The 50655-nt window shown below is 31.4% G+C and carries 54 protein-coding genes, 3 pseudogenes and 1 other annotated feature; of the genes and pseudogenes, 15 read left to right on the top strand and 42 right to left on the bottom strand.

The annotated features are described in order from the left end of the window. The 3 genes and pseudogenes from EP747_RS15090 to EP747_RS15080 all read right to left on the bottom strand — a co-directional run. Nucleotides 1-596: pseudogene (locus EP747_RS15090) on the bottom strand (hypothetical protein); the annotation flags it as partial. 74 nt (nucleotides 597-670) lie between these two features. Continuing rightward, the gene (locus tag EP747_RS15085) at nucleotides 671-1006 is read right to left on the bottom strand and encodes a DUF3992 domain-containing protein (protein WP_129690957.1); all 336 of its coding nucleotides are present in this window, start codon (nucleotides 1004-1006) and stop codon (nucleotides 671-673) included. Between the two features lie 25 nt (nucleotides 1007-1031). Further along, on the bottom strand, nucleotides 1032-1409 hold the full coding sequence (locus EP747_RS15080; RefSeq protein WP_129690956.1) for a DUF3992 domain-containing protein: 378 nt from the start codon (nucleotides 1407-1409) through the stop codon (nucleotides 1032-1034). Nucleotides 1410-1768: 359 nt separating this feature from the next. Here EP747_RS15080 and EP747_RS15075 point away from each other — a divergent pair, with 359 nt between their 5' ends. The 6 genes from EP747_RS15075 to EP747_RS24305 all read left to right on the top strand — a co-directional run bounded on the left by EP747_RS15075 (nucleotide 1769) and on the right by EP747_RS24305 (nucleotide 5955). Next, on the top strand, nucleotides 1769-3364 hold the full coding sequence (locus EP747_RS15075; RefSeq protein WP_129690955.1) for a peptide chain release factor 3: 1596 nt from the start codon (nucleotides 1769-1771) through the stop codon (nucleotides 3362-3364). Nucleotides 3365-3981: 617 nt separating this feature from the next. Then, complete coding sequence (locus EP747_RS15070; protein WP_129690954.1) at nucleotides 3982-4191, top strand: helix-turn-helix transcriptional regulator; 210 nt, start codon at nucleotides 3982-3984, stop codon at nucleotides 4189-4191. Between the two features lie 37 nt (nucleotides 4192-4228). Then, nucleotides 4229-4939, top strand: a complete 711-nt coding sequence (locus EP747_RS15065) for a restriction endonuclease (RefSeq protein WP_129690953.1) — start codon at nucleotides 4229-4231, stop codon at nucleotides 4937-4939. Further along, entirely contained in the window at nucleotides 4936-5397 is a 462-nt protein-coding gene (locus tag EP747_RS15060) for a hypothetical protein (protein ID WP_129690952.1), read from the top strand. Before EP747_RS15065 ends, EP747_RS15060 begins: the two co-directional genes overlap by 4 nt. Before the next feature lie 18 nt (nucleotides 5398-5415). Continuing rightward, complete coding sequence (locus tag EP747_RS25390) at nucleotides 5416-5562, top strand: hypothetical protein (RefSeq protein WP_129690959.1); 147 nt, start codon at nucleotides 5416-5418, stop codon at nucleotides 5560-5562. A 48-nt stretch (nucleotides 5563-5610) separates the two neighbouring features. Beyond that, nucleotides 5611-5955 carry a hypothetical protein gene (locus tag EP747_RS24305; protein WP_235832891.1) on the top strand — a complete coding sequence of 115 codons (345 nt, stop codon included), beginning with the start codon at nucleotides 5611-5613 and terminating at the stop codon, nucleotides 5953-5955. Nucleotides 5956-6211: 256 nt separating this feature from the next. Here the strand turns inward: EP747_RS24305 and EP747_RS15045 are convergent, their stop codons facing one another. The 9 genes from EP747_RS15045 to EP747_RS15005 form a co-directional block, all read right to left on the bottom strand. Continuing rightward, nucleotides 6212-9295, bottom strand: a complete 3084-nt coding sequence (locus EP747_RS15045) for an MMPL family transporter (protein WP_129690950.1) — start codon at nucleotides 9293-9295, stop codon at nucleotides 6212-6214. 21 nt (nucleotides 9296-9316) lie between these two features. After that, nucleotides 9317-9829: a MarR family winged helix-turn-helix transcriptional regulator gene (locus EP747_RS15040; protein WP_129690949.1), complete on the bottom strand. Its 513-nt coding sequence runs from the start codon at nucleotides 9827-9829 to the stop codon at nucleotides 9317-9319. A gap of 205 nt (nucleotides 9830-10034) precedes the next feature. Then, nucleotides 10035-10946, bottom strand: a complete 912-nt coding sequence (locus EP747_RS15035) for a DMT family transporter (protein WP_129690948.1) — start codon at nucleotides 10944-10946, stop codon at nucleotides 10035-10037. A 14-nt stretch (nucleotides 10947-10960) separates the two neighbouring features. Then, nucleotides 10961-11515: a GNAT family N-acetyltransferase gene (locus tag EP747_RS15030; protein WP_129690947.1), complete on the bottom strand. Its 555-nt coding sequence runs from the start codon at nucleotides 11513-11515 to the stop codon at nucleotides 10961-10963. A 336-nt stretch (nucleotides 11516-11851) separates the two neighbouring features. Then, a complete protein-coding gene (locus EP747_RS15025; RefSeq protein WP_129690946.1) occupies nucleotides 11852-12760 on the bottom strand; it encodes an SH3 domain-containing protein in 909 nt (302 codons plus the stop codon). Nucleotides 12761-12974: 214 nt separating this feature from the next. After that, on the bottom strand, nucleotides 12975-14450 hold the full coding sequence (locus EP747_RS15020; RefSeq protein ID WP_129690945.1) for an MDR family MFS transporter: 1476 nt from the start codon (nucleotides 14448-14450) through the stop codon (nucleotides 12975-12977). 372 nt (nucleotides 14451-14822) lie between these two features. Next, nucleotides 14823-15071, bottom strand: a complete 249-nt coding sequence (locus tag EP747_RS15015; RefSeq protein WP_088070344.1) for a DUF3243 domain-containing protein — start codon at nucleotides 15069-15071, stop codon at nucleotides 14823-14825. 155 nt (nucleotides 15072-15226) lie between these two features. Beyond that, nucleotides 15227-16090 carry a DegV family protein gene (locus EP747_RS15010; RefSeq protein ID WP_129690944.1) on the bottom strand — a complete coding sequence of 288 codons (864 nt, stop codon included), beginning with the start codon at nucleotides 16088-16090 and terminating at the stop codon, nucleotides 15227-15229. 176 nt (nucleotides 16091-16266) lie between these two features. Next, complete coding sequence (locus tag EP747_RS15005; RefSeq protein ID WP_129690943.1) at nucleotides 16267-16911, bottom strand: DUF6944 family repetitive protein; 645 nt, start codon at nucleotides 16909-16911, stop codon at nucleotides 16267-16269. Nucleotides 16912-17019: 108 nt separating this feature from the next. Continuing rightward, nucleotides 17020-17283, top strand: a binding site (T-box leader). Between the two features lie 77 nt (nucleotides 17284-17360). Here EP747_RS15005 and lysS point away from each other — a divergent pair. After that, nucleotides 17361-18926, top strand: a pseudogene (gene lysS, locus EP747_RS15000) (lysine--tRNA ligase); the annotation flags it as partial. Between the two features lie 66 nt (nucleotides 18927-18992). Here lysS and EP747_RS24300 read toward each other — a convergent pair. Further along, nucleotides 18993-19145, bottom strand: a complete 153-nt coding sequence (locus EP747_RS24300; RefSeq protein ID WP_165347078.1) for a hypothetical protein — start codon at nucleotides 19143-19145, stop codon at nucleotides 18993-18995. A gap of 150 nt (nucleotides 19146-19295) precedes the next feature. Here EP747_RS24300 and EP747_RS14995 point away from each other — a divergent pair, with 150 nt between their 5' ends. Continuing rightward, on the top strand, nucleotides 19296-19805 hold the full coding sequence (locus EP747_RS14995; RefSeq protein WP_129690941.1) for a hypothetical protein: 510 nt from the start codon (nucleotides 19296-19298) through the stop codon (nucleotides 19803-19805). Between the two features lie 33 nt (nucleotides 19806-19838). Here the strand turns inward: EP747_RS14995 and EP747_RS14990 are convergent, their stop codons facing one another. The 8 genes from EP747_RS14990 to EP747_RS14955 all read right to left on the bottom strand — a co-directional run bounded on the left by EP747_RS14990 (nucleotide 19839) and on the right by EP747_RS14955 (nucleotide 28118). Then, nucleotides 19839-21470: a diguanylate cyclase gene (locus tag EP747_RS14990; RefSeq protein ID WP_129690940.1), complete on the bottom strand. Its 1632-nt coding sequence runs from the start codon at nucleotides 21468-21470 to the stop codon at nucleotides 19839-19841. Beyond that, nucleotides 21467-22666: a putative bifunctional diguanylate cyclase/phosphodiesterase gene (locus tag EP747_RS14985; protein ID WP_235832892.1), complete on the bottom strand. Its 1200-nt coding sequence runs from the start codon at nucleotides 22664-22666 to the stop codon at nucleotides 21467-21469. The genes EP747_RS14990 and EP747_RS14985 overlap by 4 nt, the downstream gene beginning before the upstream one ends. Further along, nucleotides 22579-23628, bottom strand: a complete 1050-nt coding sequence (locus EP747_RS14980) for a PAS domain S-box protein (RefSeq protein WP_165347076.1) — start codon at nucleotides 23626-23628, stop codon at nucleotides 22579-22581. The genes EP747_RS14985 and EP747_RS14980 overlap by 88 nt, the downstream gene beginning before the upstream one ends. 368 nt (nucleotides 23629-23996) lie before the next feature. Beyond that, a complete protein-coding gene (locus EP747_RS14975) occupies nucleotides 23997-24614 on the bottom strand; it encodes a rhomboid family intramembrane serine protease (RefSeq protein WP_129690937.1) in 618 nt (205 codons plus the stop codon). A gap of 237 nt (nucleotides 24615-24851) precedes the next feature. Then, entirely contained in the window at nucleotides 24852-25787 is a 936-nt protein-coding gene (locus EP747_RS14970; RefSeq protein WP_129690936.1) for a serine hydrolase domain-containing protein, read from the bottom strand. A 176-nt stretch (nucleotides 25788-25963) separates the two neighbouring features. Continuing rightward, nucleotides 25964-26581: an NUDIX hydrolase gene (locus EP747_RS14965; RefSeq protein ID WP_129690935.1), complete on the bottom strand. Its 618-nt coding sequence runs from the start codon at nucleotides 26579-26581 to the stop codon at nucleotides 25964-25966. A 155-nt stretch (nucleotides 26582-26736) separates the two neighbouring features. After that, nucleotides 26737-27501 (bottom strand): exodeoxyribonuclease III, encoded by a 765-nt coding sequence (locus tag EP747_RS14960; RefSeq protein WP_129690934.1) that lies wholly within the window; start codon nucleotides 27499-27501, stop codon nucleotides 26737-26739. Next, nucleotides 27498-28118 (bottom strand): 3'-5' exonuclease, encoded by a 621-nt coding sequence (locus EP747_RS14955; RefSeq protein ID WP_129690933.1) that lies wholly within the window; start codon nucleotides 28116-28118, stop codon nucleotides 27498-27500. The genes EP747_RS14960 and EP747_RS14955 overlap by 4 nt, the downstream gene beginning before the upstream one ends. Before the next feature lie 162 nt (nucleotides 28119-28280). Between EP747_RS14955 and EP747_RS14950 the strand changes: the two genes are divergently transcribed. Continuing rightward, complete coding sequence (locus EP747_RS14950; protein WP_165347074.1) at nucleotides 28281-28688, top strand: CidA/LrgA family protein; 408 nt, start codon at nucleotides 28281-28283, stop codon at nucleotides 28686-28688. Continuing rightward, nucleotides 28675-29364 (top strand): LrgB family protein, encoded by a 690-nt coding sequence (locus tag EP747_RS14945; protein ID WP_235832890.1) that lies wholly within the window; start codon nucleotides 28675-28677, stop codon nucleotides 29362-29364. The genes EP747_RS14950 and EP747_RS14945 overlap by 14 nt, the downstream gene beginning before the upstream one ends. A gap of 132 nt (nucleotides 29365-29496) precedes the next feature. Here the strand turns inward: EP747_RS14945 and EP747_RS14940 are convergent, their stop codons facing one another. From EP747_RS14940 to EP747_RS14890, 11 genes are all read right to left on the bottom strand, one after another. After that, nucleotides 29497-29754, bottom strand: a complete 258-nt coding sequence (locus tag EP747_RS14940; protein WP_129690931.1) for a hypothetical protein — start codon at nucleotides 29752-29754, stop codon at nucleotides 29497-29499. 122 nt (nucleotides 29755-29876) lie between these two features. After that, nucleotides 29877-30740: a GNAT family N-acetyltransferase gene (locus EP747_RS14935; RefSeq protein ID WP_129690930.1), complete on the bottom strand. Its 864-nt coding sequence runs from the start codon at nucleotides 30738-30740 to the stop codon at nucleotides 29877-29879. 16 nt (nucleotides 30741-30756) lie between these two features. Then, on the bottom strand, nucleotides 30757-31986 hold the full coding sequence (locus EP747_RS14930) for an MFS transporter (protein WP_129690929.1): 1230 nt from the start codon (nucleotides 31984-31986) through the stop codon (nucleotides 30757-30759). 234 nt (nucleotides 31987-32220) lie between these two features. Beyond that, nucleotides 32221-32838: a TetR/AcrR family transcriptional regulator gene (locus tag EP747_RS14925; protein WP_165347072.1), complete on the bottom strand. Its 618-nt coding sequence runs from the start codon at nucleotides 32836-32838 to the stop codon at nucleotides 32221-32223. Nucleotides 32839-33013: 175 nt separating this feature from the next. Beyond that, on the bottom strand, nucleotides 33014-33325 hold the full coding sequence (locus tag EP747_RS14920; RefSeq protein WP_097978604.1) for an MTH1187 family thiamine-binding protein: 312 nt from the start codon (nucleotides 33323-33325) through the stop codon (nucleotides 33014-33016). 277 nt (nucleotides 33326-33602) lie between these two features. Beyond that, nucleotides 33603-34532: a D-2-hydroxyacid dehydrogenase gene (locus EP747_RS14915; protein ID WP_129690927.1), complete on the bottom strand. Its 930-nt coding sequence runs from the start codon at nucleotides 34530-34532 to the stop codon at nucleotides 33603-33605. A gap of 134 nt (nucleotides 34533-34666) precedes the next feature. Next, complete coding sequence (locus tag EP747_RS14910) at nucleotides 34667-35389, bottom strand: amino acid ABC transporter ATP-binding protein (protein ID WP_129690926.1); 723 nt, start codon at nucleotides 35387-35389, stop codon at nucleotides 34667-34669. After that, nucleotides 35386-36042: an amino acid ABC transporter permease gene (locus EP747_RS14905; RefSeq protein ID WP_129690925.1), complete on the bottom strand. Its 657-nt coding sequence runs from the start codon at nucleotides 36040-36042 to the stop codon at nucleotides 35386-35388. The genes EP747_RS14910 and EP747_RS14905 overlap by 4 nt, the downstream gene beginning before the upstream one ends. Nucleotides 36043-36105: 63 nt before the next feature. Then, entirely contained in the window at nucleotides 36106-36915 is an 810-nt protein-coding gene (locus EP747_RS14900; RefSeq protein ID WP_069032040.1) for a basic amino acid ABC transporter substrate-binding protein, read from the bottom strand. A gap of 452 nt (nucleotides 36916-37367) precedes the next feature. Then, nucleotides 37368-40448 (bottom strand): AAA family ATPase, encoded by a 3081-nt coding sequence (locus EP747_RS14895; protein WP_129690924.1) that lies wholly within the window; start codon nucleotides 40446-40448, stop codon nucleotides 37368-37370. 2 nt (nucleotides 40449-40450) lie between these two features. Beyond that, nucleotides 40451-41605, bottom strand: a complete 1155-nt coding sequence (locus EP747_RS14890) for an exonuclease SbcCD subunit D (RefSeq protein WP_129690923.1) — start codon at nucleotides 41603-41605, stop codon at nucleotides 40451-40453. A gap of 201 nt (nucleotides 41606-41806) precedes the next feature. On the opposite strand from EP747_RS14890, the gene EP747_RS14885 reads away from it, so the two are divergent. Together EP747_RS14885 and EP747_RS14880 are read left to right on the top strand one after the other, a co-directional pair. After that, nucleotides 41807-42124: a thioredoxin family protein gene (locus EP747_RS14885; RefSeq protein ID WP_129690922.1), complete on the top strand. Its 318-nt coding sequence runs from the start codon at nucleotides 41807-41809 to the stop codon at nucleotides 42122-42124. A gap of 216 nt (nucleotides 42125-42340) precedes the next feature. Next, complete coding sequence (locus EP747_RS14880; protein ID WP_129690921.1) at nucleotides 42341-42652, top strand: hypothetical protein; 312 nt, start codon at nucleotides 42341-42343, stop codon at nucleotides 42650-42652. A 71-nt stretch (nucleotides 42653-42723) separates the two neighbouring features. Here EP747_RS14880 and EP747_RS14875 read toward each other — a convergent pair whose 3' ends face one another. Next, on the bottom strand, nucleotides 42724-43347 hold the full coding sequence (locus EP747_RS14875) for a phosphatase PAP2 family protein (RefSeq protein ID WP_129690920.1): 624 nt from the start codon (nucleotides 43345-43347) through the stop codon (nucleotides 42724-42726). A 99-nt stretch (nucleotides 43348-43446) separates the two neighbouring features. Continuing rightward, on the bottom strand, nucleotides 43447-43623 hold the full coding sequence (locus EP747_RS14870) for a YozD family protein (RefSeq protein ID WP_069032035.1): 177 nt from the start codon (nucleotides 43621-43623) through the stop codon (nucleotides 43447-43449). A 153-nt stretch (nucleotides 43624-43776) separates the two neighbouring features. Between EP747_RS14870 and EP747_RS24295 the strand changes: the two genes are divergently transcribed. Beyond that, complete coding sequence (locus EP747_RS24295) at nucleotides 43777-43932, top strand: hypothetical protein (RefSeq protein ID WP_165347071.1); 156 nt, start codon at nucleotides 43777-43779, stop codon at nucleotides 43930-43932. Nucleotides 43933-43945: 13 nt separating this feature from the next. Here EP747_RS24295 and EP747_RS14865 read toward each other — a convergent pair whose 3' ends face one another. The 4 genes from EP747_RS14865 to phaQ all read right to left on the bottom strand — a co-directional run bounded on the left by EP747_RS14865 (nucleotide 43946) and on the right by phaQ (nucleotide 45883). Beyond that, complete coding sequence (locus tag EP747_RS14865; protein ID WP_069032034.1) at nucleotides 43946-44521, bottom strand: hypothetical protein; 576 nt, start codon at nucleotides 44519-44521, stop codon at nucleotides 43946-43948. A gap of 61 nt (nucleotides 44522-44582) precedes the next feature. Then, on the bottom strand, nucleotides 44583-44714 hold the full coding sequence (locus tag EP747_RS25115; protein ID WP_268895651.1) for a hypothetical protein: 132 nt from the start codon (nucleotides 44712-44714) through the stop codon (nucleotides 44583-44585). Between the two features lie 165 nt (nucleotides 44715-44879). After that, a complete protein-coding gene (locus EP747_RS14860) occupies nucleotides 44880-45464 on the bottom strand; it encodes a hypothetical protein (protein ID WP_129690919.1) in 585 nt (194 codons plus the stop codon). After that, on the bottom strand, nucleotides 45461-45883 hold the full coding sequence (gene phaQ, locus EP747_RS14855) for a poly-beta-hydroxybutyrate-responsive repressor (protein ID WP_129690918.1): 423 nt from the start codon (nucleotides 45881-45883) through the stop codon (nucleotides 45461-45463). The genes EP747_RS14860 and phaQ overlap by 4 nt, the downstream gene beginning before the upstream one ends. A gap of 160 nt (nucleotides 45884-46043) precedes the next feature. Between phaQ and EP747_RS14850 the strand changes: the two genes are divergently transcribed. Together EP747_RS14850 and EP747_RS14845 are read left to right on the top strand one after the other, a co-directional pair. Then, nucleotides 46044-46826, top strand: a complete 783-nt coding sequence (locus EP747_RS14850; protein ID WP_129690917.1) for an alpha/beta fold hydrolase — start codon at nucleotides 46044-46046, stop codon at nucleotides 46824-46826. A 161-nt stretch (nucleotides 46827-46987) separates the two neighbouring features. Beyond that, a complete protein-coding gene (locus tag EP747_RS14845) occupies nucleotides 46988-47611 on the top strand; it encodes a hypothetical protein (RefSeq protein ID WP_129690916.1) in 624 nt (207 codons plus the stop codon). A 164-nt stretch (nucleotides 47612-47775) separates the two neighbouring features. Here EP747_RS14845 and EP747_RS14840 read toward each other — a convergent pair whose 3' ends face one another. The 4 genes and pseudogenes from EP747_RS14840 to EP747_RS14825 form a co-directional block, all read right to left on the bottom strand. Further along, nucleotides 47776-49245, bottom strand: a complete 1470-nt coding sequence (locus tag EP747_RS14840) for a recombinase family protein (protein ID WP_129690915.1) — start codon at nucleotides 49243-49245, stop codon at nucleotides 47776-47778. Between the two features lie 382 nt (nucleotides 49246-49627). After that, nucleotides 49628-49846, bottom strand: coding sequence for a YozE family protein (locus tag EP747_RS14835; protein ID WP_025671848.1), 219 nt, complete (start codon nucleotides 49844-49846; stop codon nucleotides 49628-49630). Nucleotides 49847-49958: 112 nt separating this feature from the next. Further along, nucleotides 49959-50249, bottom strand: a complete 291-nt coding sequence (locus EP747_RS14830) for a YokU family protein (protein WP_129690914.1) — start codon at nucleotides 50247-50249, stop codon at nucleotides 49959-49961. Next, nucleotides 50242-50655: pseudogene (locus EP747_RS14825) on the bottom strand (lysine 2,3-aminomutase); the annotation flags it as partial. The pseudogene EP747_RS14825 and the gene EP747_RS14830, both read right to left, overlap by 8 nt.

Genomic DNA, 50655 nt, shown 5'->3' with positions numbered 1-50655 from the left:
CCAGTCGTTCCAGTAATTCCGGTTGAGCCAGTCGTTCCAGTAATTCCGGTTGCTCCAGTTGTTCCAGTTGTTCCAGTTGTTCCTGTTGTTCCAGTAATTCCGGTTGAGCCAGTTGTTCCTGTTGTTCCGGTTGCTCCAAATGTTCCAGTTGGGCCGGTTGTTCCCGTTATTCCGGTTGCTCCTGTTGGACCTGTTGCTCCCATTATTCCGGTTGCTCCTGTTATTCCTGTTATTCCCGTTGGGCCCGTTTCTCCAGTTGAGCCAGTCGTTCCCGTTATTCCAGTTGGGCCGGTCGTACCTGCTACTCCAGTTAAGCCAGTTGGACCAGTAATTCCCGTTACACCGGTTGAGCCAATTTCTCCTGTCGTGCCTGTTAATCCAGTTACTCCTGTCGAGCCTGTTGGACCAGTGGCTCCCATCGCTCCAGTGGGCCCTGTTTCTCCTGTCACTCCCGTTATCCCTGTAGGGCCAATTTTTTTAATCCCATTACAAGAAAAACTATTACAACAACTACATTTATTCGAATTGGAGCCTATTCCTTTTACGTAAGGAATTGTATTGCCGTTCTCATCTTTATTATTCATAAAGGAATACATTATCGTTCCTCATTTCATTACATAGGGCTGTTCAAAAAATATTCCGAACAATACTATTTAGATAAAATGAACTATTACATTGAATATCTGACCGTAATACAAAACTCACCTTCTACTGCCCCGGTTAAACCTGTAGTATCAATTTGAATTTCATCGAATAGCTTTTCTGAGAAAGCGACACTACTTTGCGGTGGGACAGTTAGAGTATCAATTACATTTCCACCTCTTAAAAAATTAACAACGATATTATCTGTACCTGTATCATTTTTAACATAGCCTGTTGCGGAAATAATTGGAGCGATATTATTTGTAAAGATTGTGATAATACCGGGTGTATTCACTTGCCATGTTGTACAAACTTTATCTTGAAATATATTTTTAGCTGAGCAACAACTTAAACCATTACACATTTGCTTTTCCCCTCATTTTCTTCAATTAAACAGAATAACGTGTCGTAATACAAAACTCACCTTGAAATAATATACCTGCTCCAATTGGAATTACGGCTTGTATTAAATCAAACCTTCTAATTGTAAATGCTAAACTAGAACCTAATGTTACGACCTCAGAATTAATCGTGCCTCCAGCTGAGTTTAAAAATACAATCTGTATTGGTGATGCAACAGAACCTACTTCATACTTAACAAAACCAGTTCCTATAATATTTTGGTTAAAATTATTTTGAAAAAGTGGAATTGTAACAGTTGTTGTATCTCCTACTGCTTGCCATGGTATACATACCTGGTCCTGAACAAAAATCTTTTCAGGACAGCAAGTTAATGTTGATGTTGAACAATTACATGATGATGCCATTTATGGTTACTTCCTTTCTTTCAATAAAATGAATCATTATCATATAGTAATCAAAGTGTCATGCATATGCTTGTACATTTGTCAAAAAAAAAGAATCTATCACACATAACTCGTTGATAGATTAGCTTTTATAATATTGATTTGTAATACTTTATAAATATTACATGTTGAAAAATTAGTGAACAATTTATGTAAAATTATAAAATAAACAATAAAAAAGAAAATTCTTATTTCAAACTTGGAAATACTTTGTATATAACTTAGTTACTAAATGTTTCATCAAACGCTGAATTCTAGTATAATAGATAAGATGTAAAAATTTGTTTATGATCTTTGATTTAGAAAGGACTTTATAATAGATGGCAAATAAAGAATTAATTAATCAGGTTGCTAAACGCCGTATTTTTGGGATCATCTCTCACCCGGATGCTGGTAAAACAACTTTAACTGAAAAATTACTACTTCATGGTGGAGCTATTCGTGAAGCTGGTACTGTAAAAGCTCAAAAAAATTCAAAATATGCAAAATCTGACTGGATGGAAATCGAGAAGCAACGTGGAATTTCTGTTACTTCTTCTGTTATGCAGTTTGAATATGATGAAAAAATGGTATCAATTATGGATACTCCTGGTCATAATGATTTTGGTGAAGATACATATCGTGTACTAACTTCTGTTGACTCTGCAGTCATGGTAATTGATGCTGCAAAAGGTATTGAAGCACAAACAAAGAAACTTTTCCAAGTTTGTCGTTTACGTGGTATCCCTATTTTTACCTTTATGAATAAATTAGACCGCCAAGCTAAAGATCCATTAGAGTTAATGGAAGAATTAGAAGAAGTTCTAGGTATGCCTTCTGTTGCAGTTACTTGGCCAATCGGTAGTGGAATGCAATTTGAAGGTGTTTATGATCGATTAGAAAATGAAGTTCATCTTTTCCGTAAAGATGAAGTCATTAAACTTGGTCAAGATGGCGTACACGGTCCTGAATTAGAAGCGCATTTAGAGCCTTCAAATTTAGAAAATTTACGTGATGAAGTTGATCTTTTACAAGGTGCAGGAAATGAATTCAATTTAGACTTAGTTCGAGCTGGTGAACTTACTCCTGTTTTCTTCGGAACAGCATTAGTCGATTTTGGGGTAACACCATTTTTAAATCATTTCTTAGATATGTCACCTGCACCAGGATCTCGTAAAACAATTAATGGTGAAGTTAATCCAACTGATGAAGTATTTAGTGGTTTTATTTTTAAGATTCAAGCTAATATGAATCCTGCTCACCGTGATCGTATTGCATTTCTACGAATTTGTTCTGGCGTATTTGAACGTGGAATGAATGTAATGCTTTCTCGTACAGGTAAACAAATTAAATTAAGTCAATCGACTCAATTGATGGCTAATGACCGTGAAACGATTGACCGAGCATATGCTGGTGACGTAATTGGTATTTACGATTCAGGTACTTATCAAATCGGAGATACAATTACATCTAGTAAACAAAAATTATTCTTTGAACCATTACCAACTTTCCCACCTGAGTTATTCTTACGAGTTAGCCCAGTTAACTCATTAAAATCTAAGCACTTCCATAAAGGTGTTGAGCAATTAGCTCAAGAAGGTGCAATTCAAGTTTATAAAAATGAGTTTAATGAGGTCATTTTAGGTGCTGTAGGTCAACTTCAATTTGAAGTATTTGAATACCGCTTAAAAAATGAATATGGATCTGATATCCGTAAAGACCATGTTGATTTCAATATAGCTCGATGGGTTAAAACAGACGACGTAAAAGGACTTAAGAAATATCAAGATATGCGTAACATGCTAGTATATGACCGTTTCGAACGTCCGTTATTCTTATTTGCGAACGAATTTACTTTCAATCGTTTTAAAGAACGTCATGAGGAATTAGAATTAGTTGAAGCGCTTGATGTTAATAATGAAATACAAGTTGATTAATTGACGAAGGAGACCGATTTTTTCGGTCTTTTTTTGTTGTTTTCTGACGAGGTTCTTCTCGCCTATTTTATCCGAATTTGCTTGTATTTTAAAACGTTATTTAACTGAAATATACCAACATATACCGGTATATGCTATTAAAATTACGGTTAATTTTACGGAGAAACCACACAGTTGAACAAAAAAATCGGCGTCCCTCGTTAGAAGGACGCTTTTACTAATCGTACAATTACGCCCAAGCACTCTCTTTTTCGATTAATTTAGCAAATTTATAAGCGACCTTCTTAATATCCGAGTCATTTCGTACATTCATCGTACCAACATTGACGTTGATTTCCTTACCGCCTTTACCTTTGTTATAAGCCTCGTTTTCTTCCGAAGTTAAAACGCGCTCTCCTTTATGGAGGGTAGTTTGAAATCCGTTGTAGGGATTTTTTGAAATTCCCCCTGCATCGACACTACGTAAAGGACAAAAGTTCGGGTGGATACGCGTTTAAGCTCCGTATTCTGTCAGAAGCATTGCTCGAAGACCCACGACTTTTTAGCTACGTCATCCGGATTAAATCCGCGAGGTTGTCTAATTAATACTAATAAGACGAAATATCGGAGGATCAATTATGGAAGTAAAGACGAGGTTAAAAGTAATCATGGTCGAGCGTGGTATTAGTCAGACTGCTTTATCCAAAAAGCTTGGAATATCGATGGCGGCATTAAAAAGCCTGGTTAACGGACGATCATTTCCGCAACTTCCACTAGCGTTAAAAATTGCCGATGAACTTGGCTTAAAAGTCGAAGATATTTGGATACTTGTCAAAGAAGATGTCTAAAATAGAGGATATTGATAATTAGACAAGTGGTGATATTTTGGCTAAAAGAAGACGTAAAAGTTATAGCAGAAAAAGTTATGGTTGGGGCGGTAAGTACTCATACTTTGGCCTAATGTTAATTTTCGGACTAGTCATCGTATATAATATATTGAAAAGTTTATTTCATAATTTAAAAGTCGCATTAAATAAAGTACCCTCCTGGGGTTTAAAAGAGTGGGCCATTTTTATATTTATAGTAGGCGGCTTAGCGTCACTTTACGTTCTAACTGATCGTCAATCAAAAAGGCGTTATTTTACAGACAGACCGTTTAGGTCGTTTAAAGCGAAAAAAGGCCGAACTATTTTCGAAATTACTGCGGGATTTTCACCGAGAGACTTCGAAATATTTGTCGCGGATATGTATAGGCACACCGGATATCACACAGAAGTTACTCCGCAGTCAAACGATAACGGAAAGGATATTATTTTAACGAAGAATAAAGCGATCATTTACGTTGAATGTAAAATGTACGCCGAAGGTAATAATATTGGAAGGCCACCATTACAAAAATTACACGGAGCGATGTCGAAGGATAAAGTCGAGCGAGGTATGTTCGTTACTACTTCGGCATTTACGAAGACCGCCCAGGATTACGTAAATGGTACCGGGATAGAACTCGTAGATGGCTACGATTTACTAAAGATTATCGGAAAAGTTAGGCCGGAGCTGCTTTATGAAGATATTGTACCGGAAATTGAGCCGATATGAGTTCCATAAAATTTAATATCATTTTCGGATTAATTGTCCCTTGGCTTTTCGGGTTATTTCATCTAAATAGAAAAGACCGAACTTTAATTCCTTCAATTGGTCCTATTGTTGTGGCATTTAGTCTTCTAGTAAATGAATTAGGGTTTTTCTTAGGTTTTTGGAAAATTAAACCTTTTAATATAGATCAAACAATGTCTGCTATGCCTTACGATTTTGGATTTTACCTAATTGTAAAGTGTTACATGATTTATTTAATTAAAAACAGTAAATATTCATATTCAATTCTTTTTATATTCGCATTTCTTACTACAATGGTTGAATGGACATTGGCGTTTTTTGGAATTGTTTCATACGGAAATGGATGGAATATCATGTGGACTTTCTTTTCTTATTTTATTCCTAATATTATTGTTTATTGGTTTTATAGATATTTAGTAAAATTAAATATACAAACATAAAAGTACCGAGGTTATTTTATTACTTCGTCAGGTTTTACAAAAGAAGCTCGCGAATACTTATCAAAAACGAATATTATATTAATCGATCGCATGATTTTATTAGGTAAATGCACACATAATAGCGTCCTATTGGGCGCTTTTGTTCTTTATAAAGGATATTTATAGGACTAGGCGAATAGTATGAGATATATGGTAAATATTAGGAGGCGTAAAATGAAAAGAACGATAAGAAGTATCGCATTAGGGACCGCAATCGCTACAGGATTTATTTTCGCTAGTGGCTGCTCAAATTCTGAAACGACCTCGAACGAAGCTACGGGTAAATCCATTATTGTAACGAAAGCAGAGTTCGATAAGATTCAAAACGGCATGACTTCGAAGCAAGTATTCGATATTATTGGTGGTAAAGGCGAGATAATGAGCGAAGCTGGCGAGAAAGGTAAACCTGGATATACGATTCTCTATACGTATAAGGGTAAAGGATCTACGGGAGCTAACGCTAACTTCACGTTTCAAGACGGTAAGTTAATGGCGAAGGCTCAATTCGGATTAAAATAACGTAGGTATGGCGTGATTAATAAAAAAGTGGATGTTTTTAGCATCCACTTTTTTTGCGCAATGAATGGTAATTTGTTTTATGGAGCAAGTTTCACTTTTTCATGCAGAGTTCACAATCTGATCAGTTTTATCGTTTTAATAAAGTTAAACTCTGCATTCCCTTTATTATCAAAATCTTTAAATCCTAAATAAAAAAGCCGAACCTACTATTATTTCGATAGCAAGTCGGCATTTTTCAATTAAATCTATTATTCTATTAAATTACATGTTTTTCTGTATCAACATTAGCTTCTTTGTTTCTTGAAAATAGATTAGCCAATGCTTCTGGTAACGCAATCATTGCTGGTAAAAAGATTGGTAATAATATAAAGCAAAGTACTACTAGGCCAGTTATTACCGCTATTGCTAATTCAAACAATAAAAGGATTCCAGATGGCATAAGTGTAGCAAATGTACCTCCAAGTATGATTACCGCTGAAATAATTACTCCACCAGTATGCTTAGATGCTAATACGATTGCCTCTTTCGGTGACAAATTAGAATATTCCTTATATCTCATCATTAGGAAAATACTATAATCTACTCCTAAAGCTACTATAATTATGAAAGAGAAGAACGGAACAAAAGAAGATATCCCTTCATATCCAAGCAAGTCTATGAAAATATAGTTAATCACAAACATTGCACAGTAGTATGCTCCTAAAAGTGATGCAGTGATAAATACTGGTGTCCAGAATGATCTTATCACTAGGAATAATACAAGTAATACCCCTATTATAACGATTGTTGTTGTTTTATTTAGGTCACTACTCAAAATATTGTTCATATCATTTGTTGTTGCACTCGGACCCGAAACACCTGACTTTGCATTTGAAAGTTCTGTGCCCTTAAGTCCATTTTTAACAGCCGAATTTATTTTATTGATTGTATTTAATGATTCTTTTGAATATGGATCATTCTCCAAAACAATTGTTAGTTTTGTAATCTTTTTATCTTTTGACATAAACATGTCTATTGATTTTTTAAAGTTCTCATCAGCCAATGCTTCTTTTGGAATAAAGAAAGTTTTATTTGAATTAAACTGAGTTAAGAAATCATTTGTCTTTCCTAAACCGTCAGAAATTTTCTTTAAACCACCGTTTACATCAGAAAGCTTTTCACCAAATGTACTAAATCCATTGATGCCAGATACTAGCTGTTGCTGTCCTATTTTCATTTGTCCAAGTCCATCTGATACTTTATTCATATTTGTGACAATTTTTCCGATTCCAGATGATGCATCGCTTAAGCCACTTTCGAGTTTTTTCAAACCATCAGCCATTTGAGTTAAGCCATTACTCATACTAGAAAGATTACTGTTTGCAGTAGCAAAACCTGCAGTTACAGCATTATAATTATCATTTAAAACCTTGATTCCTTCAGGAGTAATTTGATTTAAAGAAGCAACTGTTTGATCAATTGTTTGCTTTAATGATTGGTAATTTACATCATCTTTTGAATTCGAATAACTACTACCTAGTGCTGTCACTATTGATTGCATTTGAGAAATTGCGCCTTTTAGACCAAGTAGTGCTTGTGCTGATTCTTGGTAATGAGTTCCTAATTCTTTATAACCCGATTGCATTTTCTCATAATTTTTTGCTAGTAATGTTACACCACTACTCATTTTTCTTAAATTTATTTCGATGGTTGCTATACCATTAGAGATTGTTTGAGAATTACTAGAACCATCGCCGATCCCTGCTTGAATTTGTTTTAATCCACCACTTAAGGCTGTAACACCATTTTGTAGTTCTGTTGTTCCATCTACCATTTGGTTAACCTTTGAAAAATCCGCTGATCCTAGTTTATCTTGGGCTAAACTTAATCCGTCATGTATTTCGTTAACACCATCTTGTGTTTTTGAAATACCATCAGTCACTGTACCCATTTGACTATCAACATAAAAACTATCAATTTGTTTACTTTCAGGTTGTGTTACTGAAGATACTTGCTTAACACCCTTTATCTTCTTAAGTCTTTCAGTAACATTATCAATTACTGCAAGTGATTGATTATTATCAAGCGCTTTGTTATTTTGAATAACGACTGTTGCGGGCATTGCCTGACCTTTACCAAAATGATCTGAAACGATATTAAATCCTTTTGATGAAGGATATTTATTTCCCAGTTCTCCAATCGTATCAAAGTTTAGCTTTTCTTGATGAAAATACACCATTGGAGATAAAACCAATAGTATTACGACAATTGTTATAATCGGTTTCTTTATGGCAAAAGCAGACGAATTTCCAAAAAATTTGTTTTCTTTGTGTCCACCAACATTTTTAGATGGCCAGAAAAGTTTTTTTCCTAATACCTTCAATATAAATGGTGTTAACGTTAAAATTTCTAATAATAATATGCATACACCTATTACAACTACAACACCTGATTTATAAATTGGAGATTCTGCAAATACGAGTGCAAGGAACGCAATAAACACAGTTAAAATACTATAGGCAATTGTTTTACCAGCCGTTTTATATGTGTTTACAATTGATTCATCAACTGAATGTCCAAGTGAAAGTTCCTCTTTGAAACGATTAAAAAGGAGTATGTTGTAATCTGTTCCAATACCAAAAAGAATCAGTATTAAGAGCATTTGAGTAAGACTTGTAATTGGAAATCCAGCTTTATCGATTAATTGAGCAGCTATCCCCATTGAACATAGATAAGAGAATGCAACAGCAATTAACGATACAAATGGTGTGACAATCGATCTAAACGCAAGAACAAGTACTACTAAAATAAAAATCACTGTCAATGCAGCACTTTTTTCGACTCCAGCTTGCGAAGCTTTTAAATAATCATTGTTGATAAAATCTTCACCACTTAGATAATATTTAACTGGTACTTCACTTAGTTTATTATCTAATTGTTTTTTAATATCATCTATTTCTCTTCCGTTTTTATCTAACTTATAACTCACCATTAGTGTTGTACCATCTTTTGATACTAATGAACTTTTTGCATCTGGAATACTAAAAGGATCAATGAATTCCGATATTCTAAGTTCTTTGCTGCTATCACGGATTCCTTTAACAGCATCACCAATTTTTTCCATTTGGTCATTCGAAATTTTATTTTTATCATAAAAAACAATCAGATTGTTCGTTCCTTTTGCAGTATCCATTTTTTTGAGGATATGATCTGCCATAACTGAAGGTGAATCGCTATTCGCTCCTTCCTGCCCCTTATTCCGCAGAATTGCATTTATGTCAGGCTGAAGAACTGTTAACAATACTGTTGCAATTAACCAAATTGAAAAAATGATCCAACGACCCTTTATGATTTTGTTCACATGATCCTCTCCTTCATTAATTTATTTCTCTTTTTTTTCTTTTTCCTCATCAAGAAAGTACAATACATCAAAGAATTCATAATTATCCATTCCATCTGTCTCCATCTTTTTCTTAACAGCTGTAACTAATAATTTCATTCCTTTCTCTACAATCTCTTGTTCATCAGAATTTAGAAGACCTAATGCACTATTTAATGACTTATTTGCAATTTCAGTAATGCTACCATTTATTTCATCCGCAATATTTTTAGGTAAAGAAATCTCCACGAAACGTTTATCTTTTGGATTTGGTGTTTTCAATAAAAGGCCTTTTGTAGTCAGACGCTCAACGATATCTGATACAGTACTTTGAGTCATTTTAAGATTTTTAGAAAGTTGTTTAATGCTCATTGTTTTATGAGCATACACTTCGCCAATAACTCTTGCTTGTGGAATTGTAACTCCATGTTCCTCCGAATGCTTTTGAAGGCTTTTCATTAAAAACCGTTGTAAAAAATCGATTGATTCACGAATAAATTCTGCTCGTTCTACCATTTAATCCCTCCAACATAATACTTCCGAGCATAATACATCTTATACGATGTATCGCACAAGATTTATATTATTTGTCTTAACTACATTTGTCAATTTATATACATATAAAAGTCTGTGTTCATAACATCTAATCTTAAGATTTTATATTTAGGTAAAGTAGCCAATAAAAAAAAGCAGTTAAGTATTTCAACCACTTTTAAATGTTTCATGCTTTTTTAGAGTTATATTGAAGCGTTGTTTTCTGCTTAGGTTCTTTTATCGATAAATACACAGCTACAACAATTAGAATACTTCCTATGAAAAAAGAAGGGCTAATTTCTTCATTTAATAAAAAATATCCAAATATCGTACCAATTAATGGTTGTAAAAAGAAAAATAATGATCCTGTGGAAGTATCAATATATTCAAATCCTTTGTTCCAAAGATAAAAGGCACCTGCTGTTGAGATTGTTCCTAAAAATATGACACCCATCCAAATCCAACCATTTGATGGTAAGGGAGTTATGTGTTTACTTTGTTCAATAATCGTAAATGGTAATGTAAAAATTACGCCAAATACCGTCGCCCAAGTTGTTACGGTTAATGATGAATATTTACTAGTCTGAACTTTACTTAGAACTGTATATAATGCCCAAGTAATTGCTGCACCTACTAGTATGAGATTTCCAAAATATGCGCCTAAATTTGATCCACCTTTTGGTAATCCTATTACAACGATTACTCCAATAGTTGCTAAAATTAACGATACAATTTTACGACTATTAATTTTTTCTTTTAAAATAAAAAATGCAAATAATGATATTAATGCAGGTGAAGCTGAAGTTATTAAAGAGCCCATTGCTGCACCTGAAAGCTTTGTACCAACAAATTGGAAACCAATTGAGCCAGTATAGCCGACTAAAGCAATTATTGCGAGAGGAAACAAATCTTTCTTACTAATTTTCCAGCTTTTTTGGAAAAGACTGATTACCCCTAATGTTAATAAAGCTAAAATAAATCTCATTTCTAGTAATAACCATGGAGAAATGCTATCTAAAACTACTTTACTAACAACATAAGTCATCCCCCAAATACTTGCGGCCAATGATAAATACAATGCTCCTTTAAAAAAATTCATTTAATTCCCATCTCCTACTTTTTATTCCAATCATTTTTCGAAAGTCCAAACATAAATTCGGTTACATATTGGCCTTTAAAATAAGAATTTTCTATTATTTTCATTTCATGAAATCCTAATTTTTTTAATAATTTAATTGAAGATGAATTTTGTTCTACAGCAATTGCGTTTATTTTTTCTTTATTTAATTCATTAAATAAATAATCAAGAATCCCTTGTAATGCTTCAAAGGCAAATCCATTATTCTGATACAATGGCTCTAATGTAAAGCCGACCTCAACTTGATTTTTAGGATTTGATAAAGTGTGTACTCCAATATCCCCTATTAGTTGACCATCTATTTTATTTTCAATCGCTACTTGAACCCATGAATCAGGAATATTCATTTCAGCTGATTTTTGTTTTTCAATAAAATTTGTCGCTTGTTCGTATGTATAATTTTCCCAGCCTTGATAAATCGCCACATCTGGATTTGAACGATATTTATAAAAGTTGCTAACATCTTCATCTTTAAACCTTCTGAGTATTAATCGACTAGTCTCTAATTCAAAAAATTCTAGTTTGCTCATATTCCACCTCTAAAAATTCACATTTTATCGTAATTGTACCTTCTATTATACTTAGAAATTTCGAAATAAACTAACTTTTTACACTTTACTTTTTGGAAAAAATGATTTATTAAGTGAAACAAAAAAACTGATCAAATTATTGACCAGTTCAGTGTGTACTTAAAAAACTTGAGTTTCAGACTAATTGCAAGCGCTTGTCTTTCGAGGCGAGAAGTCTGGTGAGGAGCGGAGTTACCCCAAACGGTAATGAGCACCGCAGACAGACGAAACAACGAAGAAAGCGAGCGTTTGTCAATAGTCTGAACTGATCAAATTATTGACCAGTTTTAAAACATATTAATATTGAGTTAATTTATTCAATGGTGTTTGAATAATTAGTGGTTTTTTTGCAGGATCTAACCATTTTAAAATGGATACTACATTTGTTTTAGATGTAGCTGTGCAGCCTGCCGTATATCCTGAAGTTCCAGCTACGTGAAAAAATATTGCACTACCTTTTCCTGGGGTTCTCGCAGTATTATAGTTAATAACAAATCCATAATCATATTGAGAAATATTCATTTTTTCAGCAGTTTTCCATCTACCGTTATTTTCTGATGCCAATTGCCAAGTATTATATAATTTACTATTTGAATCATCTACAAAAACATCATTTGAAGTAATTTTACGGTATGTCATTTTCGTACCTGGATTCGAATATCTACCGAATGCTGTTGTAATTGTATATTTCCCTTCAGGTGTTTCATAATCCCCCTCATGCTTACTACTAATCATGCCGTTTTTACCGATCACACCTGAATATGTATGTAATTTTTTCCAGCTAGTACCGCTTTTTTCAAATGTTTCAATTAAAACATTTCTTGTACTTTCATTTTCTGCTGATACAACGATTAATTGCTTTGAAGCACCTAAAGTTTTCATTTTATTTACGGTCGTGGCAGAAACTGTAGTTGGGGTTTTTTTAATATATTTACTTGAAACCCATCCAATTTTTGTTCCACTTTTTATTTTATACCAAGATCCACTTGTGCTTGTAATCGTAACTTTGGCACCCTTCTTAAGTGTGCCAATTACTTTATTACTTGTACTGGGTCCACTTCTAACATTTAAAACTGATGCAGTTACTGTGCCACTTATCGTCGCAGCTTCCACGGTCTTAATTGAGCTCGGAGTAGAATTTCCATAGAATAAACCTCCAGTTAAAATTGATAGTGCCAAAGTTGCTTTGCAAATACTTTTAATCATTAAATCAGCTCCATTGTAAAGTAAATCTATATTCGAGCCTTTATTATACATAACTAACCTTACATAATAAGGACATTTTTATTACAATTCTATTAGTTTTATAACATTTCTCTTAAAATTGTAGAAATTATTAAAATTTTTTCGATACTATTCAAATTATAATCAATTATGACAAAAAAAGAAGCCAATTTTAAATTTGGCTTCTTTTTATTTATTAATGTCCTACCATCATTGAAGATTTTGACTCGTCAAGATCTGCTTTTGACGCATCTGCATCTTGCACTTTTGGTTTACGTAAAATAATTGCTAACAACGCACCTACTAATGCGATACCTGCTGCTAGTAAGAAAGTATCACCAAATGCTGAAATCATCGCATTTAATGGATTCGTTGTTTTTGCCATATAATCCTTTGTACTAGAAGTTAAAAATCCAGCCATACCTGCTACTGCAAATGATACCATTACTTGCTGTGCAGCTGCAGTTAAAGGAGTTACACGACTTACTAAATGTCTTGGTGCAGATTGTAATACATGTGTATTAATCGGCATCATCGATAATCCCATTCCAGCACCCATCATAGCAAGTGTTAACATAATAAATGTATTTGAAGAGTCAACTGAAATTTTAGAGAAAATGAATAGTGCAGATGTGATAATTGTTAAACCAACTAACGCCATCGGTCTAGCACCAACTTTATCATACATTTTACCACCAATTGGCATCATTAAAGCCGATGCTAGTGCTTGAGGTAACATAATTAAGCCAGTTTCAAATGCCCCATATTGTTTAACTGTTTGTAAAAATAATGGAACAATTAGGAAAGAACCGAATAATGCAATTTGCATAATCCAAGTAATTAAAATACTTCTAACAAAATCAGACGATTTAAATACACGTAACTCAAGTAAAGGTTGTTTTAGGCGAAGCTCAACAAAGATGAAAAGTAATAATGCAACTCCACCAACAATTAAACCTGTTAATGTTCCTTTTGAAGTCCAACTTGTTGAACTTTGACTAACTCCGTAAGCTAACATTGAAAAAGCGATTGGAGCAATAATAATTCCTAATCCATCTAAAGCAGGTACTGATTTTGATTCAAAATTAGGTAAGAATTTAGATCCGATTATTATTGCAATAATACCGATTGGTAAATTAATTAGGAAAATCCAATGCCAAGTAGAATACTCTACAAACCATCCTGAGATAACCGGACCTAATGCAGGTGCAAGTAACATCGGAATACCAAGCATCCCCATAATTGATCCGATTTTTTCTGGAGGAGCTAATCTAAAGATAATTGCCATACCGATTGGAGCAACCATTCCTCCACCAATTCCTTGGATTACTCGAAATAAAATTAACTGTTCAGGTGTTTGCGCTACAGAACAAAGAACTGAACCGATTGTAAAAAACAAAATCGTTAATAAGAAAATTTTCTTAGCTCCAAATCGATCAGACATCCAGCCTGCAAGTGGTATTACAGCTGATAATGCCAATGTATATCCTGTAATTGTCCACTGCATTTTTGTTAAATCGGATTTAAAATATTCGGTTATTCCAGGTAATGCTACGTTTACTACCGTACTATCTAAAATAACCATGATCATACCAACGATTACTGCCATCATTGGACCAATAATCGTTTTTACGCTAAACGGCGTGTCAGCCGAGTTTTGCTGATTATTCATATATTATCCCCATTTCTTCTATATATTTTGAAAAGCTGTATTGAAATGCGTTCAAATTTTCCATTCTATTTATTAGTGCAAAAATCCATTTTATGATAAAAGCGAAATTTGAACAGAAAGTCTATCATACAAAAAATCAATTAAAATGTAAATAGTAATTGTCCTTAACCCAAAAACAGTACTTACAATAAGTACAGTATATGTGAATTAAATGTCCATTTCAAGTTTAATTTTTAATTATTTTTATTGATTTTTTGTATACTAGCATTGTTGCTTCAATCATAAAATTTACGAATAACTTAAATTCAACAAATAAAAAATAGCCCTTATGATTCTATTCACTGGGGCTATTTTTTAATCACATTATTTTAATTATTTATTTTTAACGTACTTCATCATTAGATGAGCAATTGTATGTTGCTCTTGTTCATCTGCAACATTCCAAAGGTCTTTTAAAATTTGTTCTTCTGCATTTTTTGGTTCTACTTCATTTGCTAAATAATTTCCTAAGCGATATGCCATTTCAGAAATAGCACCTTCACCAACACCCTTCTCATCTGTTGCATCTAATCGATCACCTAAAAAATCTTTCCATTGATCCCAGTTATCTAAAATTGACATCGTTTTCACCTCATATAATTAGTTGTTGAAGATTACATAAATACTATTTACCTTTTATGAAGTAATTATGTATGAATTATTATCCGGGTAATATTGTCAGAAAATTAAAATAAAAAAGAACTAATTTCATTTTGTAAAATTAGCTCTTTTAATTTTTATTTTTTATTTTCGTTCATAAAAAATATTGCTAAAGTACCAGGCCCTGCATGTGCACCTATAGCCGACCCGATCGAATTAATGACAAATTCCTTACATCCAAATGTCTCTGTCATAGCATTTTTAATTTCAATTGCTTTATTTAAATCATCACCGTGAGAAATACCAATTAATTGAGTTGATAAATTTGTCCCGCGAGATTCCATAATTTCAAGAATTCTTTTTATCAATTTTTTAGAACCTCTAATTTTTTCAAGTGGAATTAACTTTCCATCTTCAACGTGTAATATAGGTTTAATATTTAATAAATTGCCTACAAAACCAGCCACTTTACTCAAGCGACCTCCACGTACCAAATATTGAAGGTCATCTACTGTAAAGATATGTTCAATATGTTGTATGCTATGTTTTATATTATTAACAACCTCTTCTTTTGTAGCTCCATTCATCGCAAGCTTTGCAGCATTAACAGCTATTAGCCCTTGTCCGATTGATGCACTTTTTGTATCAAATATCTCTAAATCAAAGTCAGGAAATTCCTCGTCAAACTCATTTTTTACCATGACTGCTGATTGATATGTACCTGAAAGTTCAGAAGAAAACGCAATATAGATACATGGTGTATTTTCTTTTGCATATTTAACGAAAGTATTATAAATATATTCATACGAAGGAAGAGACGTTTTAAATACTTTTCCATTACGCATTTCATTAAATAAAGTTTTAGAATCCAATGTTAAACCATCAAAATATTCTTTTTCATCTTCTGAATAAACTCGTAGTGGAATAACATCAATATTATATTGTTCAATGATCTCCTTTGGTAAATCTGCCGCACTATCTGTTATTATTTTTAAATTCATCTAATCATACCTCTGTTTCAAAAATTGGTTAATTCTATTTAGATTGGTTATTTCTATTTTCTCACAAAATGTTATTACAGAAAAATAAAATGTTTTAATATAATTTTAATAATAATATTTGCTATTAACTAATTTATACCTTCTTTTTTTCGTATTCTTCACAAAAAATTATTAATTTACCATTCGAACCGTTTATTTGAATAATAGCCATATCGATATTCTAACTGTTCTTTTTCATATTCGCTTCTTTTATTTCGCAGTGCATAAATAATTAAAATTGCTCCGAACACTTGAACCCAACTACCGACAAGTAATAAATCATCTCCTAAAATAATTTTATCACGTAGTAATGCAGCATTACCAATGCCGTCGATTAAAGCACCTAATCCGATTAATTGATTTCCATAAGCTTCAATTTTACCTAGTTGCGTCCCCTCGGGCAATGCTCCAGTTGTTTCAATTTGAGCACCTATTGATTGAATGACACTTCCAAGTGCATTTAATTTATGCCCCTCTCTTTCCATACCTTGAATTTCTAAATTTGTTGCAAATGTATTTGTACCGTTTCCGATTGCTTGAATCCAAGCACCAATCATTATTGTTAATTCAAATTCTTTTTCTTTTCTCTTATATAGTTTTTCTCTCCCAATTGCTTGTATAGAGTTGCCAAATGCTTCGATTGCATTTCCTTTAGCGAATAAACTTCTACCAAAGTTTTCACTTACGATTCTTTTACTTGAAACACCAACAGCAGCTGTTGATGTACCAAATAATAAAAAATATGCACCGATAAGGGGTAAATCATCAACTAAATCCCTCAATTTGACACCTCCTGTTCAAACAGTATTTAAATCAGTTTATTCAACATTAAATTTAATTGACAATTAATATTGTTTTGATTAATATAATAACAATTAATATTTCGAAATTTAAAAGCTATGAAGAGAAAAGTAATAAAGTTAAAAATTATTTACAGAGAGCTCCTGTGTGCTGAAAAAGGAGTAATAATAAACTTTATGAAAAAAGACTTGGAGCTTCGTATGGAACTAAAGTTCACATTAGGAATGGTACGCCGGGTTCTCCCGTTATAGAGATAGGGTATAAGCATTCGTGCCGTACCTAAATAAGGTTGGTATGGTAACATATCAATAAACTGGGGTGGTACCACGAAGTTAACAACTCTCGTCCTCAAGATGATAAATCTTGGGGGTGGGAGTTTTTTTATTGCAATTAGAAGGTTAAATAAAAAAAATTTCGAGGTGATAACAAGCATTGGGCATATAAAATCGCAAATGAATTAATTGAAAAATATCCGAATAAAAAACCTTATGTATGTGCATCTGGCATAAGCCCATCCGGTTCGGTTCATATTGGAAATTTTCGTGAGATCATTACAACTTATTTTGTTGTGAAAGCTTTAAATAATTTAGGTAAGAAAACAAGATTTATCTTTTCTTGGGATGATTTTGATCGTTTTAGGAAGGTCCCGAATAATATTGATCCAACTTATCATCATTTTATAGGTAAAGCCTATTCAAATATCCCTGACCCATTTGGCAGTCACTCATCATTCGCCGAACACTTTGAAAAGGAATTTGAAAATTCCTTATCTGAACTAGGAATTGAGGTTGAGTTTATCTATCAAAGTAATGAATATAAATCTGGTAGATACAATGTAGACATAATACACGCTATTGAAAAAAGAAAAGAAATTTATGATATTTTAATGAAGTTCAAAACAAGTGTTCCAAATGAACAAGAACGTAATGATTTTTACCCTATTACTCTGTACTGTGAAAATTGCGAGAAAGATGACCCTTCAATTACTCGATATAATAATGAAAGCAAAATTTTAAATTATAAATGTCGTTGTGGATATTCAAATCAATTATCTGTAGAAACTGCAAACAATATTAAATTAAACTGGAAAATTGATTGGGCTATGAGATGGATGAAAGAAGACGTTGTATTTGAACCTGGTGGAAGAGACCATTCATCTGAAACAGGCAGTTACAACGTTTCTAAAGAAATTGCTAAAGCCATTTTCAACTATGATGCACCTCATTATACACCATATGAGTTTATTGGAATAAAAGGTCAGAAACAAAAAATGTCTAGCTCCTCTGGAAATTTAATAACACCATCTGAGTTATTGAAAATCTATTTACCAGAAGTCATCCTTTTTATGTTTGCTAAATATAAACCAACAGCAGCATTTAATATTGGTCTAGATGAAGATGTGATTAAAAACTATTCAGAATTTGAAAGGTATCAATCAAATTATATTGATCAATCTTTACACGATTTAGATATTTGTCAATCGCTCGAATTTGCACATATTGGTAAAATTGATAAAAAATATCCAAAGTTTAATCATGTTGCTAGCATTCTGCCTCTCGTTAATTACAATGTAGATCTATTAAAAGACATATTTGTTAATAATGCGGAAACATACTCAGCCAAGGAAATAGAGAAAATTAGTCATATGGCTGAATATTGGATTAAAAAATACTATCCACAAAAAAATATAATTGTAAATGAAGAACAAACAATTGAATTTTATCATTCTTTAAATGATGAACAGAAGGATTGGTTGAAAAATTTATGTGACTATCTATTAAATAACAAGCACCCAGATCAAACTGAATTAATGAAAGAATTATATTCGATTTGTTATCATGACGATAAAAAAATGATGAAAGCAAATCAAAAAACTTTTTTCACAATGATCTATCAACTCGTTTTAAGTAGAACAAGTGGGCCACCTATTCCATTGTTGTTTCAAGCAGTAAATAAAAATCAGCTAATCAACTTATTAAACTTCAACGAAGGTTAATATAGAAGGAAGCTAAAATAAAAATGGACTCAGGTATATACAATCTGAGTCCATTTTTATCATTTTTTATTGAATGCGATTTTTAAATGCTTCTTCTGTCACAATATAATCTTCTTCTCGATCTTCATGTTTACGGTCTTCAGGTGCGACTAGTGATCCTTTTGGATGAGTTGGTTCATGACCTTTTTTCTTATGATTAAAGCTTTTACCTCTTGCCATTATAAATTCCTCCTTAGTTATATCATCATTAATAATATGAGTATTTGAACTTTAACTTATAGATGGTAGATTATTACAAGGAAGAATTTTATTATGCTGATATTGATGATATGATAAGAAAAAGGACTTAATTAATGGTTGAGGTAAATGATGAAAAAAGAATTTGCAATAAGTATTTCAAATCATATTAAACAATGGATGGTTTCAAATAATTCTTTATTTAATATTGAAGAAATTCCAACAACTTTAAATACATTACAAAATTTTCAACAATGGACAAACGGTAAAACGATTGTTTCAGCCTTTCATCTAAGTAAGGTCGAGGAAGAAAGCTATTATTTACTATTAATCGACTGGCATCGAAATGAAAATTTTTATTTAGTCATATATGTTGAAAATAAATCAACAACCGCTGCAGAAATAAGAGAAATTCATGAACAAGATGGACAATTTTCTTTGGTCTGGAAATATAACCCATTGAAACGAGATGGAAAAAATGCTGAGCGAAAAGCTTATTTCAAGCAAGTTTTCGGATCGCTTCAAGTAGAAATACCAATACCAAATTCTTCTACTGAAGTTGAACGTTTTTTTAATGATATTTACAAATTATGTAGAAACCGTCAAACAGCTGACCGAATTATTGATTTATATGATTTTTAAATTAAAAATGAGCACTCTAAAAAAGAGAACCTTCTATTTTTTAGAAGGTTCTTCACCGTTTAAATCTTCGTAACAAATAACACAATTTTTCCCGTTTTGTTTTCCTGCATACATCGCCTTATCAGCGCGATTAATACTCTCAACTACACCTTTTTGTGGATTAAATCTCGATAGACCAAACGTCATCGTAACGTGTATGTTTAGACTTTCATAATGAAATTCGTGTTCCTCAATCGCACATCTAAGTCTTTCAGCTATTTCTTTTGATTGATGAAAAGGTGTATTTGGTAATACGATTAGAAACTCTTCTCCACCCCATCGCCCTAAATAATCATGATTACGAATCAATTCTTTAATTAATTTAGCACTCTGACTTAGTACAAAATCACCGATTGTATGCCCATAGTGATCATTAATTTTTTTAAAATTATCGATATCAAAAATCAAAAATGAGCAGTCTAACTCTGTTTCAGTAGTTTTTTCTAAATCAGAGAGTATCAAGTCGTTGAGCCCTCTTCGATTTAAAACTCCAGTTAAAGGGTCCTTTAATGAAAGATTTTCTAACTCGGTTTTCTTGCATTCTAAATCATTTACTAATCCCTTTAACTTTTTTTCAGCATCCATTCTTTTTTCTGCTATCCATGTAATCCATACCAAGAGAATGGTGATAAATACAATTGGTAGAATCTTAATACCAATGATTTTTAGCATAGCTGAGGTTGTTAAAATGTAATAAAACGTCCAGTCCGTACCTGGAAAATCACATTTTAGTACTTTCATTCCGTTAAGAGTTGTTAGTGTTTCATTCTGCATTGTATTTATTTTTTCTAAAGATCCGCTAGAATACTTTTTATCTAATTTTGTCATATTTATTATTTTATCAGATGATAAAAATTCTTGATTTGAAGAAGCTATAATATTACCCTTTTTATCCGATAAAATCGCAGTATAATCTTTATTTAATTCTCTACTTAAATTTTCAAAGGTAATATCAATTGAAATTGATCCAACATATCGTTGTTTATAATCAACAGGTGAAGATACTGTTACCATCATTCCTTTTCCTGCTTTGTCCAAATAAGGACGGCTCCAATAAGGTTTGCGATATGGATTTGATTCGATTGTACCTAATGTCGTACTTTCTTCTTTTAATAAATCATTCGAAAATTTAAATTCATTCGACGGAACAAAAGGATATAAATTATTAAAACCAGAGATGCTTGTATAGTAAATCCAAGTTATATCAGGATATGAACTGTATATTTCTGAAAAATAATTATTTAATCGATCCGCCAACAAAATTTCCTTAAATTTCAATTGATTATCCTTTGGCTTTCCGATTCCCGTAATATTCCCTTTTTTATTTTCATACAGTGTATCTTTGATCGAATCACTATTGAACTCTTTTTTTATCGGATCGTAATGGATGTAACTCGTGTCGTTCATCGCATTATTACTTTCATCTTTGTTTAAAAATTCATTTGAGTAGATTTTTAAAACTTCAGTGAAATCAGAACCTGTTTTTGAATAATCTTGTATATTACGGTAATCAATATCAAAGCTTTTTTCGAACTTAGTTGTTTCAGTTATATTAAAATAATAAAGTGAACTTCCTACAAAAATGATTGATACTAAAATGACCAACAACAATCGAATTCGTTTCAAATGCCTGCACTCCTACTAATTTTGGCGTTAATAAGCTGGTCATGAAACTTATTTTCTAATTCCTCGACAGGTAATGGCTTACTATAAAAATAACCTTGTGCGTATTTACAATTTTGAATTTGTAAAAAGTCAACTTGCGTTTTATTTTCAACACCTTCTGCTACCATGTCATATCCAAGTTTATTGCCTAGATCAATAATCGCGCTAATAATTGCTTCAGAGTTTGAAGAGACATTAATATCATCAATAAATGATTTATCTATTTTTAATTTATCAAATGGAAATTGTTGTAAATAACCAAAAGAAGAATAGCCTGTTCCAAAATCATCAATTGAAAGTCGAACACCAATTGATTTTAGTTCATTCATTATTTTTGTAGCTTCTACAATTTCTTGCGTCACACTTTCAGTTATTTCTAGATCTAGGTATTTTGGTTCTAATTTAGAATCAATTAATATATTACTGACTGTGTCGACAAATTCTTTATCTCTAAACTGAACCCCTGACACATTCACTGCAAGACTTTTTAGTGGAACACCTGCATCAATCCATCTTTTAAATTGATGGCACGCGGTTTCTAATACCCTTTTACCTAATAAGATAATAAGACCTGTTTCTTCTGCAACTGGTATGAATTCAATTGGAGGAATGAATCCATATTTTGGATGTTTCCAACGAACTAATGCTTCTAATCCAATGATTTCATTTGTAACTAAGTTTATTTGTGGTTGGTAATGTAAACTAAAATCATCGTTCTCTAAAGCTTTTCGTATCCCAATTTCTAGTTCCATTTTTCGGTCATTTGCTTGTTTAACTTGTTCTGTATAAAAATTATAGCCATTCTTGCCTGATTCTTTTACTGCGTTCATTGCGGTATCAGCATTCTGAAATAGCAACTCCACAGTTGTTCCATCTTCTGGATACATACTGATGCCGATACTAAACGAAACATGTATATTCCGTTCTTCAATTATTAATGGTTTTGAGAATGATTGTAAAATCTTTTTAGCCAATTCTTCAGCTTGTATTGAATCAGAATTTTTTAATAAAATAACAAAACAATCCCCATCGAAACGAAACACTTCACAATTTTTGCCCATGCTTAGTTTTAATCTTTCGGTAACTTTTTGAAGTATCTTATCTCCAAAGCTGTGACCAAATGTATCATTAATATTTTTAAAACGGTCAAGGTCCATAAACATAATTGACATAGTTGATTTAATTTTTTACTTTTCAACAAAGCGATTTCAATTTGTTTGTATAACGCATTTTGATTTCCTAATCCAGATAAAGTATCGTAATAAGCAAGGTATTCCATTTTTTCGGCAGTTTTTTTTCGTTCCGTAATATAACGTGCAACTACTTGTAAAGCATCCATTCCTTGGAAAATTGTTAAGTAGGTTAAAGCTTCTGTAAAAACACTTGCTCCATCTGGTCGTGTGAGAGTATATTCATTCGTAATAATTTCACCATCGATCACTTTCATTAAATCGTTTTGTGCAATATTGATTGATTCTTCGGTTAAAAACTCAAACACATTTTTTCCAACGATTTGATTAATATGATCAACACCCATTAATTTTAGGCCTGCATTATTTATATATAAAATTTTCCCATCCAACCCATAAATCAGCGTAGTTTCAGGTGAATATTTCACTAATTTTTGATATCGCTCTTCACTTTCCAATAATTTTCGTTCAGATTGCGTTTGTAAGGTGATATCCTGTGCAAAATACATTAATTTTTGAACTTTACCATTTTCATTTATGATTGGTACACATTTACATTCTAATACAACCTTATATCCAAGTTTATGTTCAATATTTACTTTAAACTGAGAGCTAGTTTTAAATTCTTTACGATTAATAAACTCTTGCTTCATTTTCGATGCATCTGCATCTTCATCTAAAAAGTCAAAAATTGATTTTCTTACGTATTCAGATTGTTCATAACTTAGTAATGATTGAACAGAAGGTGAAGTATATTCGATCCTACCAGACAAATCTACTACGACAATAATATCAGACGAATTTTCGACAAACATTTGATAACGGTCTTCTACTGAATTAACTACTTTATTTTTTTTTATTAATAAAGAATAAAAATACAAACCACTAATTATGATTAAAATGAAACCTTTTAAGATTGAGATATTCAAATCGATTTCCCCAAAATAATATTTAATTAAAGAATTTGACATTATAATCCAAATAGCACCAAACAAAAAGTAATATGAAATCGCATAGAACGAGAATTTTTTGTGCCTTCTCAAGTTTTTATGCATTTTCAACACCTTTCTGGTTTATATTAAACCAATTAATTATTTTAGAATATTAATATTAAACTTATTTTAACTTCATGGTACGTTTTACTCAACCATAAAAACATGGAAACTCAATGTAGTTAAACGTTAACTCTCAACCAATTAACAATCAAAACAAACCTAATTCAATCTGAACTAGGTTTGTTTTGATAATATTTTATTGATATAACTTAATTACTTATACTCATATATGTATATAAAGCTTAAATATTAACGGAGTTTTGAAACCTTGCACCCTTTTTTAATAATAGAGGAGTGATCATAAAACCGATAATCATACCTGCCAAGTGACCAGTTAAACTTGTTGACGGGATAATTAATGAAGATAGTAATCCAATTCCTAAAAATGTTATGACAAACTTACGATCATCTGAAAAGAGCATCTTTTTTCTAAATAAGGTAATAAATAAATACATTCCTAAAAAAGCATAGCCAACACCGGATGCCCCTGTCTCAACTGTATTAGGTGAATAGTTAAAATTAATAATAAGTCCTGTAAGAATAACCGATAATAAATAAAATAGTAAAAATTTAACTGAACCTAACGCTCTTTCTAATGGTCTACCTAAAATAATCATAAAGGTCATATTCATAAAAAAATGAGCGTAGCTTCCGTGCATAAATGCATAAGTAAAAAGTCTCCATATTTCACCTTGTTTTACTAATTCGTGCTCATATCCACCTAAATTGATGATATTTTTGATCGTATATCCACCTAAAAATGTCGTAATGATCGCTAATATGGTACATAAACCAACCATAATTGTTGTGATTGGATATTTCCTAATAAACGTTTTGAAGTCTTCTGTCACCAAAAACATCAATCTTCATCCCTTCTTGGAGCTATTATCAAGTTGTTATATATTTCTTCTATCTTACTTAATTCGACATTTTTCTAAAAATTCCTATTTTCAATAAAAAAAATCATACAAAATTTAAAGGCAGAAATAGAAACTACAAGATAAAGGGTATCTTAAAAAGAGTAAATGAAAGAGTAGCCATTATATAATGGAATTTTAATCCTTAGTCTATGTATTCACATTAAATCTTTTTAAGCCCTATTCATTTGTTAATATTAAAGGAAAGTATTTTTCAATGATTTTTAATGGGGTAAAAGTATTAATATATTTTGCACTTGTAAAAACAGCTACTAATTGGTTTTTTGGTGAAATAATGATAAATTGGCCTCCATAACCCATGGCAAAATAAATCATTGAATCAAGTTCCATTAACTCATTATTTTCAAGCACCCACCAATGATATGCATATGAACCAACATGCGGATATGTATGGTACTTCGCTTTTGTTGATATTTCAATCCACTCACTTGAAATAATCTGTCTATTATTCCATTTTCCTTTTTGCATCATTAAAATCCCAAGCTTTAGCAGATCATCTGACGTTAAACTTAAGCCAAATCCACCAATATTAATTCCTTTTGAATCTTCATGCCAAATAAACTCTTTTATTCCTAACGGATCAAATAACATTTTTTTTGCGAAAGTAGACAATTTTTCATTCGTTACCATTTGCATAATTGCACTTAGTACTTGTGATGCTCCAGAATCATAAATCATTTTTTCACCTGGATTATTAACCATTTCTTTCTCTAGTACGTATTGTATCCAGTCTTTACTATTAATCATCGGGAATGGACGCCCACCCCATTCTCCCCACTCTTGCCAATCATATCCAGGAGTCATTGTGAGCAAATGTTCGATCGTAATTTCTCGTTTTTTCGTTTCGATATTTGGAAAATATTTAGAAATTGGTACATCAACACTTTCTATAAATCCTTTATCAATTGCAATTCCTAATAACATCGATAAAACACTCTTCGTAACGGAATTAATTTTAAATAGTTTTGTTTCGCTTTTTGAATTTTTATAAAAATTATATTTAATTTCTCCATTTTGATAAATAAGGCAAGTTGAAATGCGTTCTTTTTTTAATTCATTTTCAAATTTTACATAGTTCATAGAATTTGTTTTCAAATCATTTCTCCTTTCAAGTTGATTTAGTAAGTTCCTTCTATTTTAAACATTAATTCTAAATATGTATATTTTTCATTATTTCAAATCATTTTAAAAAACTTTGTATCCTTTAAAACAAAATCGAGCTGCAATAGCAACTCTAATAGGATCTAATTAACATTTTTTATATTTTCTTTTTAATCAAAACAAGTTTCTTTTATAGGATTTTGATAATACTCAAACATTAATTCAATTTGAGAAGCAGTATTTCGATTGAGTGAAAGGTCTGGTAAGTGGTCTTTATCAAAGAAATCAATATCACTTGTTTCTGTTCCAGTTGATGGATTACCACCAACAATTTCACATTGTATAAATAATTTGTAGTAGTGATATGAATGAGGTGGATGGTCATGCTTTGTCATGTCTAAAACTGCAAGTAGTTTCTTCACTTCAACTTTATAGCCTGATTCTTCAAAAATTTCTTTTACTACATTTTCTGAAGCTGATAATCCAACATCACAAAAACCACCTGGTAAAGACCATTTTTTTTCTAGCTTTTCTTTTACTAATAAAATTTTTCCATTTTTAAAAACGACACCTCTAACATCAAGCTTTGGTGTGGGATACCCCCGTTCATTGCGAAACAATCCCTCGATTTCTTCAATTTGTAATTCTGAATAATGATTTAAAATATCAGCACTTATGTGTCTTAGTTCTTCATACCTTTCTTTATCAAAAACATCTTTCGTAAAGGTCAATCCTGCTTGAGAAATTGCTTGGATTCTCTGCGCCCATTCTAGCCATTTTATACTCATAGGAATCCACATCCCTTTTCTACTATTAGGTATTCTTACAAACATTTTTATATACTTTGTCCTAACGTTAGTTTACGCATAATTCTTTTCGTTGACTTACTAAATGCCTATATAAAAAAAAGAAAGCTCTAACACCTTAGGGCTTTCTTCTATAATTAAATAATCGAATCTTCCATTGTTAAGACAACGGGACAATGATCACTTCCCATAATGTGGGAGTGAATTTCTGAATTTAATAGCTCATTTTGAAGTCTATTTGAAATAATAAAATAATCAATACGCCATCCAATATTTCGTTCACGAACTTTTGCCATATAAGACCACCAACTATATGAACCTTCTTTAGTCGGATTTAAAAATCGAAAGCTGTCAGTAAAGCCACTTTCTAATAATGCTGTCATTTTACCTCGTTCGTCTTCCGTAAAGCCAGAATTCGTACGATTTGATTTTGGATTTGCCAAATCGATTTCATTATGTGCGACATTTAAGTCCCCACATAAAATGACAGGTTTTTGTTCATCGAGCTTATTTAAGTAGTTTTTAAAATCATCTTCCCATTTTAATCTTACTGGTAATCTGGCTAAATCTCGCTGAGAATTAGGCGTATAAACATTTACCATATAAAATTTCTCGAATTCTAAGGTTAATACCCTTCCTTCTTGATCTTCTTCTTTACCGTTAAATCCAAAACTTACATTTAATGGTTTATGTTTCGTAAAAATTGCAGTACCTGAATAACCCTTTCTTACTGCAGAATGCCAAAACTGATAATAACCGTCTAATTCCAGAGTTATTTGATCTTCTTGGCACTTCGTTTCTTGTATACAAAATAGATCCGCTTTTTGTTCATTAAAATAATCTAAAAATCCCTTTTGTACACATGCTCTTATTCCATTTACATTCCAAGATATTAATTTCATACTTTCTTCTCCAATTTACGTTTAGGTTTCGGTTTTACTAATGATGAACGATAATCAAACTGATGAATTTGCCCATGGTAAATTGAAGTTTTCTCATATAGTTCTTCAAATGATGAGATTTCATATTCTTTCGTTAAATGAAGAAATATTTTCGCACAGCTTTCCGCATCCGCTAATGCATGGTGATGATGTTCTAATAAAATACCGAATTGACTTGCTAAAGTATCTAATGAATAACGAGATTGTTTCGGCAATACCTTCTTAGCAAGCTGCAGTGAACATAGTAAATTATTTAATGCTGAAGGTACCCCATATCTTGATAAATTATCTTTTAATGCATAACCATCAAATGATAGATTATGTGCTACTAATGTTTTCCCCTCAATTTTATCTTTAATAGTTTCATAAAATTCTGGGAAAAGAGGTGCGTCTTGAACATCTCTTGGCCTAATTCCATGCACAGAAATATTCATCGAATAAAATTCTTCTTCAGGATTAATTAGTGAGTAGACTTGGTCAACAATTACTCCTTCTTCAACAAATACAAAACCGGCAGCACAAATGCTATGTCGATTATAATTTGCCGTTTCAAAATCGAACGCTACAAATGATTTCATATTATATAACTTCCTCTATTTAAATGATAAGTATATTATAAGCTTTTTTATAAAAAGATGCATTTTTATAATAACGAAAAAATTTCACATTTTCGCCATAATTTATTGTACAATAATAAGATTAATAGTCTATTAGTTAGTAAGAATCAAAGGATGTTGAAAATGAATTTTGTAAAATTGATTGTTCAAATAAGCTTTCTTTACTTATTATTTTTTATTGGAAATATAATTCAGCAGCAATTTCATCTGATTATTCCGGGAAGTATTATTGGTATGTTGTTATTATTTTGTTTACTATTTATTCCATTTTTTAAGGGAAATTGGATTCGAAATGGTAGTAATTTTTTAAGTAAGCACTTAACGCTTTTGTTTATTCCAGCTACTGTAGGAATAATGAATTATTCTTCAATTTTAAATTTTCACGGCTTAATTTCTATTATAATAGTATTAGTTAGTACAGCAGTTGTATTTAGTATTACTGCAAGCATTAGTTCGTATCTTACTTCGAGAGCCCATAAGAAACAAACAAATGATTTATTAATTGGGAGGGATACGAATGAAGGACATTAAAAGTTTGCTATTTATCCTCTTAACGATTTTGTGTTATATTCTTGCAAAAAAATTGCACGCTAAATTCACTTATTCGTTAATGATTCCGATTGTTACCTCTACTACAGTTATTATCATCATTCTTGTAAATCTTCATATTACCTATGAATCCTATATGCTTGGAGGAAAATGGATTAATTTACTTTTAGGTCCTGCTGTTGTTTCCTTTGCCTACCCATTATACGAGCATCGGGCAACATTAAAGAAACATTGTATTTCAATATTAGTTAGTGTAATTGCTGGAACAATTGTCGGTCTACTTTCAGGTGTATACTTATCTTTATGGCTCGGATTAAAAAAAATCATCCTGCTTTCTTTGGCAGCAAAATCAGTTACAACCCCTTTAGCTATGGGGATCACTTCAATGATAGGTGGTATTCCGTCTTTAACTGTTGTATATGTAATGATTGCCGGTATCTCAGGATCAATGTTTGGTCCTGCAATTCTATCAAAACTTAAAATAGACCACCCTGTAGCAATTGGCGCTTCTTATGGAATTTCATCACATGGAGTAGGTACAGCAAAAGCAGCAGAATATGGCAAAATTGAACAAGCAATAAGTTCAATAGCAATGACGCTTAGTGCGATATTTGCCTCTATTCTTATCCCATTTTTCATAAAATTAATATTAAAATAAAACTTCCCACAAGGTATTTATTTTCCTTGTGGGATATTTTTTGATTTTCACAGATCAGTATTTTTCATTACATAAAAAGGTGTCTCAAAAGTACAATGACCTAGGAGACTCCCAATTTAATATTTTTTTATTTTACCAAGGTCTTCCCCAACCCCATGGACGATAAAATCCCCAAGGTCTTCCCCATCCCCATGGACGATAAAATCCCCAAGGTCTTCCCCATCCCCATGGACGGCCCCAACCCCAAGGTCTCCCCCATCCCCATGGGCCAAATGCCGCTGCACCAAATAAAAACGGAAAGAAAAATGGGAAAAATCTTTCATCCTCTTGTTGCGGTACTCCGGAATATTGATAATATGGCTGCTCAATTTGCTGACGATAATCATACATTATAAATCACCTCCATACTATTTAATGTACGGAGATTAGCTCATTTAGGAGCAAGGTCATGTATATAGGCAAAAGTACAAAATTCTTAAGTGACGAGTACTGTCACTCTTTCCTACTTATCACTAGATCATTTTGTACATTTCATATTGTGCTATTTTTTCTTTCTTAAATTCTAGTTTATGCAAGAAACCTTCAAGGCTATTGTTATTTGGTATTGATGTAGAAAAAGATTTTAAATTTAGTTCAATAGCCACAGATTGTAATAAGGTAGTTGCTATTTTTCTATTACGATAAACTTTATCAATTATTAGGACGCTTATTCTACCATTTTCATTAACTGCTAAAGCACCAACATTTTCATCATTAACTTTAGCTAGAAAGTAACTAAAATTAGGTAGTCTTTCTAAGTAATCAATGTCATTTTGCCAGTTTATATGATAGTCCCATTTCGAAATTGTTTCTTTGAAAGTACTAAATTCAACTTTATTTATTTCTGTACTAGATTCTAATGGTATTTTTTGTAAACTAGTTAAATCTGATTTAGAAAAATAAGAAAGATCATAAATCTTTTCATATCCAAGTTTCTTATAAAAATTAATTGCTCGATCATTTCCAACAATTACTTCTAGGAATAGTTGTTTACATCCGTTTTTCTCACCTTCTTCTTTGTGCAGTTCAAATAATTTTTGACTAACACCTAAGCCCCTATAATCTGGACTAATAGCCAAAGTTCCACATCGCATTGTTTTAATCGATTCATACATTTTAATACCGCCTAAAATCACACCTACCGCTTCATTTTCATAAATTGCTACGAAAGAGTGCTCAGGTTTGTTACCTTCTGGACCAAAAAACAAATTTACAAACTGCTCCTTAGAATAATTGAATTTAATTATATAATCTGAAAAACCTATTGAGAATGCTTGATAAGCTAATTCAACGTCTACTTCGCTACATCTGAAATAATTTATTTTTTCTAGCTCCATAAAATCACGTCCTTTTTTATTTTGAAATGATGAACTCATTTTCATTTTGTTTAATTTGATCATAGTTAAAAATAATTTTTTTCTTAAATAGTAAGTAACTGGTTACACATAAAATCATAATGATTAGACTCCCATGAAACAACCAAACAAGATGTGGCATTGATAAGAATGATAATAATGGTGATGCAGCTACAAAACCAATCGTAAAACCAACCCTATTTAACAAATTTGCGACTCCGAAGATTCTACCTCTTATAGAATTATCGTTTTTTTGAATCATTGTTGAAAAATAAGTACCTGCAGCATTATCAAAAAAGCCTGTAAAAAATGCGAAAAAGAATACTACCCATAAAATTTGATTCGATAAAAATAAAATGAAGCCGATTGATGTTAAAACTGAAGTTCCGTAATATAAAAATAGATAATGCTGTTTTAACAAAGAGACCTTAGGAATTAACCAAGTCGAAAGGATTCCTCCAATCCCCCAAGTTCCCCAAATTAGCCCTTGATAAAATGTTGCATGTTCTGTGCTAATTTTTTCTGCTAATATTGGCACCCCAACATTATGAGAGCTTGCTGAGAATGTTTGAAATAGAAATACAATGAATACAAATACTAAAAGAGGTTTGATTAGCACATAAGTTTTTACTTCTTTCAAATCATTAATTAATTGTTTCCATTGATTGTTTACACCTTTTTTAACCGTATTTTCCCATTTATAAAAGATTAGGACAAATGCGGATAAGAAATAGGAAAGAGCATCTATTCCAATGATTACACGATAATCTACAACGGTTGATAAGAATGCTGAACCTAAAAATCCAATAACCATACTAATTGCAGCAAGGCGCGAAATAAAAGCATTTATTTTTAATATATTTTCTTCACCAAATATTTGAGGTAAATCCGCACTAAAGCTGACTGAAAAAAAGCTTCCTAATGCGCCAATGATAAATGCTACAATCGCAAACATTAAAGGTGAAGGAAAAATACATAAAAGTAGTATACTCAATCCTCTAGTAATATCGCTGAATATCATTAGCTTTCTTCGATTATATCGATCCGCAATTACACCGGAAAATAAACTTGTTAAAATCCCTCCACAAACACGAAGTGCTAAAACCGCAGCGAGCCATGAGGTACTTTTCGTCATCGAGTAGATCACTGCATTCATTACAACCAATTCCATCATACTACCTATATCCGAGAACGCCTTTGTATATAAAAAATAGACTTTCTTTCCCATTATAATCCCTTCATTCTACCAAAATTAAAAAACTTCACGCTTATTAATACATAGATAAACAAATAATTCTAATTTGGACTGAATTCATTGTTATTCCTCCTCTCCAATCAAAACTGACTATTAAGTTTATTTTATTCTATGAATAGTGTATGTTGTTTGCTTTATTTTTAACATAAAAAATTTTCTGAATTTAATATTTAGGTAGGAAAGTATTCACCTTCTCTACCCAAAATTTTAATTTTGAATGACTATATAAGACATAATCATTTCTTCTGCAGCTTTAAATTGTGCTTTGTAAATTTCATCTTCTTCTACAACTGAATAATGTAAACATATGCCATCGATATTAGCCCAAAACAAACTAGATATAATATCAGGATCGATTGTTTTCTTAAATTCACCAGATGCTATTCCTTGTTTAATAATTTCACTTAAAAATAAACGGTATTGATCTTTGTATCTTTCAATCATAATGGCTTGTAGATTTTCATGCCTAGCTGAATTAATCCAAAACTCCATATGCACTCTAATCATATTACGCCATTTTTCTGTTAAGGAAATTTCACTATACATTTGAAATAACTCTTTTAGCTTATCTTTTGATGAACTAATATTTTGAAATCGTTGATTAATTTTTTCAAATGTTTGGACTGTTCTTTCTTGCATTAAAGTTAAATAAAGCTCTTCCTTACTTTTAAAATAATTATAAATTAGCCCTTTACTCGTTTTAGAATATGCAACAATATCATCCATTGTTGTTGTATGATATCCTTTTTCTCCAAAACATTTTAAAGCACTTTCAAGAAGGCTCTCTCTTTTGCGTTCTTTGTAATCATCTGAGACTTTTGGCATTGAACACATTCCTTTACATATTAAATATATTTAAACTGACTGTTTAGTTTAGTTTATCAACTAAATAATGGAATTTCAATAAAATATTCAAAATAATCACACGATTATTTTCTAAATTCATAAAAAAAGTGACTAAAAGTCGTTAAACTTATCTAGTCACTTTGTAAAGTCAAAATTAGTTTTGTTCAAGTTTTGCTTGAACAGAAGCTAACTTACCTTCCATTGTACTTTTCTTGTCTCGACGATCATCAATTCGAATAGTCGTTGCAACTCTTGAAATTCCATTTTCAAATGGTACCTCATGCATTTCTTGTACAACTTTTAATAATAACGGTAATTCGCCTTCAATAATTGTATTCATTGGTGTAAGTTGGAATTTTACTTCGCCATTATACTTTTCTAAAACTTTATGTATATTTGCTACATACGCACTCACGCTAGGTGTTTCAGTGCCAATTGGTACGATTGAAACGTCAATAATTGCCATCTTTTGTATTCTCCTTTTTTATCAATTTGTTACTTGTATATCCTAACATGTTTGTAATAATAAAGAAAACTCGACGATTGGCGAGCTTCAAGGCGAAGACAGAGGCGTAGTTGCACTTATACTTAATTCCTAAAATTTGAAACTACGTCGAGTCACCTTCATAGCTGCAAATTTATAATTTCTTAATGTGAAATGAAAAAATTTTAATAGCATTTATCGATGTTGGAACCTTCGACTAATATAAAGACAGAAATGTTTTTCTACACATTTTTTAAAATTAATAACCCTTTTCAATCTTCACTACATTTCTTAACTTCTCGTTATTTTCTAATGATGAAAGTGTATTGACAAAACATTTTACACCATCATTTGGTAAAGTAACAGCCGAAATATGTGGTGTTATTTTTACGTTAGGCATTTGCCATAATTCTGAATCGGCTGGGAGTGGTTCAACAGCAAAAACATCTAAAATAGCTTTTCTAATATACCCATTATTCAAAGCTTCCTTTAAAGAGTCCTCACACACAGTTGCTCCTCTACCAACATTTATAAAACCTACATTATTTAAATGTTTAAATGTACTCATATCCATTATATTTTTAGTTTCATCCGTAGACGGAAGAACACTAATAATCCAATCTGCATGATCTAAAATTGTAGATGCTTCTTGAAACGGAACTATTTTTTCAAAATATGGTTTTTGATTACCACTCATAGAAACTCCATATACTTTCATTCCTAAGCTTGATAGAACCTTTCCAATGTAACCTCCAATTTCACCTGTACCATAAATGACAACTTTTTGGTCTTCTAAAGATTTTGGGATATGAAACTCCCACTTATTTTCATTCTGTAAATTTGAAAATTGTTCATGTAATTGTGAATCTTGGAGTATGTAACTTAAACAATACTGACTCATTTTAGGACCAAAAACATCAATCGTTCGCGTTAAAAGTACGTCATTTTTCCATTTAATTTTCATAAAACTATCTACGCCCGCTGCTAATGAATGGACCCACTTTATGTTTCCAAATTCAAAATTTGGTGTTGGACGAAAACCAACATATGTATCAGCCCACTCATAATCCTCTTTTGTTACTTCATCTTCAGGTAAAAAACGAAACTCTTTTGATAGATTATGTGATTCAATTATATCTTTAAGCTTATGATGAATTCGGCTAGTTACTAAAATTCTTTGAATTTCCATTGATCTACACTCCCTTTCATTTCCTAAATAAATTTTAGCATAATATTTCGAAAAGAATGAAAAGAAAACACTTTTAAATCTGCAATAAAAAGATAGTAGGACTTTATGTACCTACTATCTTTCTATTATCTTTCTTATAATATTTTACTTAAGAAACTTTTCGTGCGCTCGTGATTTGGGAAATCAAATATTTGCACTGGACTGTTTTCTTCAACTATATAGCCTTGATCCATAAAGATTACGCGATCCCCAACTTCACGAGCAAAGCCCATTTCGTGTGTAACAATGACCATTGTCATTCCTTCTTTAGCTAGTTGCTTCATTACCTCTAAAACTTCTCCTACCATCTCGGGATCTAGAGCGGATGTAGGTTCGTCGAATAACATAATTTTTGGTTCCATTGCAAGTGCTCTTGCAATCGCAACACGTTGTTTTTGTCCACCAGATAGTGAGTCAGGATATACATTGGCTTTATCTGAAAGCCCGACTTTTTTTAATAGTTCAAGTGCTTTTGTTTTTGCAAAATCATTTGGTCGATTTCTTACTTTTTTAGGTGCTAGAGTAATATTTTCTAAAACTGTTAAATGTGGAAATAGATTAAAATGTTGGAATACCATGCCTACTTCAGTACGAATTTTATTTATATTTGTTTTTTTATCTGTAAGATCGACGTCTTCTATAAAAACTTTACCAGCTGTTATTGTTTCTAACATATTTAAACATCGAAGAAAGGTTGACTTCCCAGAACCAGAAGGACCGATTACAACACATACTTCACGTGGTTGAATTGTAATGTTGATATCTTTTAATACTTCCAGCGAACCAAATGATTTTTTTAATTTTTCTACTTTAATCATCCCGTAGTCAACCTTCTTTCAATGCGATTTAATACAAAGCTTAATGTTAATGTTAGGACTAAATAGATTACTGCAGCAGAAATATACGGCTCCCACACTTTATAATATTGCCCCTGCATTGCTCTACTCCAATACATAAGTTCAGGTGCAGCAATAATAGCTGCAATTGAAGATTCCTTAATTAAGACAATAAATTCATTTCCAAGTGGAGGAATCATACGTTTTACAGCTTGAGGTAAAATAACATGTTTCATAGCTTGTACATGCGTCATTCCTAAGGAACGAGAAGCCTCCATTTGCCCCTTATCAATTGATTGAATTCCAGCACGAAAGATTTCAGCAATATATGCTGCTGCATTTAATGATAGTGCAATGATTGCGGCCGCTATTGCGTTTGTCTCTCCAATAAAATACGGAACTACCCCAAAGTGAATTAATAAGATTTGTACAAATAACGGTGTTCCTCTAAAGAAATTGATATACCAAACAAAAGGTAGTGCTAACCATTTATTTGATTGCATTTTACCTAATCCAACAAATAATCCGATTATTGTACCTAAGAATATTCCTGCTAAAGATAAGCCAATTGTTAATCCAGTTCCTTTAAGGAAAAACGGTATGTATTCTTTTACAATTCCAAAATCAAATCCCATTTCTTTTCCCCCATTTAGATAAAATTGCGTAACACAAATGCCTGTTACGCAATTTTTAATTTCCTATTTATTTTCTTCTGCTTTTAATGTCTCAAGATCTGGCTCTGATCCAAAATGTTCTTTATAAATTTTTTCGTAAGTACCATTGTTTACTACTTCTTTAATTGCTTTATCAAGTTTACCTTTTAATTTACTTCCATCTTGAAGTAATAGGCCATAGTATTCAGGTTCAAAGCTATTTTTATCATCAATAACAACTAGCTTTTTATCTGGATTATTTTTTGCATACGCTTCAAGAACACCATTATCCGCAACTACTGCATCAGCTCCACCACTAAGAAGTTCTAAGATTGCTAAATTGTTATTCTCGAATTTTTTAAGATTTTTATTGTTTTTACCAAACATTTTTTCAACAGCTTCTTGTCCTGTTGTACCATTTTGCACTGCTACAACTTTCCCCTTCAAATCTGCGGCTGATTTAATACTACTACCTTCTGGAACTAGAATTTTATTTATAGAAAGAAAATAAGGTGTTGTAAAATCATATGTTTTCTCACGATCTGCATTGATCGAAATTGAAGACATACCAATATCAGCAGTTTTGCCACCAATTTCAGCAAATAATGGGTCCCATCCAGTATTTACAATTTTGATTTTCACACCAGCTTCTTTCGCAACTGCATTTGTAAAATCAACATCGAATCCGACTATTTTACCGTTATCAAGATATTCAAATGGTGCATAGGCAGCATCAGTTACAACTCTTAATGGTTTGTCTGCTGTTCCGCTTGTTTTCGCATCCTTTCCACAACCAGATAAAATTAGAGCTGTCGTCACAGCAAAAGCAAACGATAGTTTTTTAACCTTTTTCATTTCAATACCCCCAATTATTTTAATTATGTAAAAAAAATTTCTGATTAGATTAAATATATAGAAAATTTAATATATTTAGATTTTTAATTATTATATCTATTCTTGTTTAAATATGCAATACTATGTCAATTATTGCTAAATCCTTCCATTAAACAGTTTGATTGAAATAGAATTTTAAATTACTAATGTATTTATAGTTAAATATATTCAAAGAGTTGAAATATAAAACGGTCATTAGACAAACCGTATAGTAAGTGATCATTGGTAGTTGAAATCAACCTCCCCCTTCCCCTTTTATGAAAATTTGGTTATTAATTAACTGAAGTGTTTTTCAGGGAGCTTGATTGCATTTATAGATAAATATATTTCATTCAAAAAAATTCTAGTCGAAATCTTTTTAATAAAAATAAAAAACCGGAAACATTCGCTTAGTTTCCGGCACTCTTACATCTTTATTTAATTAAAATTGATATCTCCGAATATCCCTTGTTCGTTTTATGAACTTCAATTACTGCAGGCATTGCATCCTTTACATCTTGCACATGAGAAATTACTCCAATTAAGCGGCCAGATTTTTGAAGCTGAATAAGTGTATCAATTGCTTTTGATAATAATTCATCATCTAGCGATCCAAATCCCTCATCTATAAACAACGTATCAATTGATACGCCACCTTTATGTGCTTGAATAATATCTGCCATTCCTAGTGCTAAACAAAGTGATGCATTAAACTGTTCTCCACCAGATAATGTTTTTACATCCCTAGCAAGACCCGTATAGGAATCATAAACTTCCAATCCTAAACCACTTTGTTTCCTTCCCTTTTCAACTGCATCTTTTCGTTGCAATTGAAATTGGCCATTTGATAAATGGTCAAGTCGGATATTTGCCGATTCAATAATTTGTTCAAAATAATCCAATAAGACATATCGCTCAAACGAAATCATTTTATCATTATCGCCTTTTGTAACTTTGTATAAATCCGTTAAACCTGCTAATTTTTGTTCAGTTTTTACAAAATCCTCTTGATAGATTTGTAGATCAATTTTCAATTGACTTAATCGCTTATTTAATTCTTGAATACGAATCATCTCGTTAACGATAGCATCTAAATGCTGAGTAATTTCTTGTACTTTCATTTTAAGTTCACTTACATCAATTTTTTCCATCGATTGAACTTGTTTTTCAAGCAACTCTTTTTCAGTACTTAGTCTTTGAAGATTCTCATCGAACATTGATAAATCATTTCGATATTGATCAATCATTCGAATATAATCAATTGCACTTATAAACTCAGATTCTCCGCTAAATTCGTACTCAGATAATTTTTCATGATAAAGAATCGTTGTTGTTCGAATCTCTTCATTTAAATTTAAAACTTCATTCTCAAGATGAGTACGAGTAGTCTCTTTAACCGTCTTCTGTTCAGTTAGGAGTCTATAATCTTCTTCAATTTTTGAAATTTTAGCTTTTAATATGGCTATATTTTTTTCAATTTCATTTTTTTCTAATTGCCATTTCTCAAGAGTTCTTAATGATTCAGGTAATTTTGATTCAATTTGTACGATTTGAATTTTTAATTCATTTAGTTCATTCGTAAACTTATTCATTGCCTCAGTCTTCTCGGTAACTTTTAAAGTTAAGTCCCTAATTAATTGTTCTTTTGTTTTTATTAAATTATTAATCTTTTCGAAAACAACTTTTTTCTCAGTCAGATTATTTAAGTTTGATTCATTCTCATTAAATTCATTAGCAAGAGCTTTAAGACCTTCATTTGTAAAATCAAATTGACCATGCTCTTCAAAAAATGATTGTTCATCGATTTTTAATGAGTTTTCTTTACTTTTAATTTCTCCCTGAATTGTTGCAAGTTCAGTCTGAAATTGAGTTACTTGCATTTTCAATTTTTCTGCTTCTTCTTCATTGACTGTCCCATTAAATTTAGCAAGTGATGGGTGATGGGTACTTCCACAAACTGGACATTCCTCTTGATCCTTTAAATCTTTCGCTAAAAAAGCGGCTTTTTGCTGATGCATTTCACTTTCAATTCTGTCCAATTCATTTTTAAATTTAATATGGTCTAAATTTTTTATTCGATATTCATTTAGTTTTTGCTCTAATTCTTTTTTTGCAAAAAAGATTCGTTTAGCAAATCCACCTTTTAATGAGATTTCCTTGTTTAATAAGGAGAGCTTTGCCCATTCATCATGAATACCTTCTAAGTCATTTAGTTGCTGTTTTAATTGATTTAATTCTTCATTCTCTTTCTTTAAACCATCTTGTAAAGTCTTTTCTTCATCTTCGTATAATAGAATCTGTTTCGACTTATTATGAAACGCTACTTTATGATTTTGAAACTGATCTACATCTTCTTTTAAAGCTAATAAATTACTCAATTGACTTTCTAAGCTACCTAATTTTTTTTGCTCTTCAGGTAATGTAGCTACATCCGCAGAGATTTTTTCAATTTTAATGAGCGTTTCTTTTAAACTCTCTTTTTCGAATATTAATTTATCGTTCGTTACTTGAAGTGAATTTTTTAGTTTCTCAAGTTCAGTTTTTATAGGTAATACTTTTTCAGCATTCGTGGCTAATTTTATTTTTGCTTTTTTATTTTCTATTTCTAACTCTTGGCTCTTTAACATTGTTAATAATTCAATTACTTCATTTAATCGATCAATATTTTTATTATGGGCTTCTGCTGAAAATAGCTTTTGTTGACTAACTTCTAATTGTGATTTTTGTATTTTCTCATTTTCTTCAAGTCTTTTTAAATCATCAATTATACTTAAAATATGTTCAGTCAAAATCTCATTAACAATATGAAGATTAATTTGAGAATCGTCGGAAATTTGAATTCCTTTTTCGCTTAACAATTTTTCAATCACTTCTAATTTAATAACGATTTTCTGCTTTAAATTAGTAAATTTACTTTCCATGTTTTTTCTAGCTAAATTCAGAGTTTCAGTTACTTTTTCAAATAGTTCAGTTCTGAAAATTTTTCGCAAAATTTCTTCCTTTTCTTTAGTATCCGAAACTAATAATTTTCTAAATTCACCTTGGGGAAGTAATACGATTTGTTTAAATTGATCTGCATTAATCCCTAATAATTCTTCTACTTTTTTATTGACGATTGAAGTTTTGTTAAATTCCTGACAATAAGGTACTTTTTGCTCATTCTCAATTTTATAAAACTCGATTTTATCGCCTGTAATACCTTTATTTTGTTTCTTTTGATGACCTTTTTGTCTAAAAATATTATAATGGTTTCCTTTTAATTCAAATGTCAATTCAACACTAGTATATAGATCATCATCAGCAAAATGACTTCGAAGCAATGTTTGGTCATTCCTATTTTCACCGCTCGCTTCTCCAAAAAGAGCAAAACAAATTCCATCAAATATTGTTGTTTTACCTGCACCAGTTGGACCAGTTATTGCAAATAATCCTTTTTCGTTTAGTCGACTAAAGTCAACATGTACCTTATCCTTGTATGGTCCAAATGCATGAAGTACTACTTTTAATGGCTTCAAATCTATTCCTCCCTTACAAAGATTTCATGAATAATCTCTTTCATATATTGTTCATCTTCAATTTTCAAATCTTCATTTTTCATTTCTTTATAAAATGATTGGAACAACTCAAGTTGATTTTTTGATTGTTTTTCCACTAAACTCAGTTGATTTGTTTTATCTGTTTGTAATGTGGTTCGCTTTCGACTAACATGCATTGCATTTGGATAAACTGTTCTGATTTGCTCCATCGGATGTACTACCATATGCTCATCTGTTAATTTAACAAATACATAATCATGATTTACAGAATGCTGTCTGATTTCCTCAATCGTTCCTTCTATCGATCTTAAATCTCGATTTGGATGAAAATCTTTCTTAACTACTGATAGCTCACCGTTAGCTTTTAATTCAACAATTAAGCAACCTTTTTTATGGTTTTCTTCAGAAAGTGAGTATTTTAACGGTGATCCAGAATATCGAATTGATTGATTTCCTACAAAATGTGCCCGATGTAAATGTCCTAAGGCTGTATAGTTAAAATGTTTAAAATTATGGTGTGATACGTATTCAGCGCCACCAATAGAAAGTGTTCGTTCACCCTCAGTCTCTTCATCTGAAGGCTCACCATTATTCGTTACGAATGCATGTCCAACAAATACATTTCGTACTGATGGGTCTAATTCTTCATCTCGAATTTTATTTATAATTGCTTTCATAGCGTCATCATGTGAATGAATATCATCGTTTTGTAAGATATAGCGTACAATACTTGGTTCGGCATATGGAATTAAATAAAAATGAACTTCACCATCATCATCATTCAAAATAACTTTCTTAAATGGAGTTTGAAATTTCCCTACTAAATATAAGCCTTCTTTTTCCATAAAACGGCTACCAAATTCAATGCGTTCAGCACTATCATGATTTCCAGCAATCGCAAGAATCGGCGTATTACATTCAATTACAATTTTATGGAATACTTCATTTAATAGTTCAATCGCCTCAGTTGGAGATATACTTTTATCATATAAATCGCCTGCTATGACAACTGCATCTGGCTTTTCTTCTTTAATTATTGAAATGAATTCATCTAATATAAATCGTTGGTCTTCTGTCATATGTACACCATGTACAATTTTACCAAGGTGCCAATCTGCTGTATGAATAAACTTCATTAAATACACCTCATCATTTTATTTACTTTCATTGTTACTGATTTTTAGAACAGCTTTTCTATCTTATATTTTACATCAACATACGAACGTTTGTATGCTTTTTAATCACATTAATTCTAAAAATGCATTATTAAGTTAAAATAATTGAAATACTAATTAATATGATTCAAAATAAAACTATCAAAGCTTTAGGAGGCAATTATGGAAAGAATAGAAGATGTAAAAAAATATGAGGAAATCATTAAAAGTGAAAAGCCAATCGTGGTGAAGTTTTATGCAACTTGGTGTCCTGATTGTACACGTTTAGATGCTTTTATTGGCGACGTAATTGAAGAGCACCCATCATTTACTTGGTACACAATGGATCGCGATGAATTTCCAGAAATCGCTAGTGAACAACAAGTAATGGGAATTCCAAGTTTGCTTGTATTTAAAGATGGCGAAAAAATTGGACACTTACATAGCGCAAATGCAAAAACGCCAGAATCAGTTGAAGAATTTTTATCAACATTTGAATAATATAAACTTAGTTAAATCTTGATAAGACTGGGATTATCCCTAAAATCTAAATAAAATAAATTAACCACAAGGTAATCCTTGTGGTTTTTCGCATGCTTTACCAAGCTCTTTATCAATTTTTTGTACATATCTTTTTTTCCTGGTTTAATTCTCTTTAACATTTATAGGCAATTTGGACTTGATTTATATCATATACATCTCATGAGGTGATTTATTGTGCTTAATTTCGTTGAAGACGTTGTTCGCTTTCCAGAAGCACTAACCGGTGGAAGAACGGTTTCTCCATTATTTAGAACTTATCCTTTTAAAGTGTTACATGCAAGTAGTGTTTTAAACGGAATCGATTATGGTTTTTCTGATCAAGAAGGTATGTTTTTTAGAACAACGATTGATACAAGTACTAAAATCATTTCCCCCTATGAAGTAGTTGTTAATATAACTTACGGCTTTCGCTCTCGAGAATTCGATAAACGTACTGATGCTACAATCAAATATCCATTATTTTTATATCAAGTGTATTGGCCATAAAATTCCTTAGAAACAAATATTACTCAAAAAGAAACACCTATATCATTTCGATTATAGGTGTACTTTTTTAATTAAAGCTGTTTTCTTTCATGTAAATTAATAAATACATTTTTACAAATACTGTACCATGCATATCCTACTAACCATCCAGCAATAATATCTGAGAAATGATGTACATGTAGGTAAATTCTGCTCATTGATATTAAAAATATCATTAAAAGCGCGATAAATTGAATCATTTTTTTGTGTTTCATCATTGCAGGTTGAATGACAATTAAAATAAAGCCTAATGTTAGAAAGAAGGATGTTGCCATAACTGCATGACCACTTGGGAAACTAAATCCACTTTCCACATAGTACATTGAACTTGGTCGTGGTCTTTCATATAGATCTTTTAAAAAAGAAACAACCACTCTAGCTGTCAATAATGTAATAAGTAACGATATACCAGTCCAAATACGCTTACGTATAATTGAATAAATTAAAACTATGACTGCAAATGTTAAATACATTTTTGAAGAACCAAAATCTCTTAAAAAATAACAAAATGAATCTAGTGCATCTGTTCGAATGAATTCAAAGAATTTAAACGCTGAATTGTCCAAACTCCGAATCATTTTCGAATCATAAATAAGTCCTAAAATAACAAATAGAAAAATAGAAGTAAAAATTAGTATCCAATTATTTTTTTTCATATAAACCTCCAATATAAGTTCCAGTTAATGCATCTTAATTGCTTGTACTTTGGATACACAAAAGAAAAACGACGAGATCTCCCGTCGCCACTTTCATGACTATTCTTCTTCCTCATCAATTTCATCAATCATACATTTTTCCAGTAAGTACTCGAAAGTAATATCCGCTAGTTCTTCAATTTCCTCTTCCTCAGGAACATATCCTCGCTGAATGAGCTGTTGATAGAAAAATTCTGCTATTTCTTCCGTATCAATAACTACCTCAATTTCTTTCACTAGCATCACCCCTTACTAGTTAATATGTGAAAAATGAGAAAATATGAAAAAAACCTTACCAAGCACAAAAAAATATTAATATGTAACCTTTTGCATAATACAACATTGACAAGCATATATTCAATTAAAACATGTTAAAGGAGCGAGATTCCAATGATAAAAATGGACAAGCTAGCTAATTTAAAAGAAATTATGGTTAATGATGAACTGTTTGAAGAAACTGTTGAAAAACTGACGACAATTGCATTTTTTATTTTAATAGGGATAGGCATACCTTTTATGATTCATATAATTCTACAATTATTGTAGAATATCCTCTCTCTCAATTTGTTTTCTTCTCTGAGAATTTATTTAAATTTTTAAGCACTAGATCCATCACAATTTTATATTCTTCGTCTTGGAAGATTGAATATAAAACAGCGTAATCATTATATATATCTAATAATCCGTCAATTATTTCTTGTTTTGTTGTTTTATTTCTGTTTTTATTAAAATCATTCATTGAGCGAAGTTTTTCTAAGTCTAATTTTGTAATGCCATTTTTATCATTTCTTAGTTTTTTTAGAATTGCATTTGCAGTTTGAGCTGATGCAATTAGTGTTAAATCTGTTTCATCGGCTTCTAACCATTCTCCATCAGTAATACGTGCTAGTTCGTAAATTGTATCTTCCCACGCGTCATTTTTATATCGCCAAACCTCAGTCCGGTACCCCACAATTCGAAAAATTTCTTTTTCATAACCATTTACTTGAACAAGATCCCCGAAAGAAAATGAATAATTTACTTCTATCCATTCTTTTTCAAGTTTTTTCCCATCATATTCGTTGAGAAGCTGAAGAGTATTCTCAACATAAAGTCCGTCATGATTATTGACTTCATAAACAAAAACGCCGTCCATCAGTTTAATATTTATTAACTTTCTATTTTTATTGGCTAATGAGACAAAAATACCACTCAAGTTAAGTGAGTGGCTTATCAGATGTCTTTATTTTTATATCCTCATTTTTTATTTTTATAGTTAATTTTAGTAATGCTTCTGCAGCAAGTTTTGCATTTAACGTTCCAATTTCTTCATATTTAAACTTATCCATGAAGAAACACCCCTCTATAGACTATTCATAGGTCTAGTCTATAGTTCATAGAGGTATGTATTGTAATCGATAAAATTGCCTATAAGAAAAATTAAATAAGGCATAAAAAAACAACTCTTCTGATTTGAAAGAGTTGTTCTTTAGTGCGAAGAAAAAGGGCAAAATTTACCTATTTACAACAGGTTTAAACATTTTAAAGCTATCCTCAATACGATGGTTAAAGTTCGTATGTGCTGCTCTTAAAATTTCTAAGTAATGTTCATTTAATGATGACCAAACTCGATCGCTTTCCTTCAAACTCTCTATGTAGAATTTTCCAGTTTGTTCATATTGCTCTTCTACTCTTTCAATTAACTCAACTGAGGCTTTGAACGGAGTAGTTAATAACTCACCAAATTTATTTACCGTTTCTTCAAATAGTTTAACACTTGATTGAACTTCTGAAGTTTCATCTGACTTTGCAATTTTAATTCTTGATTTATTTGCTTTTATCTGATTATTAAAGTACTTTATTTCTCCAAATAAACCATTTACTGCATTACGATATTCCTCATTAAATTTCCTTGTTTCGTTTAACACTTTAATAAACGAATTTAACCTTTGTTCTCTACTGTCTCTTAAGTGTGTCAAACTACTTTCATATTGATCCCAGAGTGTATTAAAAAAAGGATCCATAAAATAATTTTCTACTTTCTCATCTTCAATTTTTTGAACTTCCACCTTTGGTTTTGAAGCTTTCTGTGTCGTCAAACTTCTTCCTCCTCTTTGTGTTTCGAATTTTTCTCTATTTTATCCTCTCTTTGTAATGGAGGAATGTAGAGCTCAAGAAAACTAGTGTACATTTTGAAAAATTGATCAAGCATTGATTGATAAAGTTCGAGTTGTCTTGCGTTCCCTGTTAAGTATGCCTTCCCAGCTTCTGTAATTGAATAACAGCGCTTAGCAGGTCCGCTTCCTTTCGTATCCCATTCCGATTGTACAAGATTTTCTTTTTCTAGTTGTCTTAATAATCGATATAAATTTCCTTGGTCAATCGTTTGAAAACCGAATGCGTGGAGCTTTTGAATTAGATCATATCCATGTAGTGTCATCCGACTAAGAAGTAGAAGAATAAAAGGCATAATAAAATTTTTTGAAGGAGTAATATTTTTATCTTTATCATTGTTCATTGGTAACACCTCTATATAAAATATATAGGTGTATTTTACACATATATGAATATAGCGTCAATACAGTAAATATAATTTATTATAAATTTTCAAAAAACTTCAAACATAGCGTTTATTCGTTAAATATTTTAGTGAAAAAAGTTACAAAGGAGTGATAAAATTGTACGTTATTAAGACTGAAAGTATCAAACTGTATTATGATCGGTTAGGTACTGGAGAACCACTCGTATTAATTCATGGTCTTGGTGAAGTTAAAGAAAGCTGGTTTAAACAATATGAACTAGCGAATGAATTCGATTTAATTATTCCTGATTTGCGTGGCCATGGAGAAAATGATTTAACTGAAGGAATATCAATTAAGAATTTCGCAAAAGATGTACTTGATTTAATGGATGAGTTAGGAATTGAAAGCGCTCATATTTTAGGCTTATCTATGGGTGGGGCTGTTGCACAAGAGATGTACCGGCAAGCACCTGAAAGATGTCGCTCTTTAATCCTAGTTAGTACATTTCATTTTGCTCCAAGATTACTAGGATTATGGTTTCTTCAATATAAAGAGCTTCGTTCAAAAATTTTCACACCACAACAGTTAAAAGAGATGACAGCAAGAGCGTGCCTTTTTTCATGGGAAGAAGAGTCATTACAACAATTTAAACAATATTATCGCCCAAATCCAGAAGGATATGACAGGTCAATGAGAGCCTGTTTTAACGTTGATAATAGAGAATTGTTACCAAATATAAATGTACCAACTCTTATTATTGGTGGTCAGTATGATCCGATTACGCCAGTATGGCTCCAATTAGTAATGCATAAAAGTATTCCAAATTCAAAATTAGTTATTTTCAAAAATACTGGCCATGTAACCAAAATGGAAGCTGCAGAAAAATTTAATCAAACCATTCGCTCATTTTTAAATAAACAAGAACCCGTTAAGATTTAAAATTAATTTCTAACAAACTAGATCAACCTGATTCAGCTTTCTTTTAGCTGATAAGTTTTTTATAACTACCTAAAAAATGACCTTTATAAACGTATTGCATCTAATTGTACTATTCTAAAAAAAGCCTCCATATAGTTTAACAAAAACGGGAGGGTACTAATATGTACGAAAATTGGCTGGATACATTATCATCTAATGATTTATTTCTGACCTTTCTATCAATATTAATTGGTGCGATCGGTGGTTATGCCAATATATTATTAGCGAATGAGGGCTACATTAGAAGCTATCGGTTTAAAGATTCTGATGGTAGAGAAAGATATTCACTAGGTTCTAAGCGAGAAATAATTCTTGGAGCTATGGCAGGTTGTATATCATACCTTATTGCTGTTCTGACGACAAATGATCAAACTCCTGTATCAATTATCATTTATGCTTTTATTTGTGGAGTTAGCGGCGGTGCTTATTTAGAAAAATTGGTTGATAAAAACGTTAATGACAAAATCATTGATTTTAGTTCAACACTTGAAGAAATGGAGAAAGAGAAAAATGAGAACAAAAAGACAAGTGCCCCCTCGAATAACAAAGGAAATATGCATCAAACAGATACGGGTGTTGTCGATGGAATAGAACAAAATAATGAAGATGACAGCACTGATGATGGAACCAAAGAAGAAGTTGATTTTCATTACAATATTTTAATGAAAAGGTTGAAAAATGCAAGAAGTAGTAAGGAAGCTGAAAAATATTTTAATGAATTAGTTAAATTGATCAATAACAAGTAAATCTTTAAAATTTCATTACAAAAAAGTTCAGTTCTATCTTTTCGAAGATGGTAAACTGAACTTTTTATTTTAATTTTAAGATTCTCAAAAAGTAATGACTTTAATGTGGCTGTTTAATGTGAGATTTCTAGTGGGAATAGCTTCATAGAATGATAATTGATGCATTAGATCCATTCTATTTTAATAGAGACAATTTCCTTACTTCGAGTAGTATCATGACTTGAATCCATATTACTACTAAACCATATTTTATTAATAAATGATTTTAAAAATTGATTACATATTTCAGGATCGATTCCTTCTAATTCGTCTAGCGTTTCAATTATCTTCTCTATTTTTTGACTATCATCGTTTTTGTTTCTTAAATTTTCTATTTGAGTCTGATAGAGTTCAATTTGCTCATTCATTTGATTCATTTGGGCGATTAGTTCATTTTTTAATTCTTCATATTCCATTTTAGTAATCTCTTCATCCATTCTCATTTCTCTAACGTTATTTTGTCGTTTTTTAATTTTATCCTTTTGTTTGATTAATGAGACAAGTTCAGTCGTTAATCTTTGTTCGAGTTCGATTGTTTTCTGAGAATCTAGCATTTTTAACCCGTTCTCTAGCTCTAATTTTTTTTCTTTAACGCTCTTTAAAACAAATTCTTCGACTAATTGATATTTATAGCCCCGATCTTTACATTGATTGTTTGATATTTTATATGAACATGATTTTATAAAATCAATATTTGAACTATCCTTTTGAATATATCGCTTCCGCCCACAGCAATTACAGTATATTAAATTTTGTAACCTACGAATTGTTTTTCGGTTTTGGAAATAAACATTTTTATTATTTTCTAATATGTTTTGGACGGCGAAAAATTGCTCCTTTGTTATGATTGCCTCATGCGCATTTTCAATAAAAACTTCATCAATAATTTTATTATGAATACGTCTTCTAGCCTGTATGACTCCATAATATACAGGATTCGTACGTATTTGGCTAATATGTGATGTAGTAAGTATTTTACCTTGCCTACTCCTCCAATTTAACCTATTTAATTGCCGTGCTATTTCATTTACGGAAACTCGTTCTAACGATTTATCAAATATTAGTCGAATGATCTTCGCTTCGTCTTCAATGATTTCTAATTTTTTTTCCGAGTTTTTACGATATCCAAGTGGGGTCTTATTACTCATTACCCATTTTCCTTGCTCCGCTGCTGCTAATCTACCTCTTGATAATCGCTTCTTTATCTGCTTATATTCAAAATTAGCCAATACTGCTTGGAATGAAAATAACATTTCATTCGTTTCCTGGGATAAATCTATTTTACCTTGTGGGGTTAATATTTTAATATCATTTAAGATTAATACTTGCTTGATTTGTTCTGCATGTGCATTATCACGTGAAAGACGATCTATATCCATAATAATTAAATAATCAAATTCATGTATTTTCTTAAGCAATAAATTTAATTGTTCACGCTCTGTATTTACACCACTCGAAATTTCCTGATAAATGATATATTTTAAATTATGTTGATTGGCAAGCTTGATCAAAGCATTTTTATGATTAAGTAAAACTTCTTCCACCTCTTTTTGTTCTTCGTTTCTTGATAGCCTGAGATAAATAGCAGCTAACATAAAATCACCTTAGCATTATGCATTTTACACAAGCGATGAATTCCCAATAAAAATAGAAAGTTTATATTTGTTATCTTACCGACAGTACCATATAACGTTATCACGACAATATCATCTACGTTATATTTGGGTTGTTTTTTCTTCGTCATACTACTTACCTCCTTCTCCATTCGTCGTGACTAATTCGTTTTTACTGTATACTATGCAACCAATAGATAATTGTCTGTCATTTTCATAGTAAATAAAAAAAGGGATTAGCCTATTTTGTAGGTAAGAAATTAATAGCTAGTTTCAGAAATGGTAGGATCAATAAATAAAGGGGATATTATTGAATGAAGGTTTCAATAAAAAAAGATGTAACTTAGTTAACCTAAGTCACATCTTATTGATCTTCTAAATATAAGTTCCATGCTTCATCAAAAACGCTCATCGATTGATGGAAAGTTCCATCAAACTCTAAATACGAGCTAATTTCGTCATAGCTTGAAGAATGTTTTGGAAATGAGTGATCATTAAAAAGATGATCTGCCAATATTCCAATTTCATTAGGAATTTTATAGTTTCTATGCTTCATCATATAATGGTAAAATGACTTTCTCATGATTCTCCCTCAGTTTTATTATTTATTTTGTCTCTTTTTCTAAAAATATTGTTACTTTTTGAATATGCTTTATACAATAACAGAGTTATTTTATATTTTAAAAATACTCGTTCTATGACGAGAAGTCAAAATAATTTCTTTTTAATAATCTCGGCTGCTTCATTAATTCATCAAATGTGACTGAAACCGGAAGTAATTTTGTTGAAATGAGAAATAACTGATCTTCTATCGATTTGACCGTATCTTCTTTTTGATAGGTAAATTTACACTGTTCACAATGAAATGATGGTACTCCTGTAATTGTGATTGCTCGAGAACCATCCGGTAATTCCCAATGTACAACTGCTTTTGTTTCCTGTACATTCTCCTCACCGCACCAATCACATTTTAATGTATTATTCATCTTTCTTTACACTTCCATCCATTTTTTGAATTTGTGATTGAAACTTTTTCTCCTTTAGTTCATCCCTTTTTTCTCGTTTATTTTTTAATGAATTATGTGTTGGATCTGTTTGATATTGTTCTCTCTTTTTCATTCTTTCTAAATCTGAAGGAATAAGACTTTGAACCTGATCATTCATGATACTAGCAATACCAACCTTAGCTGCTTTATTTAAATAATCAGGGTAAACTAGTGAAAAATACTCTTCTGCTGTATCCTCTTTATAGTTTTCAGGCTCTGGATAAGATGTGATGACACCTTCAAAATTCCTCAGTACTGTTTTTTTACTACTTTGTGAGACGATATAGTTTGGTTGAAGTGAGATTTTACCTCCTCCGCCTGGTGCATCTACTACAAATGTAGGTAC

It is taken from the genome of Gottfriedia acidiceleris, assembly GCF_004138285.1.
In the GTDB taxonomy this organism is placed as follows: Bacteria; Bacillota; Bacilli; order Bacillales; family Bacillaceae_G; genus Gottfriedia; species Gottfriedia acidiceleris_A.
This window is presented reverse-complemented; position numbering and strand designations above follow the sequence as displayed.

What these genes read in the sequence shown, in the direction of transcription:
- EP747_RS14865 (WP_069032034.1), bottom strand. Translation starts at nt 44,521, where the DNA reads ATGGACGGCGTTTTTGTTTATGAAGTCAATAATCATGACGGACTTTAT.
- EP747_RS14965 (WP_129690935.1), bottom strand. Translation starts at nt 26,581, where the DNA reads ATGAGTATAAAATGGCTAGAATGGGCGCAGAGAATCCAAGCAATTTCT.
- phaQ (WP_129690918.1), bottom strand. Translation starts at nt 45,883, where the DNA reads ATGAACAATGATAAAGATAAAAATATTACTCCTTCAAAAAATTTTATT.
- EP747_RS14925 (WP_165347072.1), bottom strand. Translation starts at nt 32,838, where the DNA reads ATGCCAAAAGTCTCAGATGATTACAAAGAACGCAAAAGAGAGAGCCTT.
- EP747_RS14845 (WP_129690916.1), top strand. Translation starts at nt 46,988, where the DNA reads ATGTACGAAAATTGGCTGGATACATTATCATCTAATGATTTATTTCTG.
- EP747_RS15010 (WP_129690944.1), bottom strand. Translation starts at nt 16,090, where the DNA reads ATGAATTTAAAAATAATAACAGATAGTGCGGCAGATTTACCAAAGGAG.
- EP747_RS15035 (WP_129690948.1), bottom strand. Translation starts at nt 10,946, where the DNA reads ATGAATTTTTTTAAAGGAGCATTGTATTTATCATTGGCCGCAAGTATT.
- EP747_RS14930 (WP_129690929.1), bottom strand. Translation starts at nt 31,986, where the DNA reads ATGGGAAAGAAAGTCTATTTTTTATATACAAAGGCGTTCTCGGATATA.
- EP747_RS14950 (WP_165347074.1), top strand. Translation starts at nt 28,281, where the DNA reads ATGAATTTTGTAAAATTGATTGTTCAAATAAGCTTTCTTTACTTATTA.
- EP747_RS14875 (WP_129690920.1), bottom strand. Translation starts at nt 43,347, where the DNA reads ATGAAAAAAAATAATTGGATACTAATTTTTACTTCTATTTTTCTATTT.
- EP747_RS14910 (WP_129690926.1), bottom strand. Translation starts at nt 35,389, where the DNA reads ATGATTAAAGTAGAAAAATTAAAAAAATCATTTGGTTCGCTGGAAGTA.
- EP747_RS14890 (WP_129690923.1), bottom strand. Translation starts at nt 41,605, where the DNA reads ATGAAGTTTATTCATACAGCAGATTGGCACCTTGGTAAAATTGTACAT.
- EP747_RS14885 (WP_129690922.1), top strand. Translation starts at nt 41,807, where the DNA reads ATGGAAAGAATAGAAGATGTAAAAAAATATGAGGAAATCATTAAAAGT.
- EP747_RS14900 (WP_069032040.1), bottom strand. Translation starts at nt 36,915, where the DNA reads ATGAAAAAGGTTAAAAAACTATCGTTTGCTTTTGCTGTGACGACAGCT.
- EP747_RS15020 (WP_129690945.1), bottom strand. Translation starts at nt 14,450, where the DNA reads ATGAATAATCAGCAAAACTCGGCTGACACGCCGTTTAGCGTAAAAACG.
- EP747_RS24300 (WP_165347078.1), bottom strand. Translation starts at nt 19,145, where the DNA reads ATGGCAAGAGGTAAAAGCTTTAATCATAAGAAAAAAGGTCATGAACCA.
- EP747_RS14940 (WP_129690931.1), bottom strand. Translation starts at nt 29,754, where the DNA reads ATGTATGATTATCGTCAGCAAATTGAGCAGCCATATTATCAATATTCC.
- EP747_RS15080 (WP_129690956.1), bottom strand. Translation starts at nt 1,409, where the DNA reads ATGGCATCATCATGTAATTGTTCAACATCAACATTAACTTGCTGTCCT.
- EP747_RS14920 (WP_097978604.1), bottom strand. Translation starts at nt 33,325, where the DNA reads ATGGCAATTATTGACGTTTCAATCGTACCAATTGGCACTGAAACACCT.
- EP747_RS14955 (WP_129690933.1), bottom strand. Translation starts at nt 28,118, where the DNA reads ATGAAATCATTTGTAGCGTTCGATTTTGAAACGGCAAATTATAATCGA.
- EP747_RS15060 (WP_129690952.1), top strand. Translation starts at nt 4,936, where the DNA reads ATGAGTTCCATAAAATTTAATATCATTTTCGGATTAATTGTCCCTTGG.
- EP747_RS25115 (WP_268895651.1), bottom strand. Translation starts at nt 44,714, where the DNA reads ATGGATAAGTTTAAATATGAAGAAATTGGAACGTTAAATGCAAAACTT.
- EP747_RS15040 (WP_129690949.1), bottom strand. Translation starts at nt 9,829, where the DNA reads ATGGTAGAACGAGCAGAATTTATTCGTGAATCAATCGATTTTTTACAA.
- EP747_RS15015 (WP_088070344.1), bottom strand. Translation starts at nt 15,071, where the DNA reads ATGTCAATTTTAGATAACTGGGATCAATGGAAAGATTTTTTAGGTGAT.
- EP747_RS14840 (WP_129690915.1), bottom strand. Translation starts at nt 49,245, where the DNA reads ATGTTAGCTGCTATTTATCTCAGGCTATCAAGAAACGAAGAACAAAAA.
- EP747_RS14915 (WP_129690927.1), bottom strand. Translation starts at nt 34,532, where the DNA reads ATGGAAATTCAAAGAATTTTAGTAACTAGCCGAATTCATCATAAGCTT.
- EP747_RS15075 (WP_129690955.1), top strand. Translation starts at nt 1,769, where the DNA reads ATGGCAAATAAAGAATTAATTAATCAGGTTGCTAAACGCCGTATTTTT.
- EP747_RS14960 (WP_129690934.1), bottom strand. Translation starts at nt 27,501, where the DNA reads ATGAAATTAATATCTTGGAATGTAAATGGAATAAGAGCATGTGTACAA.
- EP747_RS15085 (WP_129690957.1), bottom strand. Translation starts at nt 1,006, where the DNA reads ATGTGTAATGGTTTAAGTTGTTGCTCAGCTAAAAATATATTTCAAGAT.
- EP747_RS14905 (WP_129690925.1), bottom strand. Translation starts at nt 36,042, where the DNA reads ATGGGATTTGATTTTGGAATTGTAAAAGAATACATACCGTTTTTCCTT.
- EP747_RS24305 (WP_235832891.1), top strand. Translation starts at nt 5,611, where the DNA reads ATGAAAAGAACGATAAGAAGTATCGCATTAGGGACCGCAATCGCTACA.
- EP747_RS15025 (WP_129690946.1), bottom strand. Translation starts at nt 12,760, where the DNA reads ATGATTAAAAGTATTTGCAAAGCAACTTTGGCACTATCAATTTTAACT.
- EP747_RS14835 (WP_025671848.1), bottom strand. Translation starts at nt 49,846, where the DNA reads ATGAGAAAGTCATTTTACCATTATATGATGAAGCATAGAAACTATAAA.
- EP747_RS14995 (WP_129690941.1), top strand. Translation starts at nt 19,296, where the DNA reads ATGAAAAAAGAATTTGCAATAAGTATTTCAAATCATATTAAACAATGG.
- EP747_RS14935 (WP_129690930.1), bottom strand. Translation starts at nt 30,740, where the DNA reads ATGGAGCTAGAAAAAATAAATTATTTCAGATGTAGCGAAGTAGACGTT.
- EP747_RS14985 (WP_235832892.1), bottom strand. Translation starts at nt 22,666, where the DNA reads ATGGACCTTGACCGTTTTAAAAATATTAATGATACATTTGGTCACAGC.
- EP747_RS15070 (WP_129690954.1), top strand. Translation starts at nt 3,982, where the DNA reads ATGGAAGTAAAGACGAGGTTAAAAGTAATCATGGTCGAGCGTGGTATT.
- EP747_RS24295 (WP_165347071.1), top strand. Translation starts at nt 43,777, where the DNA reads ATGATAAAAATGGACAAGCTAGCTAATTTAAAAGAAATTATGGTTAAT.
- EP747_RS14975 (WP_129690937.1), bottom strand. Translation starts at nt 24,614, where the DNA reads ATGTTTTTGGTGACAGAAGACTTCAAAACGTTTATTAGGAAATATCCA.
- EP747_RS14945 (WP_235832890.1), top strand. Translation starts at nt 28,675, where the DNA reads ATGAAGGACATTAAAAGTTTGCTATTTATCCTCTTAACGATTTTGTGT.
- EP747_RS15030 (WP_129690947.1), bottom strand. Translation starts at nt 11,515, where the DNA reads ATGAGCAAACTAGAATTTTTTGAATTAGAGACTAGTCGATTAATACTC.
- EP747_RS14830 (WP_129690914.1), bottom strand. Translation starts at nt 50,249, where the DNA reads ATGAATAATACATTAAAATGTGATTGGTGCGGTGAGGAGAATGTACAG.